The organism is Streptomyces chryseus (genome assembly GCF_014650755.1).
Taxonomy (GTDB): domain Bacteria; phylum Actinomycetota; class Actinomycetes; order Streptomycetales; family Streptomycetaceae; genus Streptomyces; species Streptomyces chryseus.
The window spans coordinates 1-55,154 of sequence record NZ_BMVO01000020.1 but is presented as its reverse complement, the minus strand read 5'-3'; the positions used below and the strand labels follow the sequence as shown (position 1 = coordinate 55,154).

General features: G+C 71.7%; 57 protein-coding genes and 1 pseudogene (1 of these 58 running past the window's edge). 29 read left to right on the top strand and 29 right to left on the bottom strand.

Going from position 1 to position 55,154, the window contains the following annotated elements; genetic code table 11:
- Positions 1-35, top strand: the final stretch of a protein-coding gene (locus tag IE185_RS24755; protein ID WP_229843680.1) for a nitroreductase family deazaflavin-dependent oxidoreductase. The gene continues 439 nt to the left of window position 1, outside the view; the window shows 35 of its 474 coding nt (coding positions 440-474); its start codon lies off the left edge, out of view; it ends in the stop codon at positions 33-35.
- An 89-nt stretch (positions 36-124) separates the two neighbouring features.
- On the opposite strand, the gene IE185_RS24750 is transcribed toward IE185_RS24755, so the two are convergent.
- Together IE185_RS24750 and IE185_RS24745 are read right to left on the bottom strand one after the other, a co-directional pair.
- Positions 125-2,257 (bottom strand): HelD family protein, encoded by a 2,133-nt coding sequence (locus IE185_RS24750; protein ID WP_189716040.1) that lies wholly within the window; start codon positions 2,255-2,257, stop codon positions 125-127.
- 42 nt (positions 2,258-2,299) lie between these two features.
- A complete protein-coding gene (locus IE185_RS24745; protein ID WP_138898998.1) occupies positions 2,300-2,917 on the bottom strand; it encodes a TetR family transcriptional regulator in 618 nt (205 codons plus the stop codon).
- A gap of 86 nt (positions 2,918-3,003) precedes the next feature.
- Between IE185_RS24745 and IE185_RS24740 the strand changes: the two genes are divergently transcribed.
- Positions 3,004-3,984: a zinc-binding dehydrogenase gene (locus IE185_RS24740; protein ID WP_189716038.1), complete on the top strand. Its 981-nt coding sequence runs from the start codon at positions 3,004-3,006 to the stop codon at positions 3,982-3,984.
- A 158-nt stretch (positions 3,985-4,142) separates the two neighbouring features.
- Here the strand turns inward: IE185_RS24740 and IE185_RS24735 are convergent, their stop codons facing one another.
- The 4 genes from IE185_RS24735 to IE185_RS24720 form a co-directional block, all read right to left on the bottom strand.
- On the bottom strand, positions 4,143-4,889 hold the full coding sequence (locus IE185_RS24735) for an HAD family hydrolase (RefSeq protein WP_229843679.1): 747 nt from the start codon (positions 4,887-4,889) through the stop codon (positions 4,143-4,145).
- 85 nt (positions 4,890-4,974) lie between these two features.
- The gene (locus tag IE185_RS24730; protein WP_138899294.1) at positions 4,975-6,219 is read right to left on the bottom strand and encodes a GNAT family N-acetyltransferase; all 1,245 of its coding nucleotides are present in this window, start codon (positions 6,217-6,219) and stop codon (positions 4,975-4,977) included.
- 117 nt (positions 6,220-6,336) lie between these two features.
- On the bottom strand, positions 6,337-7,311 hold the full coding sequence (locus tag IE185_RS24725; RefSeq protein ID WP_138896416.1) for an asparaginase: 975 nt from the start codon (positions 7,309-7,311) through the stop codon (positions 6,337-6,339).
- Positions 7,312-7,367: 56 nt separating this feature from the next.
- Entirely contained in the window at positions 7,368-7,994 is a 627-nt protein-coding gene (locus IE185_RS24720) for an RsiG family protein (RefSeq protein WP_189716036.1), read from the bottom strand.
- 119 nt (positions 7,995-8,113) lie between these two features.
- On the opposite strand from IE185_RS24720, the gene dtd reads away from it, so the two are divergent.
- On the top strand, positions 8,114-8,539 hold the full coding sequence (gene dtd, locus IE185_RS24715) for a D-aminoacyl-tRNA deacylase (RefSeq protein WP_138896415.1): 426 nt from the start codon (positions 8,114-8,116) through the stop codon (positions 8,537-8,539).
- A gap of 61 nt (positions 8,540-8,600) precedes the next feature.
- Here the strand turns inward: dtd and ygfZ are convergent, their stop codons facing one another.
- The 6 genes from ygfZ to IE185_RS24685 all read right to left on the bottom strand — a co-directional run bounded on the left by ygfZ (position 8,601) and on the right by IE185_RS24685 (position 13,282).
- On the bottom strand, positions 8,601-9,566 hold the full coding sequence (gene ygfZ, locus IE185_RS24710; RefSeq protein WP_138896414.1) for a CAF17-like 4Fe-4S cluster assembly/insertion protein YgfZ: 966 nt from the start codon (positions 9,564-9,566) through the stop codon (positions 8,601-8,603).
- Positions 9,567-9,576: 10 nt separating this feature from the next.
- Positions 9,577-10,050, bottom strand: a complete 474-nt coding sequence (locus IE185_RS24705) for a Fur family transcriptional regulator (RefSeq protein ID WP_138896413.1) — start codon at positions 10,048-10,050, stop codon at positions 9,577-9,579.
- Between the two features lie 46 nt (positions 10,051-10,096).
- The gene (locus IE185_RS24700) at positions 10,097-10,660 is read right to left on the bottom strand and encodes a heme-binding beta-barrel domain-containing protein (RefSeq protein WP_138896412.1); all 564 of its coding nucleotides are present in this window, start codon (positions 10,658-10,660) and stop codon (positions 10,097-10,099) included.
- Positions 10,661-10,884: 224 nt separating this feature from the next.
- Positions 10,885-11,724, bottom strand: a complete 840-nt coding sequence (locus IE185_RS24695; RefSeq protein WP_138896411.1) for a hypothetical protein — start codon at positions 11,722-11,724, stop codon at positions 10,885-10,887.
- Positions 11,721-12,497: a hypothetical protein gene (locus tag IE185_RS24690; protein ID WP_229843678.1), complete on the bottom strand. Its 777-nt coding sequence runs from the start codon at positions 12,495-12,497 to the stop codon at positions 11,721-11,723. Before IE185_RS24690 ends, IE185_RS24695 begins: the two co-directional genes overlap by 4 nt.
- Entirely contained in the window at positions 12,494-13,282 is a 789-nt protein-coding gene (locus tag IE185_RS24685) for a hypothetical protein (protein WP_229843677.1), read from the bottom strand. Before IE185_RS24685 ends, IE185_RS24690 begins: the two co-directional genes overlap by 4 nt.
- Before the next feature lie 103 nt (positions 13,283-13,385).
- Between IE185_RS24685 and IE185_RS24680 the strand changes: the two genes are divergently transcribed.
- Positions 13,386-13,748, top strand: coding sequence for a DsrE family protein (locus tag IE185_RS24680; protein ID WP_138896410.1), 363 nt, complete (start codon positions 13,386-13,388; stop codon positions 13,746-13,748).
- A gap of 12 nt (positions 13,749-13,760) precedes the next feature.
- On the opposite strand, the gene IE185_RS24675 is transcribed toward IE185_RS24680, so the two are convergent.
- The 8 genes from IE185_RS24675 to IE185_RS24645 all read right to left on the bottom strand — a co-directional run bounded on the left by IE185_RS24675 (position 13,761) and on the right by IE185_RS24645 (position 18,993).
- Positions 13,761-14,033 carry a DUF3099 domain-containing protein gene (locus IE185_RS24675; RefSeq protein WP_138896409.1) on the bottom strand — a complete coding sequence of 91 codons (273 nt, stop codon included), beginning with the start codon at positions 14,031-14,033 and terminating at the stop codon, positions 13,761-13,763.
- A gap of 86 nt (positions 14,034-14,119) precedes the next feature.
- On the bottom strand, positions 14,120-14,407 hold the full coding sequence (locus IE185_RS24670) for a DUF1416 domain-containing protein (protein WP_018101653.1): 288 nt from the start codon (positions 14,405-14,407) through the stop codon (positions 14,120-14,122).
- 35 nt (positions 14,408-14,442) lie between these two features.
- The gene (locus IE185_RS24665; RefSeq protein WP_138896408.1) at positions 14,443-15,282 is read right to left on the bottom strand and encodes a sulfurtransferase; all 840 of its coding nucleotides are present in this window, start codon (positions 15,280-15,282) and stop codon (positions 14,443-14,445) included.
- Positions 15,283-15,466: 184 nt separating this feature from the next.
- Complete coding sequence (locus tag IE185_RS34040; RefSeq protein ID WP_355254274.1) at positions 15,467-15,550, bottom strand: putative leader peptide; 84 nt, start codon at positions 15,548-15,550, stop codon at positions 15,467-15,469.
- A gap of 164 nt (positions 15,551-15,714) precedes the next feature.
- Positions 15,715-16,413: an LmeA family phospholipid-binding protein gene (locus IE185_RS24660; RefSeq protein WP_138896407.1), complete on the bottom strand. Its 699-nt coding sequence runs from the start codon at positions 16,411-16,413 to the stop codon at positions 15,715-15,717.
- A gap of 92 nt (positions 16,414-16,505) precedes the next feature.
- Positions 16,506-17,774, bottom strand: coding sequence for a hypothetical protein (locus IE185_RS24655; RefSeq protein ID WP_444545114.1), 1,269 nt, complete (start codon positions 17,772-17,774; stop codon positions 16,506-16,508).
- On the bottom strand, positions 17,710-17,964 hold the full coding sequence (locus tag IE185_RS24650; protein ID WP_069928149.1) for a MoaD/ThiS family protein: 255 nt from the start codon (positions 17,962-17,964) through the stop codon (positions 17,710-17,712). Before IE185_RS24650 ends, IE185_RS24655 begins: the two co-directional genes overlap by 65 nt.
- 33 nt (positions 17,965-17,997) lie before the next feature.
- On the bottom strand, positions 17,998-18,993 hold the full coding sequence (locus IE185_RS24645) for an alpha/beta hydrolase family protein (RefSeq protein ID WP_189716032.1): 996 nt from the start codon (positions 18,991-18,993) through the stop codon (positions 17,998-18,000).
- Positions 18,994-19,213: 220 nt separating this feature from the next.
- Between IE185_RS24645 and IE185_RS24640 the strand changes: the two genes are divergently transcribed.
- From IE185_RS24640 to IE185_RS24620, 5 genes are all read left to right on the top strand, one after another.
- Complete coding sequence (locus IE185_RS24640) at positions 19,214-20,011, top strand: response regulator transcription factor (protein WP_138899232.1); 798 nt, start codon at positions 19,214-19,216, stop codon at positions 20,009-20,011.
- A 24-nt stretch (positions 20,012-20,035) separates the two neighbouring features.
- Entirely contained in the window at positions 20,036-21,064 is a 1,029-nt protein-coding gene (locus IE185_RS24635; RefSeq protein ID WP_138899231.1) for a LacI family DNA-binding transcriptional regulator, read from the top strand.
- 105 nt (positions 21,065-21,169) lie between these two features.
- Complete coding sequence (locus IE185_RS24630; RefSeq protein ID WP_189716030.1) at positions 21,170-22,192, top strand: S1C family serine protease; 1,023 nt, start codon at positions 21,170-21,172, stop codon at positions 22,190-22,192.
- 74 nt (positions 22,193-22,266) lie between these two features.
- Positions 22,267-22,986 (top strand): response regulator transcription factor, encoded by a 720-nt coding sequence (locus IE185_RS24625; RefSeq protein WP_138897071.1) that lies wholly within the window; start codon positions 22,267-22,269, stop codon positions 22,984-22,986.
- Positions 22,983-24,407 carry a HAMP domain-containing sensor histidine kinase gene (locus IE185_RS24620; protein WP_138897072.1) on the top strand — a complete coding sequence of 475 codons (1,425 nt, stop codon included), beginning with the start codon at positions 22,983-22,985 and terminating at the stop codon, positions 24,405-24,407. The genes IE185_RS24625 and IE185_RS24620 overlap by 4 nt, the downstream gene beginning before the upstream one ends.
- Before the next feature lie 73 nt (positions 24,408-24,480).
- On the opposite strand, the gene IE185_RS24615 is transcribed toward IE185_RS24620, so the two are convergent.
- Positions 24,481-26,328 carry a bifunctional metallophosphatase/5'-nucleotidase gene (locus IE185_RS24615; RefSeq protein ID WP_138897073.1) on the bottom strand — a complete coding sequence of 616 codons (1,848 nt, stop codon included), beginning with the start codon at positions 26,326-26,328 and terminating at the stop codon, positions 24,481-24,483.
- A gap of 119 nt (positions 26,329-26,447) precedes the next feature.
- Between IE185_RS24615 and mshD the strand changes: the two genes are divergently transcribed.
- The 11 genes from mshD (at position 26,448) to pstB (ending at position 38,366) form a co-directional block, all read left to right on the top strand.
- The gene (mshD, locus tag IE185_RS24610) at positions 26,448-27,374 is read left to right on the top strand and encodes a mycothiol synthase (RefSeq protein WP_138897074.1); all 927 of its coding nucleotides are present in this window, start codon (positions 26,448-26,450) and stop codon (positions 27,372-27,374) included.
- A 105-nt stretch (positions 27,375-27,479) separates the two neighbouring features.
- Positions 27,480-27,866: a GntR family transcriptional regulator gene (locus tag IE185_RS24605; protein ID WP_138897078.1), complete on the top strand. Its 387-nt coding sequence runs from the start codon at positions 27,480-27,482 to the stop codon at positions 27,864-27,866.
- Positions 27,863-28,765: an ABC transporter ATP-binding protein gene (locus IE185_RS24600; protein ID WP_138897075.1), complete on the top strand. Its 903-nt coding sequence runs from the start codon at positions 27,863-27,865 to the stop codon at positions 28,763-28,765. The genes IE185_RS24605 and IE185_RS24600 overlap by 4 nt, the downstream gene beginning before the upstream one ends.
- The gene (locus IE185_RS24595; protein WP_138897076.1) at positions 28,762-29,769 is read left to right on the top strand and encodes an ABC-2 membrane transporter-related protein; all 1,008 of its coding nucleotides are present in this window, start codon (positions 28,762-28,764) and stop codon (positions 29,767-29,769) included. Before IE185_RS24600 ends, IE185_RS24595 begins: the two co-directional genes overlap by 4 nt.
- A gap of 277 nt (positions 29,770-30,046) precedes the next feature.
- On the top strand, positions 30,047-32,287 hold the full coding sequence (locus tag IE185_RS24590; RefSeq protein WP_189716028.1) for an RNA degradosome polyphosphate kinase: 2,241 nt from the start codon (positions 30,047-30,049) through the stop codon (positions 32,285-32,287).
- A 73-nt stretch (positions 32,288-32,360) separates the two neighbouring features.
- Positions 32,361-33,407: a CHAD domain-containing protein gene (locus IE185_RS24585; protein ID WP_373303752.1), complete on the top strand. Its 1,047-nt coding sequence runs from the start codon at positions 32,361-32,363 to the stop codon at positions 33,405-33,407.
- On the top strand, positions 33,404-33,820 hold the full coding sequence (locus IE185_RS24580; RefSeq protein ID WP_138898968.1) for an NUDIX hydrolase: 417 nt from the start codon (positions 33,404-33,406) through the stop codon (positions 33,818-33,820). Before IE185_RS24585 ends, IE185_RS24580 begins: the two co-directional genes overlap by 4 nt.
- Before the next feature lie 436 nt (positions 33,821-34,256).
- Complete coding sequence (pstS, locus tag IE185_RS24575; RefSeq protein WP_138899557.1) at positions 34,257-35,390, top strand: phosphate ABC transporter substrate-binding protein PstS; 1,134 nt, start codon at positions 34,257-34,259, stop codon at positions 35,388-35,390.
- A 97-nt stretch (positions 35,391-35,487) separates the two neighbouring features.
- The gene (pstC, locus tag IE185_RS24570; protein ID WP_138897829.1) at positions 35,488-36,489 is read left to right on the top strand and encodes a phosphate ABC transporter permease subunit PstC; all 1,002 of its coding nucleotides are present in this window, start codon (positions 35,488-35,490) and stop codon (positions 36,487-36,489) included.
- Between the two features lie 17 nt (positions 36,490-36,506).
- Positions 36,507-37,565, top strand: coding sequence for a phosphate ABC transporter permease PstA (gene pstA, locus IE185_RS24565; protein WP_138897835.1), 1,059 nt, complete (start codon positions 36,507-36,509; stop codon positions 37,563-37,565).
- A 24-nt stretch (positions 37,566-37,589) separates the two neighbouring features.
- Entirely contained in the window at positions 37,590-38,366 is a 777-nt protein-coding gene (pstB, locus tag IE185_RS24560; RefSeq protein WP_138897830.1) for a phosphate ABC transporter ATP-binding protein PstB, read from the top strand.
- A 124-nt stretch (positions 38,367-38,490) separates the two neighbouring features.
- On the opposite strand, the gene IE185_RS24555 is transcribed toward pstB, so the two are convergent.
- Together IE185_RS24555 and IE185_RS24550 are read right to left on the bottom strand one after the other, a co-directional pair.
- Positions 38,491-39,489, bottom strand: a complete 999-nt coding sequence (locus tag IE185_RS24555; protein WP_138897831.1) for an inorganic phosphate transporter — start codon at positions 39,487-39,489, stop codon at positions 38,491-38,493.
- Positions 39,490-39,495: 6 nt separating this feature from the next.
- A complete protein-coding gene (locus tag IE185_RS24550; protein ID WP_028814660.1) occupies positions 39,496-40,116 on the bottom strand; it encodes a DUF47 domain-containing protein in 621 nt (206 codons plus the stop codon).
- 195 nt (positions 40,117-40,311) lie between these two features.
- Here IE185_RS24550 and IE185_RS24545 point away from each other — a divergent pair, with 195 nt between their 5' ends.
- The gene (locus IE185_RS24545) at positions 40,312-40,680 is read left to right on the top strand and encodes a metal-sensitive transcriptional regulator (protein WP_138897832.1); all 369 of its coding nucleotides are present in this window, start codon (positions 40,312-40,314) and stop codon (positions 40,678-40,680) included.
- Positions 40,681-40,721: 41 nt separating this feature from the next.
- Here the strand turns inward: IE185_RS24545 and IE185_RS24540 are convergent, their stop codons facing one another.
- Both IE185_RS24540 and IE185_RS24535 read right to left on the bottom strand, forming a co-directional pair.
- Complete coding sequence (locus IE185_RS24540; protein ID WP_138897833.1) at positions 40,722-40,937, bottom strand: hypothetical protein; 216 nt, start codon at positions 40,935-40,937, stop codon at positions 40,722-40,724.
- 111 nt (positions 40,938-41,048) lie between these two features.
- A complete protein-coding gene (locus IE185_RS24535; RefSeq protein ID WP_138897834.1) occupies positions 41,049-41,873 on the bottom strand; it encodes an SCO4651 family lipoprotein in 825 nt (274 codons plus the stop codon).
- Between the two features lie 154 nt (positions 41,874-42,027).
- Between IE185_RS24535 and IE185_RS24530 the strand changes: the two genes are divergently transcribed.
- Positions 42,028-42,189, top strand: a complete 162-nt coding sequence (locus IE185_RS24530; protein ID WP_189716024.1) for a hypothetical protein — start codon at positions 42,028-42,030, stop codon at positions 42,187-42,189.
- Between the two features lie 123 nt (positions 42,190-42,312).
- A complete protein-coding gene (locus IE185_RS24525; protein ID WP_189716022.1) occupies positions 42,313-43,905 on the top strand; it encodes an FAD-binding oxidoreductase in 1,593 nt (530 codons plus the stop codon).
- Position 43,906: 1 nt separating this feature from the next.
- Here the strand turns inward: IE185_RS24525 and IE185_RS24520 are convergent, their stop codons facing one another.
- The 3 genes from IE185_RS24520 to IE185_RS24510 form a co-directional block, all read right to left on the bottom strand.
- Complete coding sequence (locus tag IE185_RS24520) at positions 43,907-44,629, bottom strand: phosphatase PAP2 family protein (RefSeq protein ID WP_138899119.1); 723 nt, start codon at positions 44,627-44,629, stop codon at positions 43,907-43,909.
- A 246-nt stretch (positions 44,630-44,875) separates the two neighbouring features.
- Positions 44,876-45,901 carry a C40 family peptidase gene (locus tag IE185_RS24515; RefSeq protein ID WP_229843676.1) on the bottom strand — a complete coding sequence of 342 codons (1,026 nt, stop codon included), beginning with the start codon at positions 45,899-45,901 and terminating at the stop codon, positions 44,876-44,878.
- A gap of 75 nt (positions 45,902-45,976) precedes the next feature.
- The gene (locus IE185_RS24510) at positions 45,977-46,282 is read right to left on the bottom strand and encodes a peptidoglycan-binding domain-containing protein (RefSeq protein ID WP_138899618.1); all 306 of its coding nucleotides are present in this window, start codon (positions 46,280-46,282) and stop codon (positions 45,977-45,979) included.
- Positions 46,283-46,702: 420 nt separating this feature from the next.
- Between IE185_RS24510 and IE185_RS24505 the strand changes: the two genes are divergently transcribed.
- The 6 genes and pseudogenes from IE185_RS24505 to IE185_RS34035 all read left to right on the top strand — a co-directional run.
- Positions 46,703-47,011: a DUF8827 family protein gene (locus tag IE185_RS24505; RefSeq protein WP_138899619.1), complete on the top strand. Its 309-nt coding sequence runs from the start codon at positions 46,703-46,705 to the stop codon at positions 47,009-47,011.
- 179 nt (positions 47,012-47,190) lie between these two features.
- Positions 47,191-48,039 carry a hypothetical protein gene (locus tag IE185_RS24500; protein WP_138899616.1) on the top strand — a complete coding sequence of 283 codons (849 nt, stop codon included), beginning with the start codon at positions 47,191-47,193 and terminating at the stop codon, positions 48,037-48,039.
- Entirely contained in the window at positions 48,029-49,408 is a 1,380-nt protein-coding gene (locus IE185_RS24495) for a hypothetical protein (protein ID WP_189716020.1), read from the top strand. The genes IE185_RS24500 and IE185_RS24495 overlap by 11 nt, the downstream gene beginning before the upstream one ends.
- Entirely contained in the window at positions 49,405-50,955 is a 1,551-nt protein-coding gene (locus IE185_RS24490) for an SCO6880 family protein (RefSeq protein ID WP_138898818.1), read from the top strand. The genes IE185_RS24495 and IE185_RS24490 overlap by 4 nt, the downstream gene beginning before the upstream one ends.
- 19 nt (positions 50,956-50,974) lie before the next feature.
- Positions 50,975-52,390 carry an ATP-binding protein gene (locus tag IE185_RS24485; RefSeq protein ID WP_138898817.1) on the top strand — a complete coding sequence of 472 codons (1,416 nt, stop codon included), beginning with the start codon at positions 50,975-50,977 and terminating at the stop codon, positions 52,388-52,390.
- 955 nt (positions 52,391-53,345) lie between these two features.
- Positions 53,346-54,470, top strand: a pseudogene (locus IE185_RS34035) (type IV secretory system conjugative DNA transfer family protein); the annotation flags it as partial.
- Here IE185_RS34035 and IE185_RS24470 read toward each other — a convergent pair.
- On the bottom strand, positions 54,467-55,042 hold the full coding sequence (locus IE185_RS24470; RefSeq protein WP_138899541.1) for a GNAT family N-acetyltransferase: 576 nt from the start codon (positions 55,040-55,042) through the stop codon (positions 54,467-54,469). The pseudogene IE185_RS34035 and the gene IE185_RS24470 sit on opposite strands and share 4 nt — an antisense overlap.
- Positions 55,043-55,154: the final 112 nt, after the last annotated feature.

Below are 55,154 nucleotides of genomic sequence, written 5' to 3'. Positions count from 1 at the left end.
TCCCGGTGGTACGGCTGCGCCGCACGGACGTCTGACGCGCGGAGCGTGGAGGGGCGGGCCGCCCGGCGGCCCGCCCACCCGTCACCTCGGTGTCCCCGGAGGTGACTTCGCGCCATTCGGCGGCTCACCCCGGCGTCATCTCCGCCGGAAGCGGAAGCCGGTGCAGCACGTCGAGGCGGCTGACCGCCCGCGTCAGCACGACGTAGAGGCGGTGCAGGCCCCGGTCCTCCGCCGCGGCGATCTCGGCGGGTTCCACGGCGATGACGTGGTCGTATTCGAGCCCCTTGGCGAGCGTGGCCGGCAGCACGGACACCCGGGGCACTTCACCGGTCCCCGCCCCTTCCCGTGCCTCACCGGGCCCGCTGGCCTCACCGGGCCCGTCCGCCTCGCCGCCCCCGCTCCCCTCGGCGACCCCCACCGCCCTCACGCCCGCCGCGTCCAGCGCGGCCAGCAGTTCCGGCACCCGGCCCGCGTCCGCGATGACGCCCACCGAACCCTCCCGGGTCAGGGCCGCCCGTACCGCCTCGACCGTCGCGGTCGTCACTTCCCGCACCTCACGTACCGCCAGTTCGCCGTCGGCGCGCAGCGACCGGCCCGGCGGTACGTCGACGTCGAGCGCCCCGAGCAACCGGTTCGCCAGCTCCACGATCACGGCGGGGACCCGGAAACCGGTGGTCAGCGGCACCACGGCGGCCGTCTCCCTGCCGAGGTGGGCGAGGAGTGAGGACCAGTCGCGGGCCGCCCACGGCGTGGTGCCCTGTGCGAGGTCGCCCAGTACCGTCACCGATCCGAAGGCGACGCGGCGCGCGATCGCGCGGCACTGCATCGGAGACAGGTCCTGCGCCTCGTCGACGACGACGTGGCCGTAGCTCTCGGGGCGCTCGATCAGCCCGGCGACCTCGTCGATCAGCACCAGGTCGGCGGCCGACCATCTGGCGCTCCGCCAGGAACGCGGCGGCTTCGCCCAGCGGACCGCCCGCCGCTCGTCCGCGGTGAGAAGGGGGTCGCGGGGGTCGGTGAGCACCTCGGCCACGATCTCCTCGGGACGCACTTTCGGCCATACCGCGTCGACGAACGCCCCGATCGCCCTCGACCGCCCCATCCGACGCAGCCACTCGTTGCCCGGCGGCCCGCCCCGGCGCTCGGCCCGGAGCTGGAGCGCGCGGACGGCGCGCGTGCGGACGCGCTCGCGGCCGACGGCGTACGGGGGCGCCTCGGCCCGTACCTCCTCGACGATCCGCCGCAGTTCACCGAGCGGGATCCGCCACCGGTACGAGCCGTCGGGCACCTCGACGGCTTCGTCGGGCTCCGCCACCCGTCCGTACAGGGCCCGGTGGAGCACGGCCGCCATCCGGGGGTCGTGCTTGACGGCGGCGGCAGCGGGCCCGTCGTGGGCGCGGACGGGATGACGGGCGATCTCGTCGTCCACCGTCGACTGCCGGATGCCGCCTTCACCGAGGGCGGGCAGCACTTCGGAGACGTAGGACAGGAACGCCCGGTTGGGCCCGAGGATCAGCAGGCCGGCGCGCGTCAGGCGCTGGGGGTACGTGTAAAGGAGGTACGCCGCCCGATGCAGGCCGACGGCGGTCTTGCCGGTGCCCGGCGCGCCCTGCACGCAGACGGACGCGGTGAGCGGGGAGCGTACGAGATCGTCCTGCTCGGGCTGGATGGTGGCGGCGATGTCGCGCATCGGGCCGACGCGGGGCCGCTCGATCTCGGCGGCGAGGATGCCGCCCTCCGGTACGCCGCCGCCCTGCCCCCCGGCCGCCGGTCGCTCGTCCGCGATGCCGGTCAGGCACTCGTCCCCCAAGTCGGTCAGGCGCTCGTCCTCCATGCCGGTCAGGTCCTCGGACGCGCCCTTGCTCCACGGCGCCCAGCCGAACCGGCGGCGCACCAGCACGCCCTGCGGGTCGCGCGCGCTCGCCTGGTAGAAGGCGCGGGAGACGGGGGCGCGCCAGTCGACGACCAGCGGCGGATCGGCGGGGTGCTCGGTGATCCGGCGGCGGCCGATGTAGTGGCTCTGACCGTCGGCCAGGTCGAGCCGGCCGAAGAACAGCGGACTCTCGGGCTCCTCCCGCAACTCCTTCGCGTACGAGCGCAGATGGAAGCCGAGGACTTCGGCGTCGGCACCGGAGGCGGAGACGTCCTCGCCGGTGACGACCTGTTCGCCGGCGCCTTCGGTCATCCGCGCCAGGGCCGCGCGGCAGAGGTCGTGGTAGGTCCGTTCCTGGCTGAGGGCATGGTCGATCGACGTCACCTGCCCAAGATAACGTAACTGAGTAAGAAATTTAACCGAGTATCAAAATATGGTGCCGAGTCCCGCGCGCACCTGCTCGAACGCCTGACGCGCCGCGGCCACGGCCTCCGGCAGCACGTCCTCCGCGCTCGCCCCCGCGGCGATCCGACGCCAGTTCTCCTCCGCGAGGATGCGCTGCACGGCGACGATCTGACCCGCCGCGAGGCGTGCGGCGAGGGGATCGGGGCCGCCGAGCGCGGCGGTGAGCGCTTCCTCGGAGCGCCTCACGTACGCGTGGAGCCGGGCCACCAGGCTCGGCGTCCCGTACAGAAGCCGGTGGAAGGCGAGCACACCGGCGTGGTCGTTGAGCCCGGTCACCGGCTCGCGCCGGTCGAGGCCGGCGAGGAAGTGCCGCTGGAGGGCGTCCAGGGGCGCGAGTCCGTCCGCCCGCCCGGCGGTGACCACCCGGGCAGCCTCGTCCTCGTGGTCGGCGAAACGGTGCAGCGCGAGGTCTTCCTTGGCGGGGAAGTAGCGGAAGAGCGTCGGCTTGGAGATCTCGGCCGCGGCCGCCACCTCGGCGACGGAGACCTCGTCGAACCCCTTCTCCAGGAACAGGGCGATCGCGGCGTCGGAGATCACCCGGTACGTCCGCTGCTTCTTCCGCTCGCGCAAACCACTCATGACGACGAAGGGTACGCGCTTGACCTCAACAGGACTTGAGGTCACAGACTCGCGGGCAGACACCGGCCACGTGGGGAGTGAACGTCATGCGCGCGATTCAGGTAAGGGAGTTCGGCGGTCCGGAGGTACTGGTGGACACCGGTCTGCCGGATCCGGCCGCCGGGCCGGGCGAGGCGGTCGTGGCGGTCTCCGTGATCGACACGATCTACGTCGAGACACAGATCCGGGGCGGCTGGGGGCCGCAGTTCGGCATCGAGCCGCCGTACGTTCCGGGCGGCGCGGCGGCCGGGATCGTGACGGCGGTGGGCGAGGGCGTCGACCCGGCGTGGATCGGCCGCCGGGTGGTGGCGGGCCCGGGCACGGCGGGGACGTACGCCGAACAGGTCGCCGCACCGGTCGACCGGCTCGTCCCGGTCCCGGACGGCCTCGGCCTGCCCGAGGCGGCCGCGCTGGCGCACGACGGCGTCACGGGCACCGGCATAGCGGAGGCGGTCGGCATCCGGCCCGGCGAACGGGTCCTGATCCTGGGCGCTTCGGGCGGCATGGGCACGCTGCTGGTGCAGATGGCGCACGCGGCGGGGGCGCACGTCGTCGGGGCGGCGCGGGGCGGGCGGAAGCTCGATCTCGTACGGGAACTGGGCGCCGACGCGGTCGTCGACTACGCGGAGGCGGGCTGGATCGAGCGGGCCCGCGAAGCGCTCGGGGGCGCGGGAGCCGACGTACTGCTCGACGGCGTGGGCGGCGAACTCGGCCTGGCCGCCTTCGCCCTGACGGTCGACGGCGGCCGCGTCTCGGCTCACGGCGCGTCCAGCGGAGGCTTCGCGCCGATCGACGCGGAGGTGGCGAAGCGGCGCGGGATCACGCTGCGGGGGATCAGCGAGGTGCAGTACGGGGCCGAGGACATCGCGCGGCTGCTGTCCTCGGCCCTGGCGGAGGCGGAGGCGGGCCGGCTGCGCCCGGTGATCGCGCGGACGTTCCCGCTGGCGCGGGCGGCGGAGGCCCACACGGCGATCGAAGCCCGCGCCGTGGCGGGCAAGGCGCTGCTCACGGTACGGGGGCGCGGCTGAGGGGGGCGGGGGTGGGAGCGCCCGCACCCTCACCGCGCTGCGCGCCCCCGCCGCCCCGCCGCTCGACCACCAGCGCTTCGCCCCCGGTGCGCGGCGATCCTGGTCGTCGCCCTCGCCCTCGCTCCGGCGGACGGACGACGCAGGAGGCAGAAGGTGGTTCAGGTCCGCGCCCCGGACCGCACCAGGCCCAGCACCGGTCCCAGGCCCCGTACGACCACCTCCGCGCCCGCTCGCCGCAGGCGCCGCGCCCGCAGGTCGTCGCGCGCGCAGCCGAGGAACCGTACGCCCGCCGCCCGCGCCGCGAGCAGGTCCGCCGGGGCCTCGCCGATCATCACGGCGGTGGCGGGGGCGGCACCCAGCGCCGCCAGGGCGCGGTCGACGCAGTGCGGGTCGGGCTTGAGGCGGCTCAGGTCGGTGGTACGGCCGTACACGTGCGGGGTGAAGCAGCCTGCGAGGCCACGCCCGGCCAGGTAGCGCTCCACCGCCTGCGGGGAGGTGTCCGTCGTCAGCGCGAGGCGCAGGCCGACCGCCACCGACGTACGGATCAGCGGATCGGCGTACGGGGTGGGCCAGGCGGTGGCGGCGGCGCCCAGTTCCTCGCGGGCGAGCTCGCGCTCCAGGGCCTCGGCCAGGTCACCGGCGGGCCCGCCGGCAAGGGCGACGGCCCGCAGGAGGGCCTGCGGGCCGTCGGCCGTCCGTTCGTCCTCCGTCAGCGGCACCTGGTGGCCGCGCTCCTTCAGCCGGTCGATCAGCCCGTCCGCCACCCGGCGCGCCCGCTGGCCGGGGAAGAGCCGGCACAGGGGGCCGTCGAAGCCGAGGAGCAGGCACCGCGCGCCCGTGATCACGTCCCGCAGTCCGTCGGGGTCCGGTGCCGCCTGTGTGGAGTGAGTCGCGTCAGGAGTCACGAGGAGAGTGTCGGGGCCGGCGCGCCGGTGTTCCAGAGCGCGTCGGCCCCCTGGCGTGAACGCCCGGGTGACGGGCGGCCGCCGCTCAGAAGAGGTCAGGGCACCACGGGCGCCTCGGCGTGCGGAACAGGGCGTCGGCGACGGCGGCGGCGCCCGTCGACTCCTCCGTGATCCGGCCGAGCGCCGCCAGCCGTACCGCCGACTCCTCGCCCAGGTACAGCGCCCCCAACTCCCTTACGTCCAGCGTCAGATCGGGCGACTCCGAGGACGGGGCGCACACCGCTCCGTCCGGCGAGGCGTCCAGCCGGAACCGGCCGCCGGCGTGCCCCGCCGCGTCGTGCACCTCCAGGACGAGCGAGGCGGGCACGGCGTACGCGCGAGCCTCCAGGGCCCGTACGACGTCCAGCAGCCGCACCCACAGGTAGTCCGCCTGCGTCAGGATCCTGGCAGCCCGGGGGTCCGGGAGCAGGTGGGGGAGCAGATCGTCGCCGGCGCGGTACCCGGTCCGTACCGTCGTGATCCAGTCCACCGCACAGACGAAGTGCCACAGCGCGCGCTCCGCCGCCGGCGACACCGCGATCAGGTCGCGTACGGTCGCCGTGTTGAGCGGCTGCTTCCCGTCGCCCCACTTCTCGTCGGCCCGGTAGACCAGCAGCCCTTCCACCTCGCCCCGCGCCGAGCGGTGGACGGCGTAGAACGGCTCGGTCCAGGGCTCGACCGATGTCACCACCTGGCCCGTGTTGAGCTGCCACCAGCGCTCGGACCGGTCGATCGCGCCGTGCTGCCTCGCCCGGAAGCGCTCGTGCAGCTCGGGCCCGAGCTTGCGTACGTCGGCCCCGTCGACCAGATCGATCCGGCCCCCGTCGCCGGGTCCCGCCCAGCGCGCGTCGAGCCCGGTGCGGGGTACGTCGATCTCCCACTCGGCGACCGAGGCGGCGGGCCCGAACCCGTACCGCCCGTAGATCGGGTACTCGGCGGCGACGAGCGTCGCCAGTACGTCGCCGCGTTCCTTCGCCTCCGCGAGGTCGGCGCCGATCATCCGGGTGAGCAGGCCCCGGCGGCGGTGCGTCGGTGAGACGGTCACCTGCGACACGGCGCAGGCCGCGACCGTCGCACCGCCCGGCACGGTGAGTTCCTGCGCGAAGGAGCGGTACGTCGCCACACAGCGCCCGTCGTCGAACGCGCCCCGCATGCGCGGGGAGTGCAGGTGCGGCAGCCGCTCCGCCACTTCCTCGGGCGGGAAGACGGGCGGGCGCAGGAAGCCGGTGGCGAGGGCGCGGAGCCAGTCGGGGAACTCGGACTCGGTGACCGTACGGACGTCGACACTCATGCGCCCACGCTAGGCACACCGCCCGTGGCCTGTCGCGAAGATTTCCCGCCCCGGGCGGCTGCCACGGCGGTGCCGGTCACCGCCAGCGGAAGGGCTCCCCCCAGCGGCGCCCCGTACTCAGAACGCCGCCCGTATCTCCCCGACCTCGGCCGCCCCGCCCGTCAGCGGCGAGCGGCCGATCCGCTCCACCACGGGAGCGTCCACGCCGAGCCGCCGCAGCGCCCGCGCCAGCACCGGGCCCAGCGCGCGCGTGGCGCCGTCGTCGACCTTGAACGCGAGGGCGCGGCCGTCCGCCAGCGCCACCGCCTGGACCGCCTCGGCGCCCATCTTGGACAGCACGCCCGGCACCTCCCGCATCAGCCAGGTGTCGGGGCGGCGCGTACCGGCGACGTACTCCGGGTGCGCGCGCATGGCGTCCGCGACGCGGCGCTCGGCCGTGCCCGGCTCGGCCAGCACGAAGTGGCGGAAGGCCGTCGCCAGCCCCACCAGGCTGATCCCCATCAGCGGCGCCCCGCACCCGTCCGTACCGACCGCCGCGACGCGCTCGCCACTGGCCTCCTCGACCACCCGCAGCACGAGCTGCTGCAGCGGATGCGCGGGGTCCAGGTACGAGGCGGCGTCCCAGCCGTTCAGTCCGCAGACCGCCAGCATCGCGGCGTGCTTGCCCGAGCAGTTCATGGTGAGCCGCTCGCGCACCCCGCCCGCCGCGAGGTACGACTCGGCCTCCACCGGGTCCAGCGGCAGGTCCGGCGGGGTCTGGAGGTCCGCCTCCGTGAGCCCGGCGTCGGCCAGCATCTTCCGTACGAGATCGAGCTGGAACCGCTCCCCCGAGTGGCTCGCGGCCGCCAGCGCCAGCCGTTCGCCCGACAGGTCGAGCCCGGCGCGCAGGATGGCCGCCGCCTGCATCGGCTTGTTGCTGGAGCGGGGGAAGACCGGGGCGTACGGGTCCCCGATCGCCAGTTCGACGCTGCCGTCCGCCGCCAGGACGACCAGCGATCCCCGGTGCAGGCCCTCGACGAAACCGGAACGGACGACTTCCGCGAGGACCGGGGATATGACCGGGGACACGGCGGCGGCGGTGCTGGAGGACATCTCGACCTTCCGGGAACGGGTACAGGACCAGGCTCCCGCAAGGCCGGATCGCGGCCTCAGGTCAGCAGGTCGTCTACTTGTGCTTCCCCATCACGGTACCTGCGGGCAATCTCCGCGCTGCAATCGTCCGCCGTCCGCTGGAGCTGCTGCCGGCGCCGCGAGACCTGCTGCTCGTACCGGACCAGCCGCCCCATCGCCGCGTGCAGTTCCTCGTCGGTACGGGCGGCCAGGTCCGACAGCTCCACGTCGGCCAGCATCTCGGCCGCCAGCAGCCGGAACTCCTCGCTCTGCGGCGTGGACATCGTCACGTGCCGGGCGGAGGAGCGGTGGCGCGAAGGGGCGTCCGCGAGGATCTCCGAGAGGCGTTCGACGACAGGGGACTCCGGCCCCGTACGCCGTGCCAGCTCGGCCCGCAGAATGTCGATCCGCCCGTGCAGCAGACGCCGCACATAGCTGAGGTCCGCCTCGTCGCGCTGCGAGTCACGGCGCAGACCGCGCAGCTCGGGCAGCCGCAGCGCGCCGAGATCGCTTCTCTTCCCGCGCTCGGGCACCGGCAGGCCGCCACCGCCCATGCCGTCGCCGGTCCGCTGCGCGGGTGGTCGCGCCGCGGAGGCGGAAGACGTCATCTGGATCATCGGCATCGGTACGGGCCCGGGCGGCTGCCCGGCGCCAGATGTGCTCATGGGTGTGTTCCGTCCCCTCGACCGGTGCGGGGCGCGCACCGCCTCCGTGCATCGTGCCACTCCTGACGGCGGTGACGCAGGCGCTCTACGCCCGTTCAGCCCCGGATAGATTGGGCCGCATGCGTGCAGTGGTGCAGAGGGTCGACGGCGCGAGCGTCGTCGTGGCCGGACAAACGGTCGGCGAAATCGTGGGCGAGGGACTGTGTGTGCTGGTGGGAGTGACCCACGAGGACACAACGGACAAGGCCGCACAGCTCGCCCGGAAGCTGTGGTCGGTTCGGATCCTTGCGGGTGAGAAGTCCTGCTCCGATGCGAATGCGCCACTTCTGGTCATTTCACAGTTCACCCTCTACGGGGACGCCCGCAAGGGCCGCCGCCCCACCTGGAACGCCGCGGCACCCGGCGAGATCGCCGAACCCCTGGTGGACGAGGTCGTCGCGCAACTGCGCGCGCTGGGCGCGCGGGTGGAGACGGGCCGCTTCGGAGCCCAGATGCGGGTCTCCCTCACGAACGACGGCCCGTTCACGGTCCTGATCGAGGTCTGAGCCGGCGAGAGGCGGAGGACCGGCCCGGGCCGGCCCGGCCGGCCCCTACGGCTCTACGGCTCTACGGCTCTACGACGACTTCCTGCGCCGCCGCCGTGTTCCCCGCCACCAGCTCGGCGTCCACCGGCACATTGCGCTTGACCAGCGCGAGCGCGATCGGCCCCAGCTCGTGGTGGCGGGCCGACGTCGTGACGAACCCGAGCTGGCGGCCCTCCTCGCCTTCCGCCGCCAGCCGCACCGGGGTGCCCGGCCCGGGCAGCAGCACGTCGCTGCCGTCCAGGTGCAGGAAGACGAGCCGCCGCGGCGGCTTCCCCAGGTTCTGGACGCGGGCTACGGTCTCCTGGCCCCGGTAGCAGCCCTTCTGCAGGTGTACGGCGCTGCCGATCCACCCCAGCTCGTGCGGGATGGTGCGGTGGTCGGTCTCGAAGCCGAGGCGCGGCCGGTGCGCCTCGACGCGCAGGGCCTCGTACGCGAGGATCCCGGCCGCCGGGCCGTGCGCCGCGGCGTACGACTCCAGCCCGGCGCGCGGCAGGAAGAGATCACGGCCGTGCGAGGTCTCCCGTACGACCGCGCCCTCGGGCACGTCGGCGATCGAGCCGGCCGGGAGGTGGACGACCGCGATGTCCTCGGTCCGGTCGGCGGTCTCGACCCGGTAGAAGAACTTCATCGACTCCAGGTACGCGAGCAGATCGCCCTGCGTGCCGGGTTCGACGTGCATCCACGTCGTCTCGCCGTCGTCGACCAGGTACATCGCGTGCTCGACGTGACCGTGCGCGGTGAGGATCAGCGCCTCGGTGGCCTGCCCCGCCGGGAGATCGCTGACGTGCTGCGTGAGCAACAGGTGCAGCCAGCTCAGCCGGTCGTCGCCGGTGACGGTGACGACGCCGCGGTGCGAGAGGTCGACGAAACCGGTGCCGTCGGCGAGCGCGCGCTGCTCGCGGAACAGGTCTCCGTAGTGCGCGGCGACGCCTTCGTCGCGCCCTTCGGCGGGGACGGCGCCGGGCAGGGACAACAGGGGGCTCTTCATAGCGGCAAGCCTACGACTCGGTAGTCGAGGCTTCCGCCGAAGTGCCGGCGGGGGCCTCTGCCGCGGCCCGGGCGGCGCACTTCTCACAGCGCCCGAAGATCGCGAAGTGCTTCATGTCCGTCTCGAAGCCGAACGACTCGCGCAGCTTGGCCGTGAAGGCGGCGGCGACCGCGATGTCGGCCTCGATCACATTCGTGCAGTCGCGGCAGACCAGGTGGATGTGGTGGTGGCGGTCCGCCAGGTGGTACGTCGGCGCCCCGTGCCCCAGGTGCGCGTGGCTGACCAGCCCCAGCTCCTCCAAGAGCTCCAGGGTCCGGTACACGGTGGAGATGTTCACGCCGGACGCGGTTTTGCGCACCTGGACGAGGATGTCGTCCGGTGTCGCGTGCTCCAGGGCGTCCACAGCCTCCAGGACGAGCTGGCGCTGGGGGGTCAGCCGGTAGCCGCGCTGCCGCAGGTCGCTTTTCCAGTCGGTGCTCACCACGTGCCCAGTGTAGGCAGCGCGGCGAGCGACCGAAGATGCGTACGGCCTACTTGAAGAAGGCGATGCCGTCGTCGGGCAGGTCCTTGAGGTCCTTCGCCCACTCGCTCGGGTCGACGACCTTCTTCAGGTGCGCCGACATGTACGGACGGAGCTCGACGTCCGGGGTGGCCTTCTCGCCGACCCACATCAGGTCGCTCTTCACGTAGCCGTAGAGACGCTTGCCACCGGTGTACGGCCCCGAGGCGGCGGTCCGCGCCACCGCGTCCGTGACCAGGTCGATCTGCGGCTTCTGGTCGGCCAGCTCGCCGTACCAGACCTCGACGACGCCCTGGTCGCGGATCATGACGACCTCGACCTTGCGGTTCTTGTCGACGCGCCAGTAGCCGGACTCGCTCTCCAGCGGCCGGACCTTCTTGCCCTCGCTGTCGAGCACCCAGGTGTGCGAGACGTACTCGAGGAAGTCCCGGCCGTCGTGGGTGAAGGTGACTTCCTGGCCGAAGTTGGCCTTCTCGTCACCAGGGAAGTCGAAGACGCCCGCACCCTCCCAGTTACCGAGGAGGAAGACGAGGGGGACAAGGTCCGGGTGGAGGTCGGACGGGATCTCGATCATGAGCTGCTCAGGCGATCTGTGAGGGGAGGGGTGGGGTTAGCGCTGACCCTGGTAGAGCTTCTTCACGGTCAGACCGGCGAAGGCGAGAACACCGACGCAGACCAGAACCAGCAGGGCCTCGAAGAAAATCGTCAGCACGGGGTTGCTCCTTGCATGAGCGGTGGGCAGTACGGGGGCCGGGCCCCAGCTTAGTCGGCGGGACCCGGCCCGGCCGTCCGGGGGCTTCAGCCGAGCAGCTGGTTCTGGAGGATCACCGACTGGTGGAAGGGCACACCGGGGGCGCCGCCCTTCCTGGAGTGCGTGAGCAGCGCGACCGTGTCGCCGGCCTGGACGTACCCGAGCCGGGTCTGCTCGCCGTCGTACGGCTTCTCCTCGGCGAAGAGGTACGCCATGGTGTTCTCGACCAGGCCCGAGCTCGCCCAGTCGGGGTCGAGCTCCAGGGTGGGCGACCCGGCGAGCGGAACGCCGCTGTCGGCACCGACGACGAGCACATGGTCCTTGAAGCGCTCGGCGATGCCGACGGAATTGAACCGGAGAAGGTAGACCCGTGAGCTGGTGCCGTCCGGCATGGTCCAGCCGCGCGCGGCGACATGGCGTACCGCGTAGTCCGCCAGCGCGAGCCGCACCTCGCGGCGCTTGTCCTTCTCGTACACCTCCGCGAACCGCTCGGGCGTCACCCAGCCGCCGTCGAGTTCCTTGTCCTGCGTGGCGCCGGCCGGGAGAGGCAGCAGCAGCTCGCGCGGGTCGGCGTGGTGGATCTCTCCCCGGTTGCCGTCGTTGTAGGGGCGCGGGGAGCCGGCCGGCAGAGCGGGCAAGGAAAGCGCCGGGTAGTCCCAGCGGCCGTCGCTCCGTGTCGTCAGACCGGGCACGTCCGTACGTTCCATCGACGCGACACCGAAGGCGGTGCCGGTCCCGATGCCGCCGCACACGATCACGGCGGCGGCCCACCGGGCGACGGCCCGAAGCGCCTTCCGCCGTGGCTTGGGTACGCCGGGGACATCGGCGGCCTGCTGGGCGGGGGGCGCCTCGTCCGTGACCGCGGACGGCGTGAGCTGCTCGGTCATATGTACTCCCCCGGGGACACGACGTGGTCGAGCTGGTCCTTGACCAGCCTGGTGACGTCGGACTTCGAGAACGGTTTGGTGCCGGACGCGGTGATGTTGACCATCAGCTCGCGGTCGTATGCCATGCAGAACATCCCGTCGAGCTCCGGCTTCTTCGCGGCGCCGGACCCGACGGTGGGCGCGGCCATGACGCAGGACGCCTTCTTGTGTCCCTCGACCTTCGGGCCCTTGGGCACGCCCAGGAAGCGGAGCAGCTCCATCCGGAACTTGTGCAGCTCGTAGACCTGCTTCCTGTCTTTGATCCGGACGATCTGGGTCTGGATGACGAGATCACCGGCGTTCGAGGTGTACGACCGCACGGCGATGCCCCGCACGCCCAGCTTGTCGACTTCCCGCTCGTACTCCCGGCGCTTCTTCCCGTAGATCCCGCGCCCCTGCTCCTTGAGAAGAGCGACCGCCTGTGCGCTGCTGAGCTCACTGTCGTTGCCGTACGAACCGATGTCGGGGCCGAGGCGATACGTCTCAGGGACGGGCAGCAGGAGCTTGCTGAGCTCGGTCGAGTCCTTGCCCCTGGCGACGTTGCCCGCCGGATCCTTCGCGGGCTTGCCACTGGGCTCCTTCCACACCGTGGTGGGAGCGGTCACGTCGGCGGAGCCGACGGTGTTGGCGGTGTACGCCGCTCCGCCGACGAGGGCGCCCACGACCAGTACGGCGGGCAGCACCGTGCCGACCAGCCGACGCGTCACGTTCTTGTTCAGAGGCGTCTTGTTCACAGGCGCTCCAGCTGCCGCTCGGCCAGCACGCGGATGTCGCGCTCGCTGATCCGCTTGGTGTCAAAGATGTCGATGTCCACCATGACGTCCCCGCGATGGAAGAGTGCGCGGGCGCGGTACTGGGGCAGGTAGCCGGCCGTGTTCTTGACCGGGTAGAGCCAGTAGCGGCCGTTACCGCTGCCCTTGAGGGCGTCGCCGGCGTTGCCCGCCCCGTCCTCGCTCCCGTCCATGTAGCCCTGCTGGCCCTCGGCATGCTCGGCGGCCCCGTGCACGGGTCCGGGGTGGTACTGGACGAGCCGGACGTACACCTCCCGGTGTGCCGAGGGCTCCCAGGCGACCGCCGCCATCCGGCGGAAGTCCGCGTCCGCGAGGTCGCCGAACATGTAGTCCGGACTCTCGAACTCGAGGGCGTACGAGGCGATGTCCTTCCAGCCGTCCTTCAGGCCGGACGCGTCCGCGTCAGGCGCCCCGGCGGGCTTCGGCACGAGCAGCTTGCGCAGGTCGCCGTCCGTCCTGACCCGGTGGTCGTCCTTGGCGGACAACGGCTCCGGCTCCTTGCCCCCGGGCAGGGACTTGGCGGGGTACGCCAGGTTCTCCTGCGCCAGCGCGGGCAGCGGCGTGGGCGGTCGGTCGGCCTGGACGGTGTAGCCCGCGGCCAGCCCGCCGACGATTCCCAGCGCCGCTGCGGCAGTGATGATCAGGGGCGTACGGGCGCGCGACCGGACAGCCGGCGGTTCCTGTCGTTCCCGGTCCTGCTGATCAGGAACGTCTTCCTGAGCTTCCAAAGGGGCCCCCACGAGACCTGAAGCGCAGGTTCCATTACCTGCGGCGTCCTACAGACCCGCGAGGGGCGGCGGCGGTTGTACGGCGGCGGATTACAGTTCGGACATGGCGAAGAAGCTCGTGATCAAGGTGACCGCGGGGGCCGACGCCCCCGAGCGGTGCTCGCAGGCGTTCACTGTGGCGGCCGTGGCCGTGGCCAGCGGGGTGGAGGTCTCGCTCTGGCTGACCGGCGAGTCCGCGTGGTTCGCGCTGCCCGGCCGCGCGGCCGAGTTCGAGCTGCCGCACGCGGCGCCGCTGCCGGACCTGATCGAGTCGATCACGGCGGCGGGGCGGATCACGCTGTGCACGCAGTGCGCGGCCCGGCGCGAGATCACCGAGAAGGACGTGATCGAGGGCGTGCGGATCGCGGGCGCCCAGGTCTTCGTGAGCGAGATCATGGCGGACGACGTACAGGCCCTCGTCTACTGACCGGCCCGGCCGCTACTGCCCCGGCTGCCGGGGGCGCTTCTTGCCGTCCAGCTCGTCCCACCATGCGTCGGACCCGGGGTCCCCGGACGGATCGTCCCACCAGCGGTCGTCCGGGCCCCGCCGGTTGGCGACCATCGCCGCGACCGGCGGAATGACCATCGCGACGAAGCACATCGCGACCGCCGCCGGCACCGACCACAGCCGCACGAAGGCCCAGGCGGAGACGAAGAGGAAGACGCATCCGCCCATCAGCAGGAAATAAGCGTGCCGCCGCCGTGCGTACATACCTCCACCGTACGACCGGAGGGCCGCACCCCGTCCAGTGGCGTCCAACCCCTGGGGTGCGGCCCTCCGGCCAGTAGAAAGCGTCGTCAGACGGCGATCGCGACCTCCGCGAGGCCACCCGTCTGCGCGACGACCGTACGGTCCGCCGTGCCGCCGGGGACGAGCGCGCGCACGGTCCACGTGCCCTCGGCCGCGTAGAAGCGGAACTGGCCCGTGGCCGAGGTCGGGACCTCGGCGGTGAACTCGCCGGTCGAGTCCAGGAGGCGGACGTAGCCGGTGACGGGCTCGCCGTCGCGGGTCACGCTGCCCTGGATGGTGGTCTCACCGGGCTTGATCGTCGAGGCGTCGGGGCCGCCGGCCTTTGCTCCACACATGTTGAATCCGTCCTTCAAGTCGCGGTCGAGAGGGGTTACTTGTTGGCGCCGAGCTCGATCGGCACGCCGACCAGCGAGCCGTACTCGGTCCACGAGCCGTCGTAGTTCTTGACGTTGTCGACACCGAGCAGCTCGTGCAGCACGAACCAGGTGAGCGCCGAGCGCTCACCGATGCGGCAGTACGCGATGGTGTCCTTCGCCAGGTCGACCTGCTCGGCCTCGTACAGGGCCTTGAGCTCTTCGTCGGACTTGAAGGTGCCGTCGTCGTTGGCGTTCTTCGACCACGGGATGTTGCGGGCGGACGGGACGTGGCCCGGGCGCTGCGACTGCTCCTGCGGGAGGTGGGCCGGGGCGAGCAGCTTGCCGCTGAACTCGTCGGGGGAGCGCACGTCGACGAGGTTCTGGTTGTTGATCGCGGAGACGACGTCGTCGCGGAAGGCGCGGATCGAGGTGTCCTGCGGCTGGGCCTTGTACTGCGTGGCCGGGCGCTGGGGGACCTCGGCGACCAGGTCGCGCGAGTCGAGCTCCCACTTCTTGCGGCCGCCGTCGAGGAGGCGGACGTCCTGGTGGCCGTAGAGCTTGAAGTACCAGAAGGCGTACGAGGCGAACCAGTTGTTGTTGCCGCCGTAGAGGACGACCGTCGTGTCGTTCGCGATGCCCTTCTCGGACAGGAGCTTCTCGAAGCCGGCCTGGTCGACGAAGTCGCGGCGGACCGGGTCCTGGAGGTCCTTGGTCCAGTCGATGCGGATCGCGTTGCGGATGTGGTTCTTCTCGTACGCCGAGGTGTCCTCGTCGACCTCGACGATCGCGACCTTCGGGTCCTCGATGTGGGCCTCGACCCAGTCTGCGTCGACCAGTACGTCGCTGCGGCTCATGCTGTTCTCCTCCGGGGCAGTGTGCGGCGGTTATGCGCGAGGGGCTGTGCGGGGGTGCCGGCACGCGAAGGCGCGACGGTGTACGACCGCACGGGTGGGTGGCCCCGACGTCGACTGCACCAGATCGGTCGGTCGGTCGGAGGGCCGGGAAGGCGGGTGCCGGACTGTTCCGGTCAGAACCCGCTCAGGCAGTACGACAGAGCATGGCGGCGACGCGGCACAGGTCTACTGCCCGCCGCTTCGTGAGGTCCGCCTGTCGCTGCTGCATGGGACCGATCGTAGGGAGGTCACGACCGGCGTGTCACCGGCGTGTCGGATGCTGAGACACGATCGTCCGCGATGCGGGACGAGCAGTGCGCCGCGCACCGCCGTTCCGGGTCCCCGCCCGGTCCGCGTCCGCCCGCTTCCTGAGGGGCGGACGCTGCCGTCTCACTATCCGGCGAGCCCCACGTTCGTGCCGGTCACGGAGATCTCCAGACCGTCCTTCGTCGGCTCGGCCTTCTCCAGCTTCAGGCCCTCGGGCAGTCCGCTGATCCGCCGGTCGAAGTCCGTCTTCTCCCGGATCTGCTCCTCGATGCCGGGCAGCCCCTCGCCCGGCACCTCGTCCGCCCGCACCCGGATCGTGCTGCCGTCGACCACGCTCACGCTGGACAGCACGCTGCGGGTGATCTTGCGGCCGAGGAGCTCCACCGAGCCGGTGACCTTCACCTTGCCGTCACCGCCGTAGGAGACCGGGAAGTCGCTCTCGGAGGCCGCGGACAGGTCCTCGTACGAGATGCGCGCCGTGCCGGTGGCGCGGTCAGCCGTCGCGTCGGAGAAGCCGCTGAAGCTGCCGGTCACCCGCACGTCGTGCAGTTCGGCGGTCAGTTCGCTGATCCGGACCGTGCGGCCCTGCGCGCTCGCCTCGACGCCCTCGACGCCGACGTCGACCTGGTCGAGGTGCTTGGAGGCGACCTGCGTCAGGAAGGGGAAGCCCTTGATCGACACGTCGACGGCGCCGGTCAGGCCCTGCCGGCTCTGGATCCGCTTCGCGACCTCGGACTCGGCGTAGTTGAGCGCGAGCCGGTCCACGATGACGAACACGCCGCCGAGGATCACGGCGACGACCAGCAGTATTCGCAGTGCACGCATGGCTTGAAGGTCCCCCACAACTGATCGGTTCCGTCGCACTCGCCCGAGCCCCCCTCGGCGATCACGAGCCTACTGCCAGGTAATCACAGGCGTCAGGCGATGGCCCTGCCGATCAGGTAGACGGCGGGCGCGGCGGCGGTCAGCGGCAGCGCCACTCCGGCCGTCATGTGGACGAACCGGGACGGGTAGTCGTAGCTGGCCACGCGCAGGCCCACCAGCGCGCACACCCCGGCCGCGAGGCCCAGCAGCGCGCCCTCGGAGCCCACGTCGGTCACCCTGCCGGCCGCGATCCCCGCGCCGACGGCCGCGAGCAGCGCGACGACCACGGAGGCGACGCCGGACAGCGGCAGCGCGCGGGCCAGGACGGTGACGGCGACGGCCACGGCGCCGACGGTCACGGCCTCGGGCACGGCGGCCAGGTGGCCCGCGGCGACGACGGCGAGGGCGGCCGAGGTGACGGTGGCCGTCAGGCCGTACATCCGCTCGTCGGCGGAGGCGCGGTTGCGCAGCTGCAGCACGAGCGTGAGCAGCACCCAGACGCCGAGCGTGCCGATGATCGCGGCGGGCGCGTGCTCCGCGTCGACGGCGAGCAGCGCGATGTCCGCGGTGACGCCGCCGAGGAAGGCGAGCGCGATGCCCTGGCGGGCGGGCCACATGCCGTTGAGCCGGAACCAGCCGGCGGCCGTGACGGCCTGGAGCAGCACGAGCGGGACGACGAGCGCGTACGGGCCGACGGCGGCGGCGCCGGCCAGCAGCAGCGCGAGCACGGCGGTCAGCGCGGCCGGCTGCATCCCGGGCGCGATGATCGGCGACCGGCCCTCGGCGCGGGCGCGCTGGGCGTCGGTGACGCGCGCGTTGCCGCCGGTCGTGGGCGAGGTGTAGGTACCGGAGCCGGTGGCGGGGGCCGCCGGAGCGGGCGGGCGGCCCGCCGCCGGCCCGTACGCCTGCGGGGCGGGTTCGTACGCGGCCGGGGCCGGCTCGTACGCCGCCTGCGGCTCGTACGCCGCCTGCGGCTCGTACGCCGCCGGAGCGCCCTGGTACGGGTCGTACGACGCCTGCGCCTCCGGCGCCGGCGCGTATCCGCCGTCGCCCGTCGGGAGGTACGCCGTGTCGGCCGCGGCCGGGGCGGGCTCCTGCGGCCGGTACGGCTGCTGCACCGGCTGGAACTGGGTGTCCCAGGTCTGCCCCTCCCAGGTCTGGGTGGGGGGCTCCTGCGCGGCCGGCTCCGGCCGGCTCCCGTGCGGGTCGTGTCCGTCGTACGACGGGTAGGGCTGCTGGTTGCTCATGGTCTGGGGGTCATCCTCCTGCGAACGGCGGGAGCACCTCGACCGTGCCGCCCTCGGCCAGCCGTACGGTCTCATGACCGCGGGTCCCGACGGGGTCGCCGTCGATCAGGAACGAACACCGCTGGAGTACGCGCGTCAGCTCCCCGGGGTGCCGCTCGCGCACCGCGTCGAGGGCCTCGGCGAGCGTCCCGGCCGTGTACGGCTCCTCTGCGGTGCCGGCGGCGGCCTTGGCCGCCGCCCAGAAGCGGATGGTGCCCACTGCCATAGCGGCGCTCCTTTCGTCGGCTTCCATGATGGGCTATGCCGCCGTGAGCCAGGCGCCGATGCGGGTGAGGAGTGTCTCCTCGGCCGCGTTCTCGGCATGGCCCATGCCGGGGACGATCCACAGTTCGCTCCGCCCGGCCGCCGCGGCGAGCGCACGCGGATGGTCCAGGGGGAAGTACGGGTCGCGGTCGCCGTGCACCACGAGCAGCGGTGTGGGGCCCAGCCGCGCCGCCGCCTCGACCGGTGAGAGCGGCACCGGGTCCCAGTCCCGGTCGTGGATCCGGGTCCGCAGGCCGAGGCGCCCGACGAGCCGCCCGGCGGGCCGGGTGACCACCCAGTGCAGCCGCCGCATCGGCGCCGTGCCCCGGTAGTACCAGCGGGCCGGGGCGCTCACCGCGACGACGGCGTCGGCGGCGGCCGACACCCGCTCGGCGGAGCGTGCGGGGTGGTGATCGGGGTCACGTACGGCGCTCTCGGGCATGCGGCCCGCCGGGCGCGCTTCCGTGCGCCCCTCGTGCCGGTAGCCGTCGGCCGGGCCGCCGTCCGCGGCCCCGTCCCGGTAGAGGGCCGCGTGCCGGACGACGACCGAGCCGCCCATCGAGAAGCCCACGGTCACCACCCGCTCGTGCCCCAGCGAGCGGGCCCAGCGGACCGCCGCCGCCACGTCGAGGACCTCGCGGTCGCCGACCGTGGAGCGCCCTCCGGAGCCGCCGTGGCCGCGGAAGGAGAAGGTGACGACGGCGCCGTAACGGCTGAACACCCGCGCTGCCCGCCGCACCGCCGGCCGGCCCACCGACCCCGTGAAACCGTGCGCCACGACGATCGCCGGACCGGCCCCGCCGCCCGGCCCCGGCTCGTACAGCGCCTCGATCCGGACGCCGTCCCCGGCCCGCAGAACCGCCCGCCGGCCCGCCCCGGAAACGCCCCCGGCGGCGGCCCGCGGTGCCTGCCCTGATCCCGTGCGCCGGGGCCCGCGCGTGATCAAGGGAACAACCACTCTGTGGACAGGACCCTCCGGTACGGAACTCATGTGGGCTATTCTGCTGGGCACAGGACCTGGGCAACGTTGCCCCCGGGTCCTTTTGTGTTTTCTGTCCGTTGTTACGGACAGATGACGCGGCACGGTCCCAGGGCGCGGGACCGAGCCGTACGAAGCAGTGCCGCATACGTCCTCGCAGGGACCGAGGAGGAACCGACGTAATGGGCGAGCGAACCGTGCACGACTGTCCGATCCAGGCAGGTGGCGGACGATGAGTTCTCTGCTGCTCCTGACCAATGCCCTTCAGCCGTCGACGGAGGTGCTCCCCGCCCTCGGCCTGCTTCTGCACAGCGTGCGGGTGGCCCCCGCCGAAGGCCCGGCCCTCGTCGACACCCCTGGTGCCGACGTCATCCTGATCGACGGCCGCCGTGACCTCCCGCAGGTCAGGTCGCTGTGCCAGCTGCTCCGGTCCACCGGACCCGGCTGCCCGCTGATCCTCGTCGTCACGGAGGGCGGTCTCGCGGCCGTCACCGCCGACTGGGGCATCGACGACGTACTGCTGGACACGGCCGGTCCGGCCGAGGTCGAGGCGCGGCTGCGGCTGGCCACCGGCCGGCAGCAGATCTCCTCGGACGACAGCCCGATGGAGATCCGCAACGGCGACCTGTCGGTCGACGAGGCGACGTACAGCGCGAAGCTCAAGGGACGGGTCCTGGACCTGACCTTCAAGGAGTTCGAGCTGCTGAAGTACCTGGCGCAGCACCCCGGCCGGGTCTTCACCCGCGCCCAGCTCCTCCAGGAGGTGTGGGGCTACGACTACTTCGGCGGCACGCGGACGGTCGACGTGCACGTACGGCGGCTGCGCGCGAAGCTCGGCCCCGAGCACGAGTCGCTGATCGGAACGGTACGCAATGTGGGCTACCGCTTCGTGACGCCCGAGAAGGTCGAGCGGGCGGCGGCCGAGGAAGCCAGGGCCAAGGCGGCGCGGAAGACGACGCCGGCGGCCGTCACCCAGGTGGCGGACACGGCCGACCGGGAGGAAGAGGCCGTACGCCCTGCCCAGCGGTAGGTCACCACGCGTAGACTGCCGCGCGTGGCCAAGGTGACGCGGGACGATGTGGCGCGACTGGCGGGGACTTCGACCGCGGTCGTCAGTTACGTCATCAACAACGGACCCCGGCCGGTCGCCCCGGCCACGCGCGAGCGTGTCCTCGCCGCGATCAAGGAGCTCGGCTACCGGCCGGACCGGGTCGCGCAGGCCATGGCGTCCCGCCGCACCGACCTCATAGGCATGATCGTCCCCGACGCCCGGCAGCCCTTCTTCGCCGAGATGGCGCACGCGGTCGAACAGGCCGCCGCCGATCGCGGAAAGATGGTCCTCGTCGGCAATTCCGACTACCGCGACGAGCGCGAGGTCCACTATCTGCGGGCCTTCCTCGGCATGCGGGTCTCCGGTCTGATCCTGGTCAGCCAGGGCCCCAGCGAGTGGGCGGCTGCCGAGATCGAGGCGTGGGACGCCCGGGTGGTGCTGCTGCACGAGCGGCCCGAGACGATCGACGACGTGGCGGTCGTCACGGACAACATCGGCGGCGCCCAGCTCGCGACCCGCCACCTCCTGGAGCACGGTCACCCCTACGTCGCCTGCCTCGGCGGCATGGAGTCCACGCCGCTGATCGGCGACCCGGTGGCGGATCACGTCGTGGGCTGGCGCCGGGCGATGCAGGAAGCGGGACGGTCCACGGAGGGCCGCCTCTTCCACGCCCTCTACAACCGGTACGACGCCTACAAGGTCGCCCTGGACCTGCTCGCCGGGCCCGGCCGGCCGCCGGCGATCTTCTGCTCCACGGACGACCAGGCGATCGGCGTGCTGCGGGCCGCGCGCGAGCTGCGGATCGACGTACCGGGCGAGCTGGCCGTGGCGGCGTTCGACGACGTGAAGGAAGCGGCGCTCACCGATCCGCCGCTGACGACGGTGTACTCCGACCGGCCCGCGATGGCGCGGGCCGCGGTGGACCTGGTGCTCGACGACTCGCTGCGGGTGGCGGGATCGCGCCGCGAGCGGCTGAAGCAGTTCCCGTCCGCCCTGGTGGTGCGCCAGTCCTGCGGCTGCCCGGCGACGTAACGCCCGGCAGGCCCCTCCGGGCTTTATATGGGGCATACACGGTTCTGTCGGGCTTCTCAGCGGCTCCTCAGACGGTTCTCATCACCGCTGGCCAAGCTCTGGGACATGACCGAGAGCCCCCGCCGCAGCGGCGAGTACCCCGAGCCCGAGCAGCAGCCCTCCGCGTTCCCGTACGGCGGCGCCTGGCCGCCGCCGCCCGCGTACGCCCCCTCGCCCGCGGCGCCCCCGGCGGCGACCCACCGGCGGGCCCGGCGCCCCGTCGCACTCCTCGCCGCGGTCGCCATCGTCGCCGCCGTGATCGGCGGCGGAACGGCCGCCTTCGCCGAGCGCCTGACCGGCACACCGTCCGCCACGGGCGGCACCGGCGTCACGGGTACGAACGTCTCGCAGAGCAGCAAGGGCACCGTCTCCGGGGTCGCGCGAGCGGTGAGCCCCAGCATCGTCGAGATCAGCGCCACGTCCGCGTCCGGCGACTCCACCGGCTCCGGCGTGATCATCACGGGCGACGGCGAGATCGTCACCAACAACCACGTCGTCTCCGGCGCCTCCTCCGTCAAGGTCCGGCTGAACGACGGCACCACGTACACCGCCGACGTCGTGGGCACCGACCCGGACAAGGACCTCGCCCTGATCGGGCTGCGGGGCGCGAGCGGCCTGAAGGCGGCGACGCTGGGGGACTCCGACGACGTGAAGGTCGGCGACGAGGTGGTGGCGATCGGCTCACCCGAGGGCCTCACCGGGACCGTGACCAGCGGCATCGTCTCCGCGCTCGACCGGGACGTGACCGTCTCCAAGGACGAGAGCCCGAGCGGCCAGGAGCAGCAGGGCCAGGGCGGCGACGGCAGCGGGCAGTGGCCGTTCGAGTTCGGCGGGCAGCAGTTCAACGGCGACACCGGTGCGTCGAAGACGACGTACAAGGCCATCCAGACCGACGCCTCCCTCAACCCGGGGAACTCGGGCGGCGCCCTGATCAACATGAACGGCGAGATCATCGGCATCAACTCCGCGATGTACGCCCCGAGCGGAGCGAGCGGTTCCGCGGCGGGCAGTATCGGGCTCGGCTTCGCCATCCCCGTCGACACGGTCAAGGCCGACCTGGAGCGGCTCCGCACCGGGGACACCGGCTGACCTCCCCGCCGTGCGAGGCTGAGGGAGCAGCCCGCGACCATCCGCAGCGACCAGAGGCAGGCCGAGGAAGCCCGATGAACACCCCCGCCGAGCGCATCCTGATCGTCGACGACGAGCCCGCCGTGCGCGAGGCCCTGCAGCGCAGCCTCGCCTTCGAGGGGTACGGGACGGAGGTCGCCGTCGACGGCATCGACGCGCTCGCGAAGACGGCGTCGTACGAGCCGGACCTGATCGTCCTGGACATCCAGATGCCCCGGATGGACGGTCTGACGGCGGCCCGGCGCATCCGCTCGTCCGGCGACACCCTGCCCATCCTGATGCTCACCGCCCGCGACACCGTGGGCGACCGCGTGACCGGGCTCGACGCGGGGGCGGACGACTACCTGGTGAAGCCGTTCGAGCTGGACGAGCTGTTCGCCCGCATCCGGGCGCTGCTGCGGCGCAGTTCGTACGCCACCGGGGCGGCGGCGGGCGAGGCGGCGCCGGGGCACGTCCTGTCCTTCGCGGACCTGCGGATGGACCTGGCGACGCGCGAGGTGACGCGGGGCGGGCGGCCGGTGGAGCTGACCCGCACCGAGTTCACGCTGCTCGAGATGTTCCTCGCGCACCCGCGCCAGGTGCTGACGCGGGAGCAGATCCTCAAGGCCGTGTGGGGCTTCGACTTCGAGCCGAGCTCCAACTCCCTGGACGTGTACGTCATGTACCTGCGCCGCAAGACGGAGGCGGGCGGCGAGCCGCGCCTGGTGCACACGGTGCGGGGTGTGGGGTACGCGCTGCGGGGCGGTGAGGCGTGACGGGCGCGCTGCGCAGGTTCCGCGCGCTGCCGCTGCGGTCCCGCCTCGCGCTGCTGACCGCGACGGCGGTGGCCATCGCGGTGGCGGCGGTCGCGGCGGCGTGCTGGTTCGTGACACGGGTGCAGTTGGAGTCGCAGCTGGACGACTCGCTGCGCAGCGTCAAGGTCGACGCGGACGTCGTGCGGAACCTGAGCCTGGGGTGCGCGGGCGGCACGGCCGCCGTGCGGCCGATCGGCTCGTACGTGGTGCAGCTCGTGCCGCTCTCGGGCGAACCCTGCACCCTCCCGGGGGCCGCGCGCATCCCCGTGCAGGACGGCGACGTCGCCGTGGCCGCCGGTCAGCAGGACGACGCGCTGCACACGACGGAGGACGCCGACGGCAAGGACATGCGGGTCTACACCTACCCGTTCCGCGAGCGGCAGGACCTGACGCCCGGCCCCCCGTTCGCGGTCTCCATCGCCCGCCCGATGGCGGAGATCGACGATCCGCTCGGCTCCCTGGCCTGGGTGCTGCTCGCGCTCTCCGGCATCGGCGTCCTCGGGGCCGGCGCGACCGGACTCCTGGTCGCCCGCGCCGGTCTGCGTCCCGTGGACAAGCTCACCGACACCGTCGAGCACGTGGCCCGTACGGAGGACCTGACCGTACGCATCCCCGTCGAGGGCGAGGACGAGATCGCCCGGCTCTCGCGCTCCTTCAACGCGATGACCAGCGCCCTGGCCTCCTCGCGCGACCGCCAGGCGCAGCTGATCGCCGACGCGGGCCACGAGCTGCGCACGCCGCTGACGTCCCTGCGTACGAACGTGGAACTGCTCGCCCGCAGCGACGAGACGGGCCGGGCGATCCCGCCCGCCGACCGGGCCGCGCTCATGGCGTCCGTCAAGGCCCAGATGACGGAACTTGCCTCGCTCATCGGGGACTTGCAGGAACTCGCCCGGCCCGACACGGCCGACCAGAGCGGTCCGCCGCGCGTCGTCGCCCTGCACGAGATCACCGCCGCCGCCCTGGAACGCGCCCGGCTGCGCGGCCCCGGGCTGACGATCGACGACGCCCTCTCCCCCTGGTACGTACGGGCCGAACCGGCGGCGCTGGAGCGGGCGCTGGTCAACGTCCTGGACAACGCGGTGAAGTTCAGCCCGCCGGGCGGCACGGTCGACGTCACCCTCGAAGACGGGACGCTGACGGTACGGGACCGGGGTCCCGGCATCCCGGAGAGCGAACTCCCGTACGTCTTCGAGCGCTTCTGGCGCTCCCCGTCCGCCCGCGCCCTGCCGGGATCCGGCCTCGGCCTGTCCATCGTGGCCCGCACGGTCCAGCAGGCGGGCGGCACGGTCATCCTGCGGCGCCCGGCGGACGGCGCCGACGGCACGGAGGCGCTGATCAGGCTCCCGGGCGCACCGACCCCACCGCCCGACGCGGCCTGACGCGCGCCCGGACAGCGGTGCGGGGCGGCGCCCGGTCCTCCGGGTGCCGCCCCGCCGTACTGCGTGGTGCGGGCTACTTCACGACCGTGATCCGGTCGGCCGCCGGGGGCGTGATCGGGGCGGTGGCGCTGGAGTTCTTCGCCAGGTAGGCGTTGAAGACGTCCAGGTCGGAGGCGCCGACCAGCTTGTTCTTGTGCTCCTTGAAGACCGGGAAGCCGTCGCCGCCGCCCGCGAGGAACTCGTTCATCGCGACGCGGTAGGTCTGGGCCGGGTCGAGCGCGACGCCGTTCAGCTTCACCGAGGCCACGTCGACGCGCGCGGCGCCCGTCTTCGTCAGGTCCAGGGTGTACGTGAAGCCCTTCGAGACCTGCAGGATCTTCGGCGAGGCCTCGTTGGTGCCGCTGACCTGCTGCTGGAGCGCGGTGATCAGCTGGGCGCCGGTCAGGTCGACGACGTTCATCATGTTGGTGAACGGCTGGACGGTGAACGCCTCGCCGTACGTCACCACACCGTCGCCCTCACTGCCGCTCGCCTTGAAGACGAGGTCGGAGCGGATGCCGCCGGGGTTCATGAAGGCGATCTGCGCGCCGCCCTTGTCGGCCGGGGCCAGGCCCTCCAGTTGCGCGTCGGCGATCAGGTCGCCGAGCGGCTTCTCGGGGGCCGTCGAGCCGCGTCCGTTGATGTCGGCGGAGATGAAGCCCTGGGGCTTGCTCGCGATCGGGGCGGCCAGCGCGCTCCAGCGGCCGATGAGCGAGGTCATGTCCGGCGCCCAGATCCTGGCCTGCTCCTGGTCGCGGACGACGATGTGGTTCGCGCTCTTGACGCCCGTGCGCACGATGTCCCGGGTGCGGCGGTCGTAGGTGAGCGTGGTGTCCGTGTAGAGCTTGCCGTACGACGACGCCGAGGTGACCATGCGCGGCTTGCCCGCCGGGTCGGGGACGGTGCAGACGTACGCCTGGTGCGTGTGGCCGGTGACCAGCGCGTCGACCTTCGGCGTGATGCCCTTGGCGATGTCGACGATCGGGCCGGAGATGCCGTCACCGGCGCCCGGCGAGTCGCAGTCGTAGTTGTACGACGAGGAGGCCGGCGAGCCGCCCTCGTGGATGAGCGCGACGATCGACTTGACGCCCCGGCGGTCGAGCTCCTTGGCGTACTTGTTGACCGTCTCGATCTCGTCGTGGAACTTGAGGCCCTTGATGCCGTTCTCGGTGACGATGTTCGGCGTACCCTCCAGGGTCACGCCGATGAAGCCGATCTTGACGCCCTTCTTCTTCCACACCGTGTACGGCTTGAGGATCGGCTTGCCGGTCTTCTCGTTCGTCACGTTCGCGGCGAGGTAGGGGAAGTCCGCGCCCGGGAACTCCTTGCCCTTCTCGAAGCAGCCCTCGACCGGGTGGCAGCCGCCGTTCTGCATGCGGGCCAGCTCGGTGGCGCCCTCGTCGAACTCGTGGTTGCCCACGGCCGACACGTCGAGGTCCAGCTTGTTCAGCGCCTCGATCGTCGGCTCGTCGTGGAAGAGACCGGACATCAGCGGGCTGGCGCCGATCATGTCGCCGCCGGCGGCGGTGACGGAGTACCGCTCGCCCTGGCGCGCCTTGCGCAGCGAGGTCGCCAGGTGCTCGACGCCACCGGCCGGGATCGCCTTCACCGTGCCGTCGGGCTGCGTCTCGCTGACCGTGCCGGCCGAGCCCGCCGGGGGCTCCAGGTTGCCGTGCAGGTCGTTGAAGGACAGCAGCTGAACGTCGACGGTTGGCGAGGGCTTCGACGTGTGCCGCGCGTCGCCGCCGGCCCGGTCGCCCTCCTCGGCGCCGGAAGCCGGCATGGCGGCGACGAGCGCCCCGAGGGTGGCGAGTCCCGCGGCGGAGGCGAGTATGCGCCGGGCCGCCCGGTGCTTGCGGGTGGTACGAGGGTTCGCTGACATCTGTCCCCTTGTGAGTTCAGCGTGACGGTCGAACGGCAGCCTAAAGTCAACGCGCGTAGCGCAACAGGGGGTGACGGGTTACAAGCTGGTTGCCGTACGGCGGCCGTACGCTCGTACTCATGACGACTGACCCCGCGACCCCCGCCTTCCTCAGGAAGATCCAGACCCTCGACGCGCTCGACACCGGGCAGGCCCAGGAGGTCCTGGCGCTGCTCGACGAGGCAGCCCGTGTGGACGGCGTACAGGCCGTGTCCGAGCAGGGCCGGCTCCAGTTGCGCGGCGGACACCGGGAAGGGATCCGGCACTTCCTGCTCCACGTCGGCGACGGGCCGCTCCTCGGTTACGCGCAGTTGGAGGACACCGACCCCGTAGAGGCGCCGGCCGCCGAACTGGTCGTACATCCCTCGCACCGCGGTCACGGGCACGGCCGCACGCTCGGCACGACGGTGCTGGACGCGTCCGGGAAGCGGCTGCGGGTGTGGGCGCACGGCGGGAAGTCGGCGGCGCGCCACCTCGCGCAGGTCCTCGGACTCACCCTGTTCCGCGAACTGCGGCAGATGCGGCGCCCGTTGAGTCCGCTGGACATCCCGGAGCCGGCGTACCCGGCCGGCGTGAGCGTCCGCTCCTTCGTGCCGGGGCAGGACGACGCCGCCTGGCTGGCCGTCAACGCGGCGGCGTTCGCGCACCACCCCGAGCAGGGCGGCATGACACAGCGCGACCTGGACGACCGGAAGGCCGAGCCGTGGTTCGACCCGAAGGGCTTCTTCCTCGCGGAGCGGGGCGGCGAACTCGTCGGTTTCCACTGGACGAAGGTGCACGCCGAGGAGCAGCTCGGCGAGGTGTACGTCGTCGGCATCCGGCCGGACGCGCAGGGCGGCGGCCTCGGCAAGGCCCTCACCGCGACGGGCCTGCGGTACCTGGCGGCCCAGGGCGCGCCGACCGCGATGCTCTACGTCGACGCGGACAACACGGCGGCGGTGACGGTGTACGAGCGGCTCGGCTTCACCACGCACGAGACGGACCTGATGTACCGAACGGAGTCGTGACCGGGCGGCGTACTCCAGCGGACAGGGGGCGGCGTCGGTTGACACCGCCCCCTCTCTTGCACCACCATTCCACTACTTGATTAGTGAAAGGGGGTGCAGGCCGACGTGGTCGAGTTCCGCATCGACCGGCGCTCCGGCGTCGCCACCTACCTCCAGATCGTGCACCAGACCAAACAGGCCCTGCGTCTGGGCCTGCTGGAGCCCGGCGACAAGCTGCCGACCGCCCGCGAGGTCGTCGAGGCGACCGCGATCAACCCGAACACCGTGCTCAAGGCGTACCGCGAACTGGAGCGCGAGGGCCTGGTGGAGGCCCGGCGCGGGCTCGGCACGTTCGTACGCAGGTCACTGGGCAGCACGCCCGCCGACTCGCCCCTGCGCGGCGAGCTCGTGGAGTGGGCGACGCGGGCCCGCGAGGCCGGGCTGGAGAAGGACGACGTGGCCGCGCTCTTCACATCCGTACTGGACGAGCAGTTCAAGGGAGATCACGCATGAGCGACACCGCCATCGAGGCGGCCGCCCTGGGCAAGCGCTACGGGCGGCGGGGATGGGCGCTGCGCGCGTGTTCCTTCCGGCTGCCCGCAGGACGCGTCTGCGCGGTCGTCGGTCCCAACGGCGCCGGCAAGTCGACCCTCCTCGCCCACGCGGCCGGACTGCTCCGCCCCACCGAGGGTTCGCTCACCGTCCTCGGCACGTCCCCCGCCGCGGCCCGCGACCGCATCGCGTACGTCGCCCAGGAGAAGCCGCTCTACCCGCAACTCACCGTCGCGGACACCCTGCGCCTGGGCGCGGAGCTCAACCCCGCCCGCTGGGACGGGCGCGTCGCGGACCGCGTCGTCCAGGAGGGCGGACTCGACCCCGGCGCACGCGTCCGTACGCTCTCGGGCGGCCAGCGCACCCGCGTGGCCCTGGCCCTCGCGCTCGGCAAGCGGCCCGAACTCATGCTGCTGGACGAGCCGATGGCCGACCTGGACCCACTGGCCCGCCACCAGCTGATGGGCACGCTGATGGCCGAGGCCGTGGAACACGGCACCACCGTCGTGATGTCGTCGCACATCATCGGCGAACTGGCCGACGCCTGCGACCACCTGCTGCTCGTCTCCGGGGGCCGCGTCCGCCTCGGCGGCCCCATCGACGACCTGGTCGCGGCGCACACCCTGGTCACCGGGCTGGCCCCGGCGTCGGACCTCGCCCCGCACACCGTCGTCGAGTCCCGCGCCACCGGGCGGGGGACCACTGCCCTGATCCGCCACGAGGGCCCGGTCGGCGACGGCTGGGACGCCGAAGAGCCTTCCCTGGAGGAACTGTTGCTCGCCCATCTGCGCTCCCCGGACGCGCCGCCGCTGCTCGCCCCGGACACGACGGCGCGCGCGGCGCGGGGGGTGGCCGCGTGAGCACCACGACGACCTCCCCGGACACCACTCGGCCCGCCCCGGACACCGGCCTGCGTGGACCCCTGTGGGTCTTCCTGCGCCTTCACCGCACGCCGCTGCTGCTGGCCCTCGCCGTCTTCGTCCTGGGCGCCGCGCTGACGGGCTTCCTGCGGTGGGCGGCGTGGGCCTATCCCGAGAAGGAGTTCGACTGCTCGGACGGCGGTCCCTGCAGCGACACGTTCCTCGGCTTCCACAGCGCCGCGACCCTGCTGTACGAGTACATGAAGAACGTCTCCCTCGCGGGCCTCCTCCTGCCCGTGCTGGTCGGCGCGTTCGTCGCGGGTCCGGTCGTCGCCCGCGAACTGGAATCGGGGCTGCACCGCCTCGCCTGGACCCAGTCGGTCTCCCCGGCGCGCTGGTTCGCCTCGAAGCTCGCGGTCTGCGCGACGCTCGCCACGGCGGCGGCCCTCACCTTCATCGGTGTCTTCCAGCTCGGCGGCTCCGGGATGCCGGGCATGTGGAACCTGAACTGGCCCGACCGCGGGGTCTACGAGGCGACCGGCCCGGCCCTGGTCGCGTACTGCCTGCTCGCCGTAGCCGTGGGCGCGCTCCTCGGCCTGCTCGTACGCCGCACGGTCGCCGCCATGGCGGCCACGGCCGCGGTGACCGGGGCCGTGCTGCTCGTCGCCGGAACCGTGCGGTGGGACCTGGTCCCGGTGAACACGCTCACCGGGCCCGGCAGCATCGAAAGCCCACACCCCACCGGCCTGCCCGTGGATGTCTTTCTTGTCGAATCGGGCCTGCAGAACGCCGCCGGTGAGCGCTTCTTCCTCCGGGAGTGCGTACCTGAACCGCTGTTCGGTGCCCGCTGCCCCTCCGACGTGACGGCCACCGACTGGTTCGTGGACTTCCATCCCCACGCGCACTTCTGGTACGCCCAGCTCGTCGAATCCGGCATCGTGCTGGCTCTCGCGGCGGCCGCCGTGTACGCCGCCCTCCGCGTCCTGCGCCGCAGGCACGCCTGAGCCGGGCGGGACCGCGCCGGACGGGGGTCTGCGCGGTCCCGCCGCAGCAGCCCCGGGGTCCGGCACGCGGGGCCGGGGGCGGGTCCGGGGCCCCGAGGGCCCTGGCGGCCCCGGCCCCGCAGCCTGCATGTCATGTCTCCGTTACCGCGCATTCAGACACGCTTGCGACCCTCTCGGAATGCAGCCCGCTGTGCCACCCTCCCCGAACGGGAGAGCCTCCCGCACATCACCCCTCCTCGACGCGCCCGGCACCCCCGACGCGCGGAACAATGGGGTCATGAGCCAGCAGCCGAGCGCCGATGTCCCTGTCCAGCATGCTCAGCCGTCCGTCGGTTCCATCGCCGCGCACCGCCCGCACACCCTGGCGGGGTCGCCGGTGACCAACCTGGATCCCGACATCGACGCCGACCTGGACGCGTACGCGGAGTACGCGGAAGGCGCGGGCGCCGACGCCGAGCTGCCACAGGGCCGCTTCCTCGACCGGGAACGCAGCTGGCTCGCCTTCAACGAGCGGGTGCTCGAACTCGCCGAGGACCCGGCCACGCCCCTCCTCGAACGAGCGAACTTCCTCGCGATCTTCGCCTCGAACCTGGACGAGTTCTTCATGGTCCGGGTCGCCGGCCTCAAGCGCCGTATCGCCACCGGTGTCGCCACCCGGTCCGCGTCCGGCCTCCAGCCCCGCGAGGTGCTGGAGCTCATCTGGACCCGCTCGCGCGAGCTCATGGCCCGGCACGCCGCCTGCTACCAGCAGGACATCGCCCCCGCCCTCGCCGACGAGGGCGTGCACCTGATCCGCTGGCCCGAGCTGACCGAGAAGGAGCAGGCGCGCCTCTTCACGCTCTTCCGCCAGCAGATCTTCCCGGTCCTCACCCCGCTGGCCGTGGACCCCGCCCACCCCTTCCCGTACATCTCGGGGCTCTCGCTCAACCTCGCCGTGGTCGTACGCAACCCGGTCAGCGGCCACCGGCACTTCGCCCGCGTCAAGGTGCCGCCGCTGCTGTCCCGCTTCCTGGAGGCGTCGCCGCAGCGGTACGTACCCCTTGAGGACGTCATCGCGGCGCACCTCGAAGAGCTCTTCCCGGGCATGGAGGTGCTCGCGCACCACATGTTCCGGGTGACCAGGAACGAGGACCTGGAGGTCGAGGAGGACGACACCGAGAACCTCCTCCAGGCGCTGGAGAAGGAGCTCATGCGCCGCCGCTTCGGCCCGCCGGTGCGCCTGGAGGTCGAGGAGTCCATCGACCCGTACGTCCTGGACCTGCTCGTGCGCGAGCTGAAGATGTCCGACGCCGAGGTGTACCCGCTGCCCGGCCCGCTGGACCTGACCGGACTCTTCGGCATCGCGGCGCTGGACCGGCCGGAGCTGAAGTTCCCGAAGTACATCGCGGGCACCCACCGGGACCTCGCGGAGGTGGAGTCGGCGTCCGCGCCGGACGTCTTCGCCGCCCTGCGCGAGCGCGACGTGCTGCTGCACCACCCGTACGACTCCTTCTCGACCTCCGTGCAGGCGTTCCTGGAGCAGGCGGCGGCGGACCCGGACGTGCTGGCGATCAAGCAGACGCTGTACCGCACCTCGGGCGACTCCCCCATAGTGGACGCGCTGATCGACGCCGCCGAGTCCGGCAAGCAGGTCCTCGTCCTCGTCGAGATCAAGGCCCGCTTCGACGAACAGGCCAACATCAAGTGGGCGCGCAAGCTGGAGGAGTCCGGCTGCCACGTCGTGTACGGGCTGGTGGGTCTCAAGACGCACTGCAAGCTGTCCCTGGTGGTCCGCCAGGAGGGCGACCAGCTGGTCCGCTACTCGCACGTCGGCACGGGGAACTACCACCCCAAGACGGCCCGCCTGTACGAGGACCTGGGGCTGCTGACCGCCAACCCGCAGGTCGGCGCCGACCTCTCCGACCTCTTCAACCGGCTGTCCGGCTACTCGCGCCGTGAGACGTACCGCCGCCTGCTCGTCGCGCCCAAGTCGCTGCGGGACGGGCTGGTCGCCCGGATCAACAAGGAGACCGCGCACCACCAGGCGGGCCGCCCCGCGTACGTCCGGATCAAGGTCAACTCGATGGTCGACGAAGCGATAATCGACGCCTGCTACCGGGCGGCGAGGGCGGGCGTGCAGGTCGACATCTGGGTACGCGGGATCTGCGCGATACGCCCCGGGGTCGCGGGCCTCTCGGAGAACATCCGGGTCCGCTCGATACTCGGCCGCTTCCTCGAACACTCCCGGGTCTTCGCCTTCGGCAACGGCGGCGAGCCCGAGGTCTGGTTCGGCAGCGCCGACATGATGCACCGCAACCTCGACCGCCGCATCGAGGCGCTGGTCCGGGTCACCGACCCCGCACACCGGGCGTCGCTGAGCCGGCTGCTGGAAACCGGAATGTCCGACTCGACGGCCTCCTGGCACCTGGGCCCCGACGGCAACTGGACGCGGCACTCGGCGGACGCCGACGGTCAGCCGCTGCGGCACGTACAGGAGATGCTCATTGACGCCCGGAGGCGCCGGCGTGCAACACCATGACACCGCATCCCGCCCCGGCTCCCGGCCGGACACCGGCCGGCCCCTGGGGGAGACGGCCGGGCCCGCCGAGGCACTGGCGGAGGCCTTGTCGGCCCGCGGGCTCCCCGCGCACGACCTGCCCTCCCGCGAGCTGCTCGCCCCCTACCTGCACGCCCGGGCCGCCGAGTTCCTGCGGAGCCTGCGCCTGCACCGCGAGAGCGGCCAGGACCCGCAGGGCGCCGCGGAGGCGGCCGAGGCGGCCCGGGCCCTGCGCGCCGCCGCGCGGCGGATCAGCGGCACGCTGCACACGTTCCGGCCACTGACCGAGACGGGCTGGGCCGACACCCTGCGGGCGGAGCTGGCCTGGCTCTCCGGCGTCCTGGCCCGCGAGCACGCCTACGCGGGCCGCCTGAACCGGCTCCTGGAGGCCCTGAACCGGCTCTCCGGCGCGGGCGGCGGTACCGGCGGCGGCACCGGCGGCGTCCCGGTGCCCCCGGCACGCGGGGGCGGCTCGTCGGAGCCGGGGAGTTCGCTGACCGTGGGCGCGGCCCGGGCCGGAGCGCTCCTGGAGCGGCAGCTGACGCTGGCCAGGACGCGGGCCCACTCGGCGGCGCTCCAGGCCCTGGGCTCCTCGCGGTTCCACGCGGTCGCCGACGCCGTGGCCTTACTCGCCTCGGACGTGCCGCTCGGCCCCGCCGCCGCCGCGCCCGCCGCCGAGGTGCTCACGCCGCTGGCGACCGGCGCCGAGCAGCGGCTCAGGGAAGCGGTGGCCGCACTGCCGCTGGGCCGCGCCTCGCACCCGTACAACGCCGAGGCCCTCCTCCACGGCCTGGCCCCGGCCCCCAGCAGCGAGGCGCAGGACGCCCCCTGGCACCACGTACGCCTGCTGCTGCGCCTGCACCGCTACGCGCAGGAGGTCGTCATCGGCCCCGGCGACACGCGCCCCGCCGCCCGCGCCCTGGACCGCCATCGCGACGCGGCCGAGGCGGCCACGGCGGCGGCGTCGGCGGCCCGCACCCCGCGCATCGCCCCGGCGACGGCGTACGCCCTCGGCGTCCTGCACGCCGACCAGCGGCACGAGGTCGAGGCGGCCCGCTTCGCCTTCCAGCAGGTCTGGCAACCGGCCCCGGCGGCCCCGTGACCGGCCACGATGCCCCGGTCCTCGCCGCGGGCTGCGTGCTGTGGCGCCGCTCGCCGTACGACGGCGTCCTGGAAATCTGCCTCGTACACCGCCCCAAGTACGACGACTGGTCGCACCCCAAAGGCAAGCTGAAGCGCGGCGAGGACCCGCTCGCGGGTGCGCTCCGCGAGGTCCAGGAGGAGACGGGCCACCGCTGCGCCCCGGGCCCGGCCCTGTCCGAGCTGCGGTACGTCGCGCACGGCCGCCCGAAGCGGGTGTCGTACTGGGCGGCGGAGGCGACGGGAGGCACCTTCACTCCGAGCGACGAGGTGGACCGGATCCTCTGGCTGCCGCCCTCCACGGCCCGCGCGCGCCTCACGTACGGTCACGACCGGCCCCTGATCGACCAGCTGCTCGCGGTCGTCCCGGCCTGATCCGGCGCAGTCCGGACCCCCCACCGCCGCGTGCGAGCAAGCGCCGCTTCGTCCTGCCCCGCGCGGCGCCCGCTCACCCCCCGACCGGCTTCTTTCAGCCACCCGCCGTCCACGCCGCGGTCGCACGATCGCGCAGAGTAACCGGTTTCGCCGTTTCGGTGACCGTTGGCAAGGGGAGCATCCCCCCCGGTCCCCGGCCGGCCCTCCGACCACCCGCCGCGGGACGAGCCCGCACACCACACCGTTCGGCACGGTTCACCTCCCGTTCACTCGCCCCCGTCGACGGCTTCACCTGTTCTGCCTAATTTCGGACGTACACAGTGCGAGGCACATCGTGAGATGTCCGCCCCCCTGTGTAGCTGGAAACCGAGAACTCCACCTCTTCGCACGCCGCCACCACACGGGACCGGCGGCTCCTGGAAGGAACCCTCCGAAAGTGAAGCTTCAGCGCAAGAACCGGCTTCGCGCCACCGCGCTCGGCGCCCTCGCCGTCTCCGGCGCCCTGGTCCTCACGGCGTGCGGCTCGGACGACAACAGCGGCTCCACCGGTGGCTCCGGCGAGACGAAGGCCGCCAGCAACATCAAGTGCGACGACGCCAAGGGCCAGCTCCGCGCGGCCGGCTCGACGGCCCAGAAGAACGCCATCGACCTCTGGGTCAAGAACTTCCAGGCCGCCTGTGAGGGCGTCGAGATCAACTACCAGGCCATCGGCTCCGGCGGCGGCATCACCAACTTCACCCAGGGCCGCGTCGCCTTCGCCGGTTCCGACTCCGCGCTGAAGCCGGAGGAGGTCGCCGAGTCGAAGAAGATCTGCAAGACCGGCCAGGGCATCAACCTGCCGATGGTCGGCGGCCCCGTCGCCATCGGTTACAACCTGGAGGGCGTCGACGACCTCGTGCTCGACGCCAAGACGCTGGCGCAGATCTTCGACTCGAAGATCACCAAGTGGAACGACAAGGCGATCGCCAAGCTGAACCCCGACGCCAAGCTCCCGAGCACCAGCATCCAGGCCTTCCACCGCTCGGACGAGTCGGGTACGACGCAGAACCTGGGCAAGTACCTCAACACGGCCGCCGCGAGCGACTGGAAGTACGACCCCAAGTCGAAGTCGTGGCCCGCCAAGGGCGGCCAGGCCGCCAACGGTTCCTCCGGCGTCGTCTCCAACGTCAAGGACACCAACGGCGCGATCGGCTACTTCGAGCTGTCGTACGCGACCGCCAACAAGCTGAACACCGTCAAGATCAACACCGGTGCCGCGGCCCCGGTCGAGGCCACCACGGAGAACGCCTCCAAGGCGATCGCCGCCGCCAAGGTCACCGGCAAGGGCAAGGACATGGCCCTCTCCCTCGACTACGCCACCAAGGCCGAGGGCGCCTACCCGATCGTCCTGGTGACGTACGAGATCGCCTGCGACAAGGGCAACAACCCGGAGACCCTGCCCGCCCTCAAGGCCTTCCTGAACTACACCGTCAGCGAGGACGGTCAGAAGGTCCTGGCGGACGCCGACTACGCGCCGCTGCCCGCCGAGATCGCGGCCAAGGTCCGCGAGATCGTTCCCACCCTCTCCTGACCCCGGTCGCGGCCGGCCCCGTCACGAGGGGCCGGCCGCGCCTTCCGGTGCACCGCCGCCAGGAGCCCCACCGGGCTCCGCAGACCGGAGAAAACCGATGGATATAGCTACCGAACCCACCTCGTCCTCCCCACCCCCGCCCGCACCCGGCAACACGCTGGCCTCCCAGGGCAGCACCCACGCCGGTGACCGGATCTTCCTCGGTCTGTCCCGGGGGTCGGGCATCGCACTTCTGGTGATCATGGGCGCCATCGCGGCCTTCCTCACCTACCGCGCCGGGCTCGCCGTCTCCGAGGACGACGCCAACTTCCTCACCACCTCCGAGTGGAACCCGGCCGGCAAGCCGCCGGTCTTCGGCATCGCCGTCCTCCTCTTCGGCACGATCGTCAGCTCGATCATCGCCATGTTCATCGCCGTGCCGGTCGCCATCGGCATCGCGCTGTTCATCTCGCACTACGCCCCGCGCAGGCTGGCCACGCCGCTCGCGTACGTGGTCGACCTGCTCGCGGCGGTGCCGAGCATCATCTACGGCCTCTGGGGCGCCGTCTTCCTGGTCCCGTACCTGGACGGCCTCAACAAGTGGCTCGACGAGTACTTCGGCTGGACGTACATCTTCGACAAGACGAGCGACGGCGTCGCCCGCAACCTCTTCACGGTCGGCATCCTGCTGGCGATCATGATCCTGCCCATCGTCACCAACGTGACCCGCGAGGTCTTCCTCCAGTCGCCGAAGATGCACGAGGAGGCCGCCCTGGCCCTCGGCGCCACGCGCTGGGAAGTCATGCGGATGTCCGTACTCCCCTTCGGCCGCTCGGGCATCATCAGCGCCTCGATGCTGGGCCTGGGCCGCGCCCTCGGCGAGACGATGGCCGTCGCCGTCGTGCTCTCCCCCAGCTTCATCATCTCCGGCCGGCTGCTCGACCCGGGCGGCGGCACCTTCGCGCAGAACATCGCCGCGAAGTTCAACGAGGCGGACGAGTTCGGCCGTGACGCCCTGATCGCCTCCGGTCTCGTGCTCTTCGTCATCACGTTGCTGGTCAACGGCGCCGCCCGCTGGATCATCGGCCGCCGCAAGGAGTACTCGGGGGCCAACGCATGAACCAGACAAGCCAGGTAATGGACAAGCCCCCGGTCTCCCCCGTCCCGCACGCCAAGCTCGCCCACGCCCGGCTCCCCCGGTGGGCCCCGGCCGCCATCGCCGTCGGATCCGTCGCGGCCGGCATCGGCCTCGGTCTCGTCGCCGGCTGGCACAGCCGGGTGCAGTGGGGCATGCTGGCCGCCCTGATCTTCGTACTGGCCACCTTCGCGATCACCACCAAGGTGGAGGGCAGCCGCCAGGGCAAGGACCGCGTGGCGACCAGCGTCGTCTGGGTCTGCTTCATCCTCGCCCTCGTCCCGCTGCTCTCCCTGGCCTGGGTGACGATCAGCAAGGGCATCAAGGTCATCGACGGCTACTTCCTCAGCCACTCGATGAGCGGCCTGCTCGACACCGACGAGGGCGGCGGCGTCTACCACGCCCTGCTCGGCACCCTGGAGCAGGTCGGCATCGCGACGCTGATCGCCGCCCCGATCGGCCTGCTCACCGCGGTCTACCTGGTCGAGTACGGCCGCGGCAGGCTCGCGAAGACCGTCACCTTCTTCGTCGACGTCATGACGGGCATCCCGTCGATCGTCGCGGGCCTGTTCATCCTCGCCACCTGGAATCTGATGCTGGGCTTCGGGCCCTCCGGATTCGCCGGCGCGCTGGCCCTCGCGATCCTGATGATGCCGGTCGTCGTCCGCTCCACCGAGGAGATGCTCAAGCTCGTCCCCAACGAGCTGCGCGAGGCCTCTCTGGCTCTCGGCGTCCCCAAGTGGCGGACTATCCTCAAGGTGGTGCTGCCGACCGCGATCGGCGGAATCACCACCGGCGTCATGCTCGCGGTGGCCCGTATCACGGGTGAGACCGCCCCGGTTCTGTTGCTCGTCTTCGGTACGAAGCTGATCAACCCGAACCCCTTCGAAGGCGCCCAGTCCTCGCTTCCGCTGTACGTGTACGAGCAGTACATCGTCGGCACGGAAGCGTCGGTCGACCGCGCATGGGGCGCAGCGCTCGTCCTGATCGCCTTCGTCATGATCCTCAACCTGGTGGCCCGCGGCATCGCCCGCTGGAAGGCCCCGAGCACCGGCCGCTAAGGCCAGCAGAAAGCAGTGATTCAGATGGCCAAGCGAATCGACATCAGCGGCCTGTCGGCCTACTACGGCAACCACAAGGCGATCGACGACATCTCGATGACCGTCGAGCCCCGCTCCGTGACGGCCTTCATCGGCCCCTCCGGCTGCGGCAAGTCCACCTTCCTGCGCACCCTCAACCGGATGCACGAGGTCACCCCCGGCGGCCGCGTCGAGGGCAAGGTCCTCCTGGACGACGAGAACCTGTACGCCAAGGACGTCGACCCGGTCGCCGTCCGCCGTACGGTCGGCATGGTCTTCCAGCGCCCGAACCCCTTCCCCACCATGTCGATCTTCGACAACGTGGCGGCGGGCCTGCGCCTCAACGGCTCGTACAAGAAGAACAAGCTGGCCGAGGTCGTCGAGAAGTCCCTGCGCGGCGCGAACCTCTGGAACGAGGTCAAGGACCGCCTCAACAAGCCCGGTTCCGGTCTCTCCGGCGGCCAGCAGCAGCGCCTGTGCATCGCCCGCGCGATCGCGGTCGAGCCGCAGGTCCTCCTCATGGACGAGCCGTGCTCGGCGCTCGACCCGATCTCGACCCTCGCCATCGAGGACCTGATCGGCGAGCTGAAGGAGCGCTTCACGATCGTCATCGTGACGCACAACATGCAGCAGGCCGCGCGCGTCTCGGACCGTACGGCGTTCTTCAACCTCGCGGCGATCGGCCAGCCCGGCAAGCTGATCGAGATAGACGACACGGAGCGGATCTTCTCCAACCCGTCCGTCCAGGCCACCGAGGACTACATCTCCGGCCGCTTCGGCTAGAAGCCGGCCGCCCCGCCTGTCCTGCGGTGCTGCATGGCGGTGCCACCGCAAGGCAAAGGGCCCGCCCCCCACTCCTCACGAGGAGCGGGGGGCGGGCCCGTTTTCCGTACGTACGGCGGGACGGCTAACCGAAGGCCAGCAGCACGAGCCAGTAGCACGCCGCGGCCACGAGTGCGGCCGCGGGCATGGTGATGAACCAGCCCATCACAATGTTCTTGGCGACGCCCCACCGCACGGCGCGCGACCCCTTGGTCGAGCCGACGCCCATGATCGCGGAGGTGATGACGTGCGTCGTCGAGATCGGCGCGTGGAACATGAACGAGGCCGTGTACATCACGGACGCGGCCGTGGTCTCCGCCGCGAAGCCCTGCGGCGGGTCCAGCTCGATGATCCGCCGGCCGAGCGTCCGCATGATCCGCCAGCCGCCCGCGTACGTACCGAGCGAGAGCGTCAGCGCGCAGGCGATCTTGACCCACATCGGGATCGCGTCGCCCTGACCCTCGACATCGGCGATGACCAGGGCCATCACCACGATGCCCATGGTCTTCTGCGCGTCCTGGAGGCCGTGCCCGAGCGCCATGCCTGCCGCGGAGACGGTCTGGGCGATACGGAAGCCGCGCTTCGCCTTGTGCGGGTTCGCCTTCCGGAACATCCACAGGATGACGACCATCACCAGGTAGCCGAGCAGCAGCCCGACGAACGGCGAGATGAACATCGGGATGACGACCTTCTCCAGCACCCCGTTCCAGATGACCTCGGTGCCACCCGCGAGCGCCGCGCCCACCATGCCGCCGAACAGCGCGTGCGAGGAGGACGACGGGAGCCCGAAGTACCAGGTGACGAGGTTCCATACGATCGCCCCGACCAGGGCGGCGAAGAGGATTCCCATCCCCTTGTCGCCGTGCGGGGTCGCGATGAGCCCCTCACTGACGGTCTTGGCGACGCCGCTGCCGAGGAAGGCACCGGCCAGGTTCATCACGGCGGCCATGGCAAGGGCCGCGCGCGGGGTCAGCGCCCGCGTGGAAACCGAAGTCGCGATGGCGTTCGCGGAATCGTGAAAGCCGTTGGTGTACGTGAATCCGAGCGCGACCCCGATGGTCACGATGAGCGCAAAGGTGTCCACCGGAGGTCAGGACTCCTTGACGGCGATCGTCTCGACCGTGTTGGCGACGTGCTCGAAGGCGTCGGCGGCCTCCTCCAGCACGTCCACGATCTGCTTCAGCTTCAGCACGTCCATGGCGTCGTACTTGCCGTTGAACAGGTGCGCGAGCAGCTTGCGGTGGATCTGGTCGGCCTGGTTCTCGAGGCGGTTGACCTCGATCCAGTACTCGGTGAGGTTCGTCATGGTCCGCAGGTGCGGCATGGCCTCGGCGGTCAGCTCGGCGGCCCGGGCCAGCACCTCGATCTGCTGCTCGACACCCTTGGGCAGCTCCTCGATCTGGTACAGCACGACCAGGTCGACGGCCTCCTCCATGTAATCCATGATGTCGTCGAGCTGCGACGCGAGGTTGTAGATGTCCTCGCGGTCGAACGGCGTGATGAACGAGGAGTTCAGCTGGTGGAAGATCGCGTGGGTCGCGTCGTCCCCCGCGTGCTCCGCTGCCCTCATCCGCTCCGCGATCTCGACTCGGGCGGAGGAGTCCGCTCCGAGCAGTTCCATCAGGAGCTTCGAGCCCGTGACGATGTTGTCCGCGGATGCGGAGAACATGTCGTAGAAGCTCGTCTCCCTGGGGGTCAGACGAAAGCGCACGTGGGGTCCTCGGGGTGCATTGGATTCGGTCAGGGTGATGCTAGGCGCATCATCCGGCCACGGCTAACCGGCGTTCTTCAGTGTCGCCCATCAGGCACAGTGCTCTGTACGGGCCCCCGAGCCCCTACCCCGGAAATTCGTTACCATATACCCATGAGGGGTATACAGCCCCTTTGAGGACAACGGGAGGACGCGATGACGACCACCGAGGCGGCCGGCGCGACGACGAGCGACGCGCCCTCCGGATCCCCCGAAGCCGTGGTGACCGACCACGACCTCGGCGTGCACGGATACCACAAGCAGAAGGACGAGCACCTCAAGCGCCTGCGCCGGATCGAGGGCCAGATCCGCGGCCTGCAGCGACTGGTCGACGAGGACGTCTACTGCATCGACATACTCACCCAGGTCTCGGCGTCGACGAAGGCCCTGCAGTCCTTCGCCCTCCAGCTCCTGGAGGAGCACCTGCGGCACTGCGTGGCGGACGCGGCGGTCAAGGGCGGCGGAGAGATCGACGAGAAGGTCGAAGAGGCCACCAAGGCGATCGCCCGCCTGCTGCGGACCTGATCCATGCGGACCGGTGGTCCGGGGGCCCGACGGCCGCCGGACTACCGCTCCCGCCGCCGCCGGGGCCACTCGGCGCCTTCGGCCGCCGTGGCGGCCACGCCCGCTCCCACCTTCAGCACCTCGTCGATACGGTCCGGGCTGAGCCGTTCCCCGTCGACCGCGGACGCCGCGATCATCAACTCGCCGCACAGCTCGATCTCGGCGAGGGCGACGTGGTCATGGACGGGCGTACTGCTGCCGAGCGGAGCCACGTGCATCACCTCTTCCAGCCGTCGTCGGCTTCCTAGCGTAGGCAGCGCCGCACACACCGCGCATGGCACGGACGGACCATTTCCCCGCCACCCACCCGTGGCGGACAGGGCCTCGCCCTACGCCTGGATCTTCCCGGCGTAGATGTCGCGCGCGGCCGGCAGCCGCACCTCGACGGGCGCCCCGAACGCGTACAGCAGCGTCGTGGAGGCGACGGCGACCGTACGTCCCGCGTTGGCGAAGTCGAACCGGTGGCGGACCTTGCGCAGCCGCCCCTGGTCGTCGAGGTACGCGTCGAACGGGACCGCGTCCTTGGCGAACCCTTTCGCCGCGGCGCTCAGCGCGCCGCGCACGTGCGGCGAGGCGACGCGGGCGGCGCGGGCGATGTCGGTGACCCCGCGATAGTGCCGGACCCCGGTGCCGGCCACATCGGCCCGCCCGACGTACGCCGCTTCCTTCGCTCCGCGCAGCAACTCGGCGGCGACGAGCGGGTCCGTGGCTCCGCCGGTGACCAGGTTCCCGTCGTCCAGCGTGGCCGTGTCGATCCGTACCCATTTGTCGGCGGGCACGCCGGCGCCCCGGTTCTTCATGTAGAGCGCGCCGGGCGCGAGCAGTTCGGTGATCGGCCGGTGCTTGTCCGCGCCGTCGGGGTCGGGTGGCAGCAGCACCTTGAGCTGCCCCATCCGCTTCTTGAAGTCGTACGCCCCTTCGCCCCGGATGGTGACCCGGGTGCCGCCGGTCGCCATGACCATGGACGTGCGGGCCTCGGAGCTGCCCGCGGCGACGAGCCCGTCGGCGGCGCCGCGCACGGTGGCCAGGGGGTCACCGCCCTGCTGGTCCTCGGCGACCGCGCCACCGCCGGAACATCCGGCGCAGGCGATCAGCCCCGCCGCGACGGCCACGGCGGTCGCACCGCCCTTGACCCTGTGCTGCTGCACCACCATCGCCGCCAACCCCCAACGCACTGCCGCCCGGTGTCCGATCCCACCCGACCCGTCTAACGACCCCCCACCGCCACCGGTCACGCCCGCCGGCCGGTGCTCATCCGGTCGGGCGGCCGCCGAACCCGGAGCCCAAGTCCCCCGGTACGGTGGAGGCGTGCTTCAAGAGGCCACACCGGACGCCCCGACCCACCGCACCGGCACCACCGAACGCGGCTCCTTCTGCTTCGCCCACTGCTCCTGCGGCTGGCGCGGCCCGGCCCGTCGCTCCCGTGAAAGGGCCCGCGCGGACGCCGACGCACACGCGACCACGACCTGACCCCACAGCAGTCGCCGCTCCCACCCCGCCGCCCGTGAGCCCCACCCCCTCCGGGCAAAAAACCTCCGCCCCGCAGGAACCCGGACCGCCGCAGAGCCGTCTCGCCCTGCGGGAGGCAACACCATGGAACGGCGCTCACTTCTGACTTCGGCCACGGCCCTCGCGGCCACCGTCGCGGCGGCCGCCTGCACCGGCACCAGCTCCGGCGCGGCGAACAACACCCGTACCGCCCAGGGACGCGGCCCGGGGGCCTCGGCCACCACCGGCCGGACCCCGCCGGCCGGGGCCACACCAACTTGGGCCGCTCTCGAACGCGGTCTCGACGGACCGCTCGTCCGCCCCGAGGACACCGCCTACAAGACGGCCCGCCAGCTCTACAACACCCGCTTCGACAACCTGAAGCCGGCCGCCGTCGCCTACGTGGCCAACGAGGCGGACGTGAAGGAGTGCCTGGCCTTCGCCACAGCGCACCGCGTCCCGGTGTCCATCCGCAACGGCGGCCACTCCTACGCCGGGTGGTCCTCCGGCAACGGCCGTCTCGTCGTCGACGTGTCGAAGCTGGCCAAGGTCACGGCGAGCGGGACCGCGGCGACCACAGGCGCCGGCGCCAAGCTCATCGACGTGTACCAGGGCCTCGCCCGCCAGGCCCGCCGCACCATCCCCGCCGGCTCCTGCCCCACCGTCGGCATCTCCGGCCTGACCCTCGGCGGCGGCCACGGGGTCGTCTCCCGCGCGTACGGCCTGACCTGCGACAGCCTGACCTCCGCCACCATCGTCACCGCCGCCGGCAAACGCCTCCACTGCACGTCCACCGAGAACCCGGACCTCTTCTGGGCCCTGCGCGGCGCCGGGAACGGCAACTTCGGCGTGGTGACGGAGATGACCTTCCGCACCCGCCCGGCCCCCGCCGCCGTCACCGCGTACCTGTCCTGGCCCTGGTCGAAGGCCCAGGCCGTGATCGCCGCCTGGCAGGAGTGGGGCCCGTCCCAGCCGGACGAGATCTGGTCGTCCGCGCACCTCGCCGCCGGCCCCGGCGGCACGACGCCCAACGTCACCGTCTCCGCCTTCTCCCTCGGCACGTACGGCGACCTGCAGAACGCCGTCGACCGGCTCGCCGACAGGATCGGCGCCCCCGCCCGCTCCGTCTCGCTGCGCCGCCGCAGCTACCAGGAGTCGATGCTCGTGTACGCCGGCTGCGCCGGTTTCGACGACGCCCAGTGCCACCTGCCCGGCACCACCCCCGGCCGCACTCCCCGAGGCGCCCTCGGCCGGGAGACATACGCGGCCCGCAGTGACTTCTTCGACCACTCCCTCTCGCCCTCGGGCATACGCGAGCTGCTCGCCCAGACCGAGGCGTTCACCCGTATCCCGGTCTCCCGGGGCGGCGGCGGCAGCATCGCGCTGACCGCGCTCGGCGGCGCGGTCAACCGCGTGGACCCGCTCGCGACGGCGTTCGTCCACCGCCGCTCACGGATGCTCGCCCAGTACATCGGCGCCTGGCGCGCGGGCACGACCGGCACCGCACAGCAGGCCTGGTTGAAAACCGCTCACGGGGCGATGCGCCGGCACGCCTCGGGGGCGGCGTACCAGAACTACACGGACGCGAGCCTCACCAACTGGCGGAAGGCGTACTACGGGGCTGCGGCGGACCGTCTGACGGCCCTGAAGAAGCGTTACGACCCGGACAGGCTCTTCGACTTCCCGCAGGCTCTGTGAGTCAGGCCGCCAGGTCGTTGCGCTCGCTGTCCCCGGCGCGCTGGGCGGGGACCACGGCCGGGCCGCCGAGCCCCGGCCCGGCGCCGGCCGCGCCACGCGCCGCCGACCCCTTCGCCCGTACCAGCCAACCGACCTTCTCCGACCGCGCGATCGCCGCCATGAGCGGTGTCAGGAGCGCCATCGCCACCGGTGCGAGCAGCAGCGCCACGGCCGTGCCGAGGGCGAATCCGCCGATGACGTCGGTCGGGTAGTGCACGCCCATGTAGACGCGGCAGAAGCCCGCCACGACCGCGAGCCCGATCGCCGCGAGCCCGAACTTCCGGTTGGCCACGAAGACCCCGACGGCGATGGCCATCGCCAGTGTCGCGTGGTCGCTGACGAACGAGTAGTCCGTCTTGCCCGCGATGAGGACCTCGAGCCCCTTGTGGTCGTTGAAAGGTCTCGGCCGCTCCACGAACCCACGGATGGGGATGTTGATCAGCAGGGCGATCCCGGCCGCCAGCGGCGCCCAGACGAGCCCGGCCACCGAAGTGACCGCGTCCTCGCGCCGGCGCACGCTCCACCAGCACCAGAGCGCCACCAGGACCATGCCGAACATGGTCCCGTACTCCCCGACCAGCTCCATGACCCGGTCGAACCAGCCCGGCGCGTCCGCCGCCAGCCCGTTGATGTCGTAGAGCAGACTGACGTCGGGGTTCGCCCCATCCAGTGCGAGTCCAGCCATCTGCCGCGGCCCCTTGCCTTGTTGCCTGCTGCGCGGCACGCGTGTCTGCGTGCCACTCCTGCGAACCCCCGTGGTTCATGCGACGCGAAGCCGCGTGGTCGGCGCGACTGTTCACTTCCCCGGACCAGAGAACGCCCGGCCGGGCCCCACCGTTCCACTCTCCACCGAATGATCACGATCACGTTATCGAAGAGAGATACGTCGTCGCAGCTCAGAGGGTGGCGATAACGGAGAGTTCAAGCCATGTCACGCGTCGCCGCGCCCCTTCGGCAAGTCCGTCGGAAGCGCTTTCGCGCCGTCTTCGGTCACCCGGGTCGCACCAAAGTAGTCCGGCGTATCGATCTTGTCGAAGCGGATGACGGCTCCGGTGTACGGGGCGTTGATCATGTAACCGCCGCCGACGTACAGCCCGACGTGCCGGATGGCGCGCGAGTCGGTGAGGTCGTCCGAGAAGAACACCAGGTCCCCGGGCAGCAACTCGTCCCGCGAGGGGTGCGGCCCCGCGTTGTACTGATCGTTGGCCACCCGAGGCAGCTCGATCCCGACGGTCCGGTACGCCGCCTGCGTCAGCCCCGAGCAGTCGAAACGCCCGCCCTGCTCCGGCGTGCCGTTGCCGCCCCACAGGTACTTCGTCCCGAGCTTCTTCTGCGCGAAGTAGATGGCGCCGGCGGCCTGCCGCGACGGCTCGACCCGCCCCACGGGACGCGCGAAACTCTGCTCCAGACTGGTGATGATCTTCACGTAGTTCTGCGTCTCGCGGTACGGCGGGACGCCCCCGTACTTGATGACGGCGTACGCACCCGCGTTGTACGCGGCGAGCATGTTCTCGGTCTGATCCCCCGGCACCTTCTTGACGTATCCGGCCAATTCACAGTCGTACGCCGCCGCCGACGGAATCGCGTCGGCCGGATCCCAGATGTCCCGGTCGCCGTCCTTGTCCCCGTCGACCCCGTGGGACGCCCACGTCCCCGGAATGAACTGGGCGATGCCCCGCGCGTTGGCCGGGCTCTGCGCCCTCGGGTTCCAGCCGCTCTCCTGGTACAACTGCGCGGCGAGCAGCGCGGGGTTGATGGCCGGGCAGAGATTGCCCCACTTCTGCACGAGCGGCTGGTACAGCGCGGGCACGGCGCCCTTGGCCAGCCCGACGGCCCGCCCGCCGCCCGCGCCCCCGGCCAGCCCCGCGGCTGCGGAGAAGGTACCGACGACGAGCAGCGCGACGAAGCTCAGGCACAGCCCGATTCCGACACCGGTGGCCACCCAGACTTTGCGCACTCCTCAACCCTCCCCCATCGGAGACGGGTTCACAGCGGTTTTCGCTCGCGCGTCCGGTTCGGACGTCCGCCCGGATCAGAGCGCGCGCAGAGCCGCCCAGGTCTGCGGCCCGACGATGCCGTCCACACGAAGGCCCTTCACGTCCTGGAAGTGGACGACCCAGCTCTCCGTACGGGCCCCGAAGATGCCGTCGACGGCGAGCGGCTGCCCGCCGGACCAGTAGGTGATGAGGCACTGCACCTCCCGCACCGCCGCGACGGCGGAGACGGCGACGGGCGAGACCGCCGGCTCGGCGGAGTACGCGGCGACGGGCGAGACGGACAGGACGACCGCGCCGAGCGCGGCGGCCGACGCGAGGGCGACCCGGTGGCGTACCAGCATGAGGAACTCCCCTTTTCCAAGGCCGAGGAACGCGGCTGAGAACCGGAGATGTTCGTGTCCACCGAATGTCCGACTATGCGCATATGCCAGGAGAGCAACCCATGTGGGTGACCCGCTGCCAGGACCGGGGCCGCACCGCCCGGAAGCAACCGCACCCCCACCCCGCCACGTCCGACCAAAGGTGCATAACGCCAGTCATTGCCCGCAGTCACCCCTCGTGATACACAGAGTGACCATACGCGTTTTCGCATACAACCGGTCGGCACCGCAGGTCAGCGCGGTCCGACCGGTCATCCCTGCGGAGGTCGGGAAAAGACAGCCACCAAGTCGACATACCAGTGCGGTTCATCAGCGAAGATAGAGCGTGACCCCTGCCGTGCGGCGGGGGCGACGAACTACCCGACAGGGGCGGTGACTTACATGAACCTGGCAGCCGAAAAGGGCGACATCACCACCATCATCGGTGGAATCGCCCCGAACTGGGGTCCGTTCGGGACCCTGGGGAACGAAGCCCGCATCATGATCGAGGTCGTGATGGCTGTCGCCATCCTCCTCTGCCTCGGAATCGCCATCTGGGGAGCAGCAAAGCAGCGGATCGGCGCGACGGCCCTCAGGGACACGTTCAGCGCGGAACAGGGCAAGGGGCTGATCGTCGCCGGCCTCACGGGCGTCTTCATCATCGGCTCGCTCGGCACGCTCTTCACCATCGTGTACGGGATGGCTGTCTAACCCACCTCCAGCCAGCACCGGGTGCTCCCGGCCCGCACACCCACCCCACCCGTCCGTCGTGCCCATTGGCTGAGGTTGCGTCTCCCTGATGTCGAGTCACCACACCGCGCCCGCGCGGGAACCAGCACGGCTACCGTCGTACTACGCGGCACTGCATACGGTTGAGGGGGCGCACGGGCATGAGTCTCGGTGACGAGCACGGCTACGGCGGCGACAGCGGTCGTCCGGACCGTGTCGGCGGCTCCGGTCAGACCCGCACCCGCCTGCCCGAAGGCGGCGGGAGCGAGGTCTACGGCGGCGCGCGCCGTCCCGTACGGACCTCGCGTTCCCTCATCACCGTGGTGGGCGTGGTGGTGCTGCTGATCGCCGCCATCGCCTTCGCGAACCGGGGCGGCGGCGAAAGCCTCTCGGACGACGAGCCGAAGCGGGGCGGCGCGGCGGAGGCGACGGCAGCCACCGGCGTGAAGCCGGTGGACGGCAAGAACGGGATGATCCCTTCCGGTTTCGCGCAGAGCGAGCAGGGCGCCGAGAGCGCAGCAGCGAACTACGCCGTGGCACTCGGCTCCGCCGCAATGTTCGACAAGGCCAAGCGCGACAGCACTCTGGATGCCGTCATCGCGCCTTCCGCGGTGAACGAGTTCCGCAGCACCCTGGATGAGGCTTACTCGGCCAGTTTCTTCAAGAACGTAGGTCTGAAGGCGGACGGCTCAACGCCCGACGGCTTCACGTTCATCTCGCGCACGACGCCGATTGGGACCAAGGTCACGAAGTTCTCCGTCGACAGAGCCACCGCAGAGGTCTGGTGCACTGGCCTGATCGGCCTGGCAGGCGAAGGGTCCACCAAGCCAGTCACTGACAGCTGGTTCACCATCACCATGGAGCTGCAGTGGATCAGTAACGACTGGAAGGCCGTCTCGCACTCCCAGCAAGATGGCCCCGCCCCCGTCGGTGGAGACACCAGGGCATCGAGTGCCGAAGAGATCGCAGAAGCGGTCAATGGGTACGGAGGGTTCACCTATGCCCGGTAGTTCACGTCGTCGAGCCCTGTCCCTCGCTGCGTTGTTGGCTGTTCCGCTGTCGGTCCTGCTCCCAGCCAATCGGGCGTTTGCCGCTCCGACGCCGCCTCCGGACCCCGACAAGAGCAATGATCCCTGCGACCTGATCCACGGCCCGGCCAAGGACTACTGCGAAGGAGGCGAAGGCGGCGGCTCCCGCCTCCGCGCCCCCACCGACCCCGCCGAGACCCTCGACCCCCTCTCCTCCCTCGCCAAGGGCTGCGCCGATGCCGCCGCCTGGATCGTGGGCAAGCTGAGCGACGCCGTGAAGTCGACCGCCACCGTCGACTTCACCAACCCCAGGTTCCTCCAGCAGTACGCCATCGTCTTCGCCGCCTCGGCCATCCTCACCCTCGTCCTCTGGCTGCTCGCCGTCGCCAAGCGCGCCATCCGCGGCGTACCGCTCGCGACCGCGCTGTCCGAGGCCATCGGGTTCCTCTGGCTCACCGTCCTCGCGTCCGCCTTCACGCCCCTGATCCTCTACACGATCGTCTCCGCCACCGACGGCATCACCGAGGTCATCGCCGCCGGGACCGGCGGGCAGACCGACGTGTTCTTCGGCTCGTTCGCCGAGGCGCTCAAGAAGGGCGACGACATCGGCGGCGGTCCGATCATGCTGATCGTCGTGTCCCTCGTGACGATTCTCGCCGCCGGGATCCTCTTCCTGGAGCTGTTCATCCGCGCCCTGCTGCTCTACGTCGGCGCGCTCCTCGGCGTCGTCGTCTACGCGGGGCTCGTCGACAAGAACATGTGGGGCCACGTCCGCCGCTGGGCCGGCATCATGATCGCGATCATCATGGTGAAGCCCGTCATCGTGATCGTCCTCGGCCTCGCCGGGGCGCTCTCCGCCGACGACGGGCCGAACGCCTTCTCCGCCGTCGTCTCCGGCCTCGCCATCATCCTGTTGGCGATCTTCGCCTCCGGCATGATCTACCGCTTCGTCCCCGGCTTCGGCGACGAGATCGCCTCAGCCCGCAGCAACCGCAACAAGGCCACCGACGGCGCCCAGGCGGCCGCCGTCATCAGTTCCCCCGCCGCCCTCGTCTCGCAGGGCATCAAGGCCCACAGCAGCCGCGGCGGAGGCGGAGGCGACCGCGGGGGCAACAGCTCCCCGCCCCGCCAGGCCAACCCCGTCACCGGCGGCGTGGCCGCCCACAGCGCCCGCGGCTCGTCCGGCGGCCCCGGCGCGGGAGCGACCGGAGGCGGAGGCGGCGGGGTCGGAGGCGGAGCCGGCACCATCCCCTCCGCCGCCCCCTCACCCCGTAGCAACAGCACCCACACGAACCGCGGTACCGGAAACACGGGCACCGGCAACAACAGCACAGGAGGTGCAGGGCGTTGACGACGCAGTCCCCACCGATCACGCCGCGCCGCACGTATCTCATCGGCCGCGCCCGGCCGAACGCGATCGTCGGCAAGAACCGCGAGACCGGCGAGATCGCGCTGATCATCGCCGGCGCGTTCCTCGGCATGATGAGCGGGCTGCTGGTCCCCGTCCTGTCCCTGCGGATCGTGCTGCTCATGGGCTTCCCGATGGTGGCCCTGATGGCGGTGTACGTCCCGTACAAGCACCGCACCTTCTACAAATGGTTCGAGATCAACCGCAGTTACAAGCGCACCCTGCGCAACGGCACGACGTACCGCAGCGGCGCCATGGAAGCCGGTGTGCGCGGCGACGGCCGTGAGGTCGAGGTCGGCCCGCCGCCCGGCATCGGCCGCATCAACTGGCTCGCCGCCCCCTTCGGCCCCGACGAGATCGCCGTACTCCTCCACGCCGACCGCCGGACAGTCACCGCGGCCATCGAGATCGAGGGCCCGGGCGTCGGTCTGCGCGACAGCGAGGACCAGGAAGCCCTGGTGGACCGTTTCGGCACGCTGCTCAAGCACGTCGCCAACGGCGACGGCTTCGTGACCCGCCTCCAGATGCTCGCCCGCACCCTGCCCGCCGACCCCGACGCCCACGCCAAGGACGTCGCCCAGCGCGGCGACGGTCACGCCCCCGGCTGGCTGAAGGACTCGTACGACCAGCTCCAGTCCATGGTCTCGACGTCCAGCGAGCAGCACCGCGCTTACCTCGTCGCCTGCATGCACTATTCCCGCGAGCTCGCCGCCGAGGCCAACGCCATGGCCCGCGCCGCCCGCCCGCACGGCGGCCGCAGGCTCGACCGCGACTCCGGCCTCGCCGTCGTCATGGCGCGCGAGCTCACCGACATCTGCGCGCGGCTCGCGGAGGCCGACATCCGGGTACGCCAGCCCCTCGGCCAGGGCCGCCTCGCGTCCCTCGTGCACTCGATGTACGACCCCGACCACCCCATCGACCACATCCAGGCCATGACGAAGCGCAACGCCTGGCCGGCCGAGCTGGACGCCATGGAGGCGACGTACCTCCAGGCCAAGACGCGCGAGTCGTCCACCCGCGCGCCCTGGTGCCACGCCACCGCCTGGGTGAAGGAGTGGCCGATGACGCCGGTCGGCGTCAACTTCCTCGCCCCGCTGCTCGTCCACACCCCCGACGTGATCCGTACGGTCGCCGTCACCATGGACCTCGAACCCACCGAGATCGCCATCGAGCGGATGCTGACGGAGAAGACCAACGACGAGGCGGAAGCCAGCCGTCAGGCCAAGATGAACCGCACCGTCGACCCCCGCGACATCGCCGCGCACGGCCGGCTCGACCAGCGGGGTGAAGATCTCGCGAGCGGCGCGGCCGGGGTCAACCTGGTCGGGTACATCACTGTGTCGTCGCGTTCACCCGAGGCCCTGGCCCGCGACAAGCGGACCATCCGGGCCTCGGCAGGCAAGTCGTATCTGAAGCTGGAGTGGTGCGACCGCGAGCACCACCGGGCGTTCGTCAACACCCTGCCGTTCGCCACCGGTATCCGTCGTTAGCCGAGAGGGCAGACCCGCCATGCGAGATCCGCTGTCCGCCGTCACGGATGCCTTCACCAGCTTCCTCTTCGGAAAGATCGAGACGACCAGACTTCCTGTCCGTACGTCCACGGGCCAGGCCCAGGCCGTCTACCTGCCGACCGCGGCGCCGGGCCTCGGAGACTCGGGCGTGATCATCGGCCGCGAGGTCTACAGCGGCAAGGGGTACATCTACGACCCCTTCCAGCTGTACGGACAGCAGCTCCCCGCACCGCACTGGCTGGTCCTCGGCGAGTCCGGCAACGGCAAGTCGGCGCTGGAGAAGACGTACGTACTGCGTCAGCTGCGCTTCAAGGACCGGCAGGTCGTCGTCCTCGACGCGCAGGGCGAGGACGGAGTCGGCGAGTGGAACCTGATCGCGCAGGAGCTGGGGATAACTCCCATCCGGCTCGACCCGACGGCGGCCCTCAACGACGGCATCCGCCTCAACCCCCTCGACCCGTCGATCACGACCACGGGACAGCTAGCGCTGCTCCGCACGATCATCGAGGTCGCGATGGGGCACGGTCTCGACGAGCGGTCCGGCTTCGCGCTCAAGGTCGCCCACGCGTACGTGAACGAGACGATCGTCGACCGGCAGCCGGTCCTGACAGACATCGTCGAGCAACTGCGCCACCCGGAGCCGGAATCGGCCGAGGCGATGAACGTCGACCTGGACGACGTACGGGCCTGGGGCCTGGACGTCGCCCTCGTCCTGGACCGCCTCGTCGACGGTGACCTGCGCGGCATGTTCGACGGCCCGACGACGGTCGGCATCGACCTCGACGCCCCACTCATCGTCTTCGACCTCTCCCACATCGACCGCAACTCGATCGCCATGCCGATCCTCATGGCGATCGTCGGTGTATGGCTGGAACACACCTGGATCCGGCCGGACCGCAAGAAGCGCATCTTCCTGGTGGAGGAGGCGTGGCACATCATCAACTCCCCCTTCGTGGCACAGCTCTTCCAGCGCCTGCTGAAGTTCGGCCGCCGCCTGGGCCTGTCCTTCGTGGCGGTCGTCCACCATCTCTCCGACGTGGTGGACGGGGCGGCGGCGAGAGAGGCGGCGGCGATCCTCAAGATGGCCTCGACCCGCACGATCTACGCCCAGAAGGCGGACGAGGCACGGGCGACCGGGCGGGTGCTCGGCCTTCCGCGCTGGGCGGTCGAGATCATCCCGACGCTGACACCGGGCATCGCCGTATGGGACGTGAACGGCAACGTCCAGGTCGTCAAGCACCTGATCACCGAGGCGGAACGGCCCCTCGTCTTCACGGACCGCGCGATGACGCAGACCTCGGCGGAGATGATCTCGGACGACCTGCGAGCCGCGGAGTGGGAGGCGGAGCAGAGGGCGGCGCTCATCGAGCAACAGATGAACGAGTCCTCGTCCTCGGAATCGACGGTCGCCTGACATGGGACAGCACCACCACGGGCAGGGCCACCAGCGGCAGGGGGAGCGCGGCATCCCCGACTCCCTGCTGGTCGGCCTGCTGGCGTTCCTGCTCGGCCTGACGATCCTGGCGTGGCTGGCGACGGGCTTGGCGGGCCTGTTCGCCCACGGCGCGTGGCCGGACGGCGTCACCTTCGCCCGTACGCCGCTGGCCCTGCGCCGCCTGATGGGCGCGCCGCAAGACATCCCGGCGGCGTGGCCGGACACGCCACCGGACCAGCTGTCGGGGTACGGGCTGTTCTGGGGCCTGCTCATCGGCGAGCTGATGGTCCTCGTCGTGCTGACGATCTTCGTACTGGGCGTGCTGGCCCGCCTGAGGGCACAGCGCGAGACGGCGAGGGCGGCGGCCGGTGCGGCCGAGCCGTCGAAGGCATCCCCCGGGCACCCGGCCGCACCCGACGGCCTGCGACCTCGCGGGCCCTCCACCCACGACCGCCCGCACGGCCACCCGCACGGGGGCGCCGTCCCGGGCCACGAATCCGCAGGGCTCCACCCGGCGGCGGGGTACGGCCCCGGGGGCGGTCCGCACCCCGGAGCGGGTGCCGCCGCGTACGGCCCCGGCGGGCCCCACCCCGCAGCGGGCAGCGCAGGCTACGCCCCCGGCGGCCTCACCCACACGGGGGCGGACGCCGGCCACGGACCGGCCGGCCTACCGCACCCGGACGCCGGCGCCGGGGCCGGCCCAGGCCCAGCGCCGGTCCCAGGAGCCCCCGCCACGCCCGGCGGCCCGGGCCTCGCCCCCGACGCGGGCTGCAGTACCGGAGCCCGGGGCACCGCCGGCCACGCCCCGCATCCCACCTACGCCCAGCACCCCACCGGCCCCACGCCCCACATGGCCGCAGGCACGGCTGCCTCCGCCACCGGCCCCACCGGCGTCGCGGCACTCCCCACCAGCCCCACCGGCGTCACAGCACCCCCCACGGACCCCACCGGCGCAGCACCTTCCACCGGCACCCAAGGCCCAACCGCAGCCCACGGCCCGTACAGCCACCCGGGGACGGACCCGAGCCATCAGCAGGCCGCCACCCTCGCTCCCCCGCCGGGGACCCCAGCCGTCGCCGGACAGCTCCTGGCACCCGACGGCCGGAACACCGGCGCCGTCCCCTCCCCGCGCGCCCCCCGCCTCCTCTACGGCGGCCCCGAGGCGCGTCGGCCCACGGCCGTGCAGGCCGTCCTCGACGCCGAAGGGGCCGCGCTCGTCGTCACCTCCGATCCCGCCGTCTGGGCCGAGACCAAGGACGCGCGGGCCAAGCTCGGCCCCGTCCTCGTGTACGACCCCGGCCACCTCTGCGACACCCCCGCCCGTCTCCACTGGTCCCCCACCACCGGCTGCGAGCGCGCCGACATCGCCGCCGCCCGCGCCGTGGCGCTGCTGGCGCCCATACGGCCCCAGGCGCGGCTCGACGCCGCGATGGCCGACACCGCGGAGACGCTCCTGAGCAGCTGGCTGCACGCCGCGGCCGTCGACGGGCGCCCCTTCCGCCAGGTGCACCGCTGGGCGCAGGGCCACAGTGCGCACGAGCCGGTACGTATCCTCCGCACGCACCCGAAGGCGTCGAGCGGGGCCGCCGGCCTCCTGGAGTCCGCACTGACGGCGTACCCGGAACGCCGGGAGATCGCGCAGGAGTTGACGGTGCGGGCGCTCGCCGCACTGTCCTCCGTCCACATTCGCGAAGCCTGCACACCCAATCGAACCGATTCGGTCACGTTGGAATCATTTGCGGGCGAGGGGGGCACTCTTTATGTGGTGGGTGAAGCAATCGAGGACCCCAAGTCACGTCCCGGAGCGATGCCTCTGCTCACCGCACTCACCTCAAGCGTGGTCGAGCACGGCCGCCGCATGGCCGCACGGTCAACCGACGGTCGGCTCGACCCACCAATGACGTTCGTCCTGGACGACGTCGCGGCCGTGGCTCCGCTTCCCCAGCTTCCCGAGCTGCTGTCGACCGGTCAGGACCAGGGCCTGCCGACCCTGGTCCTGCTCCGGTCCCAGGAGCAGGGCAGGGCCCGCTGGCCGGACCACACCCTGACGCCCGGTTAGGCCGCGTTCCCCGGGGAGTCCGGCGCCCGCTCGACGACCATCTCGTACTCCTTCGCCGACGCGTCCCCCGGCATGGGCACGACCTGCCCGCTCCGGACAAACCCGGCCTTGCCGTACAGCGCCTGGGCCCGCCCGTTGCGCTCGTGCACGTAGAGCCGCACCCGCTCGACCCGGGGCTCCGTCAGCCCCCACGACCACTCCAGCGCGGCACGGAACAACGCCTGCGCCACGCCGGTCCCCCGCGCCTCGGGCCGCACGTAGACGCCCACCAGATGCACTTGGTCGACCGCCGGCGCACCGCCGAAAACCTCGTCGGACCCCGCCCGTTCGACAAGCGCGCTGACCGACCCGACCCACCGCCCGTCTCCCGACTCCGCGACGAACTGCCGCACGCCCACACCCTCGGCGGCCGTGCCCGTACGCTCCGCCCAGAAGGACTCCGGCTGCGCCGCCGCCTTCTCGTACGTCTCCAGAAACGCGAGGGAAGCCAGCGGATCCCGCAGCGCGGCGAGCCGCAGCTCCCTCACCCTGGCCCACTCACCCGCACGCACGGGCCGAATCACACAGTCCATGCAGCGATACTCACCCGGCCCGCCCCCCGAGCCAAACGATTTCAGCACCGCCGTCGGCCCGGGAACGCAGAAAAGCCCCGCACCATAAGGTGCGGGGCTTTCCCACAATGAT

What these genes read in the sequence shown, in the direction of transcription:
- IE185_RS24745 (WP_138898998.1), bottom strand. Translation starts at nt 2,917, where the DNA reads ATGAGTGGTTTGCGCGAGCGGAAGAAGCAGCGGACGTACCGGGTGATC.
- IE185_RS24740 (WP_189716038.1), top strand. Translation starts at nt 3,004, where the DNA reads ATGCGCGCGATTCAGGTAAGGGAGTTCGGCGGTCCGGAGGTACTGGTG.
- IE185_RS24730 (WP_138899294.1), bottom strand. Translation starts at nt 6,219, where the DNA reads ATGAGTGTCGACGTCCGTACGGTCACCGAGTCCGAGTTCCCCGACTGG.
- IE185_RS24725 (WP_138896416.1), bottom strand. Translation starts at nt 7,311, where the DNA reads ATGTCCTCCAGCACCGCCGCCGCCGTGTCCCCGGTCATATCCCCGGTC.
- IE185_RS24720 (WP_189716036.1), bottom strand. Translation starts at nt 7,994, where the DNA reads ATGAGCACATCTGGCGCCGGGCAGCCGCCCGGGCCCGTACCGATGCCG.
- dtd (WP_138896415.1), top strand. Translation starts at nt 8,114, where the DNA reads ATGCGTGCAGTGGTGCAGAGGGTCGACGGCGCGAGCGTCGTCGTGGCC.
- ygfZ (WP_138896414.1), bottom strand. Translation starts at nt 9,566, where the DNA reads ATGAAGAGCCCCCTGTTGTCCCTGCCCGGCGCCGTCCCCGCCGAAGGG.
- IE185_RS24700 (WP_138896412.1), bottom strand. Translation starts at nt 10,660, where the DNA reads ATGATCGAGATCCCGTCCGACCTCCACCCGGACCTTGTCCCCCTCGTC.
- IE185_RS24695 (WP_138896411.1), bottom strand. Translation starts at nt 11,724, where the DNA reads ATGACCGAGCAGCTCACGCCGTCCGCGGTCACGGACGAGGCGCCCCCC.
- IE185_RS24680 (WP_138896410.1), top strand. Translation starts at nt 13,386, where the DNA reads ATGGCGAAGAAGCTCGTGATCAAGGTGACCGCGGGGGCCGACGCCCCC.
- IE185_RS24675 (WP_138896409.1), bottom strand. Translation starts at nt 14,033, where the DNA reads ATGTACGCACGGCGGCGGCACGCTTATTTCCTGCTGATGGGCGGATGC.
- IE185_RS24670 (WP_018101653.1), bottom strand. Translation starts at nt 14,407, where the DNA reads ATGTGTGGAGCAAAGGCCGGCGGCCCCGACGCCTCGACGATCAAGCCC.
- IE185_RS24665 (WP_138896408.1), bottom strand. Translation starts at nt 15,282, where the DNA reads ATGAGCCGCAGCGACGTACTGGTCGACGCAGACTGGGTCGAGGCCCAC.
- IE185_RS34040 (WP_355254274.1), bottom strand. Translation starts at nt 15,550, where the DNA reads ATGCAGCAGCGACAGGCGGACCTCACGAAGCGGCGGGCAGTAGACCTG.
- IE185_RS24660 (WP_138896407.1), bottom strand. Translation starts at nt 16,413, where the DNA reads ATGCGTGCACTGCGAATACTGCTGGTCGTCGCCGTGATCCTCGGCGGC.
- IE185_RS24655 (WP_444545114.1), bottom strand. Translation starts at nt 17,774, where the DNA reads ATGAGACCGTACGGCTGGCCGAGGGCGGCACGGTCGAGGTGCTCCCGC.
- IE185_RS24650 (WP_069928149.1), bottom strand. Translation starts at nt 17,964, where the DNA reads ATGGCAGTGGGCACCATCCGCTTCTGGGCGGCGGCCAAGGCCGCCGCC.
- IE185_RS24645 (WP_189716032.1), bottom strand. Translation starts at nt 18,993, where the DNA reads ATGAGTTCCGTACCGGAGGGTCCTGTCCACAGAGTGGTTGTTCCCTTG.
- IE185_RS24640 (WP_138899232.1), top strand. Translation starts at nt 19,214, where the DNA reads ATGAGTTCTCTGCTGCTCCTGACCAATGCCCTTCAGCCGTCGACGGAG.
- IE185_RS24630 (WP_189716030.1), top strand. Translation starts at nt 21,170, where the DNA reads ATGACCGAGAGCCCCCGCCGCAGCGGCGAGTACCCCGAGCCCGAGCAG.
- IE185_RS24625 (WP_138897071.1), top strand. Translation starts at nt 22,267, where the DNA reads ATGAACACCCCCGCCGAGCGCATCCTGATCGTCGACGACGAGCCCGCC.
- IE185_RS24615 (WP_138897073.1), bottom strand. Translation starts at nt 26,328, where the DNA reads ATGTCAGCGAACCCTCGTACCACCCGCAAGCACCGGGCGGCCCGGCGC.
- mshD (WP_138897074.1), top strand. Translation starts at nt 26,448, where the DNA reads ATGACGACTGACCCCGCGACCCCCGCCTTCCTCAGGAAGATCCAGACC.
- IE185_RS24600 (WP_138897075.1), top strand. Translation starts at nt 27,863, where the DNA reads ATGAGCGACACCGCCATCGAGGCGGCCGCCCTGGGCAAGCGCTACGGG.
- IE185_RS24590 (WP_189716028.1), top strand. Translation starts at nt 30,047, where the DNA reads ATGAGCCAGCAGCCGAGCGCCGATGTCCCTGTCCAGCATGCTCAGCCG.
- pstC (WP_138897829.1), top strand. Translation starts at nt 35,488, where the DNA reads ATGGATATAGCTACCGAACCCACCTCGTCCTCCCCACCCCCGCCCGCA.
- pstA (WP_138897835.1), top strand. Translation starts at nt 36,507, where the DNA reads ATGGACAAGCCCCCGGTCTCCCCCGTCCCGCACGCCAAGCTCGCCCAC.
- pstB (WP_138897830.1), top strand. Translation starts at nt 37,590, where the DNA reads ATGGCCAAGCGAATCGACATCAGCGGCCTGTCGGCCTACTACGGCAAC.
- IE185_RS24545 (WP_138897832.1), top strand. Translation starts at nt 40,312, where the DNA reads ATGACGACCACCGAGGCGGCCGGCGCGACGACGAGCGACGCGCCCTCC.
- IE185_RS24540 (WP_138897833.1), bottom strand. Translation starts at nt 40,937, where the DNA reads ATGCACGTGGCTCCGCTCGGCAGCAGTACGCCCGTCCATGACCACGTC.
- IE185_RS24535 (WP_138897834.1), bottom strand. Translation starts at nt 41,873, where the DNA reads ATGGTGGTGCAGCAGCACAGGGTCAAGGGCGGTGCGACCGCCGTGGCC.
- IE185_RS24525 (WP_189716022.1), top strand. Translation starts at nt 42,313, where the DNA reads ATGGAACGGCGCTCACTTCTGACTTCGGCCACGGCCCTCGCGGCCACC.
- IE185_RS24520 (WP_138899119.1), bottom strand. Translation starts at nt 44,629, where the DNA reads ATGGCTGGACTCGCACTGGATGGGGCGAACCCCGACGTCAGTCTGCTC.
- IE185_RS24510 (WP_138899618.1), bottom strand. Translation starts at nt 46,282, where the DNA reads ATGCTGGTACGCCACCGGGTCGCCCTCGCGTCGGCCGCCGCGCTCGGC.
- IE185_RS24505 (WP_138899619.1), top strand. Translation starts at nt 46,703, where the DNA reads ATGAACCTGGCAGCCGAAAAGGGCGACATCACCACCATCATCGGTGGA.
- IE185_RS24500 (WP_138899616.1), top strand. Translation starts at nt 47,191, where the DNA reads ATGAGTCTCGGTGACGAGCACGGCTACGGCGGCGACAGCGGTCGTCCG.
- IE185_RS24495 (WP_189716020.1), top strand. Translation starts at nt 48,029, where the DNA reads ATGCCCGGTAGTTCACGTCGTCGAGCCCTGTCCCTCGCTGCGTTGTTG.
- IE185_RS24485 (WP_138898817.1), top strand. Translation starts at nt 50,975, where the DNA reads ATGCGAGATCCGCTGTCCGCCGTCACGGATGCCTTCACCAGCTTCCTC.
- IE185_RS24470 (WP_138899541.1), bottom strand. Translation starts at nt 55,042, where the DNA reads ATGGACTGTGTGATTCGGCCCGTGCGTGCGGGTGAGTGGGCCAGGGTG.